We start from the raw sequence: 56,268 nt of genomic DNA on the forward strand, positions 1-56,268 counted from the left end.
TATTCCATCCGGCGGTCGGCGGCGCACTTGGCGTGGCGTTTCTCCAGGGATTCGGGGTGGTGGCGTTCGCGCCAGTTCCGGACCCGGGTGCGGAAGCGTGACGGGACGAGTTCGCCGGCGGTGGCTCCGCGGGCCGGGTTGGGGTTCAGGACATGCTCGACCAGGGCGGCCGCGCCGGTGGGGTTGAGGCTGTCGGTTTCGTCGGCGATGATTTTGGCGTGCTGCCAGGAGATGGTCCCGGCGGTCAGGGCGTCCATGGCCGGTGGCAGGGAGGCGAGTTGCCGGGATTGGGTGATGAGTGCTCCGGCGGCGGGGGAGCTGATGGTCAGGACGCCGGCGATTTCCTCTACCGCGGACATCTCCGCGTACGTTCTTTCGTGGACGGGCGCTTCGGGCGGGGTCAGTGCGTGCTGGATCTCGATTGCCTCGGCGGCGTCCCGGGCTTTGACGGCGGCGATCTGGGCTTCCAGTTGCTTCGTTACCGCCAACCGCTCCAACCGGATCTCGTACCGCCGCTGCAGCACATCCACAACAGCGCCGGCGCCAGCAGCGCCATCGGCGCCGGCGCCAGTCTCAGCTTCCAGCCGGGCATCTTCGAGGAACAGCGCATCAAGGCGGCCAGTGGAGGCGTGAATGCCCTCCATCGCCGCTGCCGTGCCCGTGCCGTTTCCCATACCAACATCATCCATCGAGGCACCGACAATTTGCGGCGCCATGGCTCTCCCGGGAGGAGCGGCAGGCAAGACTGCCTCACCACCATCTGGCTCGCCCGCAAGGATTCTCCCCATAAAGACATCCTTAAATAGGGGTCTGACAATTGGGGCAGTGAGCCCGCGAACCCGAAATCCTTGGCCCTTTTATGCAGGACCTGAAAATGCCATACTCGGCGCGTGACGCCGTCGTATTCCTTCAAAGCCGAGCTGTGGCTGTATCCCGGCGAGGCCGGCTGGCACTTCGTGACCCTGCCGGAAGAGGTGGCGGATGATGTCCGCGTTCAAACGGCAGGGGCCAGCAAGGCGTTCGGCTCCATCAAAGTCACGGCCGAGATCGGCGGACACTCCTGGCAGACTTCACTCTTCCGGGACAACAAAACCAGCTCCTACCTGCTGCCGGTGAAGAAGGCCGTCAGGGACAAAGCCAAGATCGGCGGGGGCGACGAAGTAAGCGTCCACCTTTCCTTCGACGGCCTGTAACCCGAACCTCGTGAGAACTGGGCCTCGGAGCCCGAACCGGGCCCGGCCAGCGCTAAATCTGCTTGAGGGCCTGTTCCAGGTCGCCAATCAGGTCATCCACGTCCTCAAGCCCCACCGAGAGCCGCACGACCCCGTCACTGAGACCAATGGCGGCCCGGCCTTCCGGTCCCATCGCGCGGTGCGTGGTGGTGGCCGGATGGGTGATCAGGGACTTGGAATCGCCGAGGTTGTTGGAGATGTCGATGATCCGCAAGGCATCCAGCAGCGCAAAAGCTGCCTCCTTGCCGGAGCGGCCGCCGGAGGGCGCAAGCTCAAGTGTGAGCACTGTGCCGCCGGCCTTCATCTGCTTGGCAGCGAGATCGTACTGCGGGTGGGACTTCAGCAGCGGGTACTTCACCCAGCTCACTGCGGGCTGCTGCTCCAGCCACTCGGCGATCCGCAGGGCGGAAGCGGAGGAGTGGTTCACGCGCAGGGCCATGGTCTCCAGGCCCTTGGTGAGGACCCAGGCGTTGAAGGCGGACAGCGACGGGCCGGTGTGGCGCATCAGCTGCTTGACTGGGCCCTCGATGAATTCCTTGGTGCCCAGGATGGCACCGCCCAGCACGCGGCCCTGGCCATCGATGTGTTTGGTGCCGGAGTAGACAATGACGTCCGCACCGAATTGCCCGCAGCGCTGCAGCAGGGGAGTGGCAAAAACGTTGTCCACAACCACGGTGGCGCCCGCTGCATGGGCGAGGTCGCTCACCGCAGCGATGTCCACGATCTCCTGCATGGGGTTGGACGGTGATTCGAAGAAAACAGCGGTGGTGGGCTGCGACAGAGCTGACCGCCACTGGTCCAGGTCCGGGCCGTCAACGAAGACGGTTTCCACGCCCCATCGCGGCAGGATCTCGTTGAGGATCACAAAGCAGGAGCCAAAGAGCGAGCGGGCGGCAACCACGCGGTCGCCGGCAGCCAGCAAGGCACCCAAGGCGGTGAAAACGGCGGACATGCCCGACGCCGTCGCAAAGCACGCCTCGGTGCCCTCGAGGAGGCGGAGCCGCTCCTGGAAGGTGGCCACGGAGGGGTTGCCATAGCGGGAGTAGACAAAGCGCTCGTCCTCGCCGGTGAAGGCCCGCTCGGCAGCGGCGGCGGATTCGTACACGAAGCCTGAATTCAGGAAGACAGCCTCGCTGGTTTCCTGGAAGTTGGTGCGGTCCAGTCCGCCGCGGACGGCCTGGGTGTCAGGGCTCCAGCCGGCGGCGTCTTCGTTGAAGGTCACTTAGTTCTTTCCCAGGTTGGTAGGGAGGCCGCGGTTCTTCCAGCCATTTACGGTTCGTTCGCCGTAGCGGTCCGGCTCGCCTTCGAAGCCCTCCAGCACGTTGTAGGAGGTAAACCCGGCCTGTGTGGCGGCGATGGCGGCGGCGATGGACCGCTGGCCGGAGCGGCAGAGGAACAGCAGTTCAGTGGAGCCATCCTCGGGGGCCTGCAGGCTCAGGTCCTTAAGGAAATCGGGGTTGGGGATGCCGCCCGGAAAGGTCCACTGGATGAACAGCGGATCGTTGTCCGTGGCCTTGGTGTCCGGGATGCCGATGTGCGCCCATTCGCCCTCGGTGCGCACGTCCACCAGGATGGCGCCCTGCTGCAGCTTGTCCCAGGCTTCCTGCGGCGTAAGGTCTCCTGCGTAGCTCATGCGTGGCCCTCCCCGGCGAACTCAAGGTCTTCGCCGAGTACAAGCTCGTCCACGGCGGTGGCTACAGCGGCGTCGGCGGAAGCGACGGCTGCCGGCAGGATCACGGCCTGCGCCACGATGGCAGTGAGGCCGTTGAACGTGACGGCCGGGCTTCCGTGCAGCACGTAGCCCTCTGCCAGGGCGGCGGAAATCCGCTCGCAGAAGGACCGGTCATCCGGCCCTGTGATGAGGCGGTAGGCCAGCTTTTCTTCGGGGGCAGGTGCGTCAGACATGACGGATCTCCTTCTCTCACGCTTGCAGCTCGAATCGGTCGATATGCCGAGTATTCACCTGAGGCACCCCGCCGCGAAAGGAGGGTTGCCGACCGGCCAGTCAGGGCTTGGCGCCGGTACTCATTACTCCCCAAAAACGTAACACTTGGCGCGCACTGCCGCACCGCCGTCGTCGTCATGTTCCGTAACTGAAGCAGCTTGGGCGCGTTACTGCCGTTTGCGGAACGGACGACGGCGGGAATCACCACGAGGCGGCGAAGCGCCTTACGCCTAACGGGGCTTCCCCGGAAGATAGTGTTTCTCATGGGGGGCACCGCCCCAGTCGTCGGAGAAAAATGCCCGGGGGTTCTCATCAGCACGCAACTAGCCGCAGGGCTGCAACACCATTCACGGCAACTTCCTCCGCCGAATTTCCGCTGGCCGCATCGGCGCCTGCCACTGCTCCGTGCGGGCGCTGCCCTGCTCGCGGCAATGCTGATTGCTGTCCTTGCGCTGGTGGTTCCCGCTGGAGCCGCCCGCGCTGCAGATGCCTTCCCGGATGAGGGTAAGCCGATGCTCGGAGCCGTCCTGGAATGGGGTGAGGATACGGCGGCCGGCTTCACGGAAAGGCTGGGGGCCTCCCCGGCGTTTTTCGGGCACGACATCGCCTTGCCGTTCCGCGCATCGGAGGAGAACGACATCCGGGGCTTCCTGGAGCAGTCCGGGGGCCAGGGCGCCCATGCGATGCTGACGGTGAAGCCCACTGTTCCGCTGGACCAGGTCACTGCTGACGCCGCCGCATCTTTCGTCGCCGAGGTCCGAAAGCTGGCCGTGAACTTCAAAGGCCAGCTGCTGGTCCGCTTCGCCCCGGACATGAATGCCAGTTGGGTGGAATGGGGCCAGCAGCCCGCCGCCTACCGGTCCGCCTTCCAAACCATTTCCGCGGCATTCGACGAAACTGACGGCGAGCGCACATCTATGGTGTGGGAGCCCTACCTAGGCAAGGACTACCCCTATGACCGGCACCGGAACGCCCCCGGACCAGGCAGCGAGGGCTTTGCCCTGCTGGATACCAACGGTGACGGCGTATGGAACGGTTCCGACGCGGCCTACGCCCCCTACTATCCCGGGGACGACGCCGTGGACTGGGTGGGCCTGACCGCCTTCCATGACGACACCGCCGGCGGCGCTCCCGTGAATACAGTGCCCCGGCAGAACGAACTGAAGGAGATGCTCACCACCTCCGGCGCGGAAAACTTCTACGCAACGTATGCGGCAGGGAAGGACAAGCCGTTCCTGCTGCATACCGCGGCCTTCTACAGCCCGGCCTCCGGCGGCGCTTCCGACCTGGACATCAAAGTGGGCTGGTGGGATCAAGTCCTGGATGCCGCCACGTCCACAGACTTCGCCAAGACGGCTGCAGTGGTCTGGGATGAGCGGACCAGCACCAGGGACATCGGCGTGGCAAGCATCGACTGGCTGCTCACCGGAAACCCTGCAGTTGCGGCCGCCGCCCGTGACCGGCTGGAGGCTTCCCCCATGGTCACCGGGCCTGTTACCGACATCGCCGCCGGAGCGGGATACGTCCGTGCCAACACGCTTGCGGGGGCCGCTGCCTGGACGGTGGGAGCGGCATTGATCATCCTCCTGGTGGCGCTGTGGCAGATCCCCCGGCGGGTCAACGCGGCAACGGCCTGGAGCTACACGGATCCCTCCAACAGGGACTCTCGGGTGGACCTGCTGCGGGGCATGGCCATTGTGTTCGTGGTGGTGAACCACCTAGGTATGACGTCGCTGTTCCAGCTGCTTACCCAGGAAGCGGTGGGCTTCGTTTCCGGCGCCGAGCTTTTTGTCCTCTTCTCCGGCCTGGTAGTGGGTATGGTCTACGGGCCCCGGGTCCAAGCGGACTTTGGGACCGTGGTGGACCTGACTTCACGCCGTGCGGCCAAGCTCTACGTGACCGCGCTCGCGGTGCTGATCGGCGTCTTCCTGATCTCGCTGCTGCCTGTATTCCAGACGGACACGCTCACCACCTTCGTTGACCAGGGAACCGGCGGGGCAGGCCATACCGGCGCAGGACGAACGTACGACCTTTACGCCGGGATGGAGTCGTTGTTCCAGTTCCCCGTGCCGCCGCAGGTCCTGCCGGCCATCCTGCTGCTGCAGTTCGGGCCGTGGCAGTTCAACGTGATGGGCCTGTACGTGGTGCTGCTGCTCGTCAGTCCGCTGATCCTTGCCGCGCTCAACCGCGGCAAGGCCGTGTGGGTGCTGGCCGCCACCCTTACGGTATATGTAGTGGGGGCTGTGACCAGGTTCCGGATCCTGCCCTCTCAGTTTGAGGACTCGTTCCCGCTGCTGGTGTGGCAGGTCCTGTTCGTGATCGGCCTGGTGGCCGGGTTCCACCGGCACCGCATTACCTGGTGGTTCAGTGATCACACGTGGGCAGTGGCTGCCTGCACTGCGGCCGCGTTCATTTTCGCCTTTTTGTCCTGGGGCAACCCGTACTTGGCCAACGGCTTTGACGTAAGGCTCTCGATTGTTCCGGACACGGTGTACCGGAGCATGTACGACCTCTTTTTCGGCCGCACCTACCTGGCCCCGGGACGGCTCCTCAACGTGCTGGTGCTGGTGGTGGCTGCCTACGCATTCCTGACGGCCTACTGGAAGCCGGTGGCCCGCGCCCTGGGCTGGTTCCTGATTCCCCTGGGCCGGGCAACCCTGTACGTCTTTATCATCCACGTGGTCCTGATCGCCGTCATCGCCAACATTCCGGTGCTGCGCCAGGGCGATATCTGGATCAACACGGCAGCCTACGCGCTGGTCCTGGGGCTCCTGTGGGTGATGGTCCGGACCCGGTTCCTTTTCCGGATCATTCCCACCTGAGGGGTCGGCAAGGGGGTCGCGGATCATTCAGCACAGCGACTTAAACGCGAAAGGCGTGAACACCTGCCCGCCGGGGACAGAGGTTCACGCCTTTTTAGCGCATGCCGGCTCTTAGACGAGCCCGGGGTAACTGGTCAGGATGTAATCGGCGGCTGCCGGGCCCTTCATGCGGAGACCGTTGTGGCCTGCCGGAATGCGGTGTTTCATGGCTGCCCAGAAAACGGACTCTTTGCCGGGCTGCTGCTGGTTGATGAAGCACCAGCTGGTGTACAGGCCGTAGAGCCGGTCAGCGTCGAGGCTGTGATCATAGGCTTGATCCAACTGGGTGGCTTCCTGGAGAAAAACGTCGAACTGCGAATATGCCATGACGGCGTCCCTTCGCTACGTGCGTGGGTGCCGCCGTTCGGCTACAGCAGCGGGAACCTCAGTGCGTGCACTTGGCAAGGAGGATAATCGAGTCGTGGTGGAATCGATGGGATGCGAAGTGGCGTCAGCACCTCGTCTACACTGTAGACTTTACTCGTAGACGACCAATACGGCAAGTGTCTGGAATTATGTTCGGACAGTACGTACTGCCGGAAGCAGAACGGGAATATTCATGTCCACTCCCAAAACCACCACGAGCAAAGGCCGCGTCCGGAAGGAGCGGCTGAGCCGCGAACTCGTCCTCACCAAAGCCTTGGAACTGGTGGACGCAGAAGGACTGGACGCCCTGACAATGCGCCGCCTGGGCCAGGAACTGGACCGGGATCCGATGAGTCTCTACCGCTACGCGGAGAACCGGGCAGCCTTGCTCGACGGAGTCGCGGAGCTGGTACTCAATGACCTTCCCGTCCAGTCTGATGACCCGGACTGGAAAACCCAGCTACGGCTCATCGCGCACAACTTGCGGCTCCTCGCGCTCAAGCACCCGAATGTGGTGCCGCTGCTGGTCACCAGGCCACTCTCCACGCCGCTTGGGCTTAGGCCGTTGGGCACCCTGCGCCCTCTGGAGCAGATCCTTTCCCTGCTGATCGGCCCAGGGTTCGACCCCGCCGGCGCACTGCACGTATACCGCGCCTACTACGGCTTCCTCTACGGCCACCTTCTGAACGAGCTGCAGGAGTATGTGGTGGACCCGGAAGAAAACGAGGCACTGCTGCGGCTCGGCCTGCACCGGCTGCCGGCCAAGGAGTTTCCCCGGTTGAGGGCTCTGGCGCCGGACCTTTCCGAGTACGACGGCGAAGCAGAGCTGGACCAAGGATTGACCATCCTGCTTGGCGGGCTGGAAAGCCAGCTCTCCAAGAAGCCTGCCCGCCCGTCCGCTTAGGGCGAACCGGGAGCGCTGCGAAACGGCCGGGTTACCAGGGTTCGTGTTCCAAGGGCGCGTTATACAAACCGCGCGTTATTCAAAGGACGCGCGCCGCCGGTCGGTAAGGCGGGTGTTCCAGATGTCCGGTGTGGCCACCTTGAAGCGGCGGCCCGTCAGGGCCCGGGCAGTCAGCCTGATGTAGTGGGCTTTCTCGCCGGGCTGCCACGGCTCCAGTCCCAAGCTGTCCACGGCGTCCTTGTCAGCCTGGTCCTCGACGATGGCAGTGTCCCCGCGCACCACCACACTCCATGCCTCTTCGGTATGGGAGTCGTAACCGTCGATCTCGAGGGCAGCCGGCCGTTCCTCCTTGGCATTCCACAGCTTGGTCACGCCGGAGGTCCGGAACACAATGCTCCGGCGGTGCACCACGTAATTGATCGGGAAGATCTCGGGGTGCCCGTCCACAACCAGGCCGAGCCGGCCCAGAGTGTCACCTTCAAGCAGTTCCCAACATTCGTCAAAGGTCAGGTTCCCGGCAGGCTCCGCGTGTGAGGTCATGAACCATACCCTAGGGCCAAGTTTCGCCCGGAAACAGTGTTCTGCCCCAATCTGCCCTTACTGAATGCCGGCGAACAGCTCGTTCAGTTCGGCGGTCAGCTCTTTCTTTATGGACGGCGTGCCAATCTCTTTGCCGTCGATCCGGTTGACCGGCGCAAGCATCCGCACGCTCGAAATCAGCCAGACGGCGTCTGCGTCCAGCAGGTCCTGCGGCTCCAGTGGGCCGTAGCCCAACTCCCAGCCCGCAGCCTTCGCCGCGGCGAACAACGCGCCCTGGGAGGTGCCGGGGAGGATGCCGCTGTCCAGCTGGGGCGTGATGAGGCGCTTAACCGACGTGCCGCCGTCGGACGTTTCCACGTGCGCCATCAGCACAGTTGACGTGGGGCCCTCAAGGACCCGCCCGTCGGAGGAAGTAAAGATGACGTCGTCGGCGCCCTGCTTGCGGGCATGGCGCAACGCAGCCATGTTGACGGCGTAGGAGAGGGTTTTCGCGCCAAGCAGCAGCCACGGGGCGCGGTCGGCAACATCGCTGTCGTAGCCACGGTCCAGCAGGATGACGTCGATGCCGGTCTCGCGCTGGCGGCGGCCCGCTGCTCCTGCAGGGGACGCCTGGACCCAGGAGGTTGGTGTGGAAGCGCCCTCAACGCCGCGGGTCACCACAAGCTTCACCACCAGTTCGTCGTCAGTGGCGGACGCCGGCGGGTGCTGCGACCGGTGCGCGGACACGGCTGCGGCGATGGCGCGGCGCCACTCCTCCTCGCCGGGGATGGCCAGATCCAAGGCCTCCGCGGAGCCGGCAAGGCGATCCAGATGCGCCTGGATCTTCCGTACCGTGCCGCCCACGGCCAGCATGGTCTCAAAGATTCCGTCGCCCCGGGTGGCGCCCTGATCCGTCACCAGCAGCTGGGGCTGGGACGCATCGGCCGGCCGTCCATCGGGGAAAGCAGGATCGAGGAAGACGAGAACCACGTTGGCTGGAGAGGTCATGGGTCCAGCTTAGTGCGGCCCCCATGGATAAGCTGGGCGGAGTGCCCCGGCCGGAACCCGTCCGCCGGAGCCGTCCTCCGGGGGTTATTCACGTGTTGTGGCCATTTTCGCTTGCCGGTACCGCGCCGACATGGGTGGTGGTGCTGCTGGGTGTCGCTGACCTGATAATCAGGGTGCTCGCCGTGGGCATCATTCCGGGCAACCGGCGGCCCACTACCGCCATGGCCTGGCTGCTGGGCATCTTTTTTGTGCCTTTCGTGGGCATCATCCTGTTCCTGCTGTTCGGCAACTTCAAGCTGTCCAGCCGCCGCCGGCAGCAGCAGCAACAGGTCAATGAAAGGGTGCGGGCGGGAATTTCCTCGCTCGCCGACGTCGAGAGTGACTATCCCGGCCCGGAATGGGTGCGCTCCGCGGCGGAGCTGAACCGGCGGCTGGGCTCGCTCCCGATGGTGGACGGCAACTCGGTGGACCTGATCCCGGGCTACCCGGACTCGATCCTTGAGATGACCAAGGCCGTGCGGAAGGCGAAAAAGTTCGTCAATGCCGAGTTCTACATCATGAGCACGGACCACATCACCGACGAGCTGATGACAGCCCTGGAGGAAGCCGCCGAACGCGGCGTTGAAGTCCGGGTGCTGTTCGACCACATCGGCACCCTCCGCGTGAAGGGCTACCGGAACCTGCTCAAGCGGCTTCGGGCCGGCAAGATCCAGTGGAAGCGCATGCTCCCGCTCCTGCCCATCCACGGCCAGTGGCGCCGGCCGGACCTGCGCAACCACCGCAAGATCATGGTGATCGACGGCGAAATCGCGTTCACCGGCTCACAGAACCTGATCGAGCCCTCCTACAACAACCCCCGCCACCGGAAGGCCGGCCGCGAATGGGTGGAGCTGATGGCCTGCCTGCGCGGGCCCATCGTCACCACCCTGAACGTTGTTTTTGCCACTGACTGGCTGAGCGAAACCGACGAGTCCCTGGAACACCAGCTGCAGCTCCCCTCCAACCCGCACCCGGGCAACGTCACGGCGCAGGTGGTGCCCAGCGGCCCCGGCTTCATCACCGAGAACAACCTGCGGCTGTTCAACACACTCATCTATTCGGCCCAGCACCGGATTTCCATCTGCAGCCCGTACTTCGTGCCCGACGATTCCCTGCTGTACGCCATCACCACTGCAGCCCAGCGGGGCGTGGACGTGGAACTGTTCGTCTCGGAGAAGGGCGACCAGTTCCTGGTCCATCACGCCCAGCGTTCGTATTATGAGGCCCTGCTGGAGGCCGGTGTCCGGATCTACCTCTACAAGGCCCCGTTTGTGCTGCACGCGAAGCACTTCACCATTGACGACGAGGTGGCCGTTCTCGGCTCGAGCAACATGGACATGCGCTCGTTCTCGCTCAACCTGGAGGCGTCCGTGATGCTGCTCGGCGAAGAGATCGTGGCCAAAATGCGTGCTGTGGAGGACACGTACCGGGACATCTCCCACGAACTCAGGCTCGCGGATTGGCTCAACCGGCCTCTCGCCGCCCGGTACGTGGACAACGTGGCGCGGCTGACGGCGACGGTCCAGTAGGGAGTTTTTGTCCACAGATGCCGACTTCCCAGGTATCCAAGCCTGCATATCCGGACAAAAACTCCAAGGGTTTCAGGCGCCCGGGAACTCCGCGCCCAGCGTCGAGAGGACCCCGAACGCCTTGGTGCGGATTTCCTCGTACTCCTCGTCCGGCACCGAGTCGGCCGTGATGGCGCCGCCGACGCCGAGTGTCAGTTCCGCCGTCCCGTCGCCTCCGGCACTGATCACCAGCGTCCGGATGGCGACGGCGAGGTCGGTCGCCCCGTTCAACGAGAAGTAGCCGATGGCCCCTGAATAGAGCCCGCGGCCGCCGCCTTCCAGCCGGTCCAGGATGGCCATGGTGCTGATTTTCGGCGCACCGGTCATGGAGCCGGCGGGAAAACACGCTGCCACCGCTTCGGCCCGGGACGATCCGCGCTGCAGTTGCGCGTCGATGGTGCTCACCATCTGGTGGACGGTGGCGTAGCTTTCGATGGCGCAGAGCCTGCTGACAGTCACGGAGCCGGGGACCGCGAAGTGGCTGAGGTCGTTCCGCAGCAGGTCCACAATCATGATGTTCTCGGCGCGGTCCTTCAGGGATGTCTCAAGATCGCTGCGCAGCGCGGCGTCCGCGGCCGGATCGGAGGCACGGCGGCGGGTGCCTTTGATGGGCTCGGCGCGCATGCCGCCGTCGGAGGCGATCTTCAGGAAGCGCTCGGGCGAGGTGCTGGCCACGGCCAGGCTGCCGAACCGCAGGTAGCTGGCAAAGGGCGCCGGGTTCTTGCGGCGCAAGGCCAGATAGGTCTGCCAGGGGTCCAGCGCGTCCGCCGGGATCCGGGCTGACAGCATGGTGGTCAGGCACACCTCGTAGGTGTTTCCTTCTGCGATTTCGTTTTGGGCGGCAGCGATTTTCTCCCGGTACGCCGCACCCGTGTCCCGGCTCTTGAAGGCGGGCGCCTGGGGAAGTACGACGCCGGTGCTGCCGCCGGCGTTGGCGGGGCCGCGCGACTGTATGACCGGATCGCAGGCTTTTTCGACTGCTGCGCGTGCTTCATCAAGCCATTCGTGGCAATCGGGTGCATCCAGGGCCAGCAACCAGGCGGTGCCTTCCGCGTGGTCCAGGACCACAGCCCTGCCGGCGAAGACCAGGGCGGCGTCAGGGGTGGGGGCGGAGTGATCGGTGCCGCCGGTTTCCCGTTTGAGTTCGTACCCCAGGCAGCCGAGCCAGCCCAGCGTGAATTCACCGGGGTAGCCGACCGGGGTTTCGACGGCCGCGTCGCCCCACACGGTGTCCAGCCAGCGGAAGAAAGGGCCTTCCATTGTGGCCGAGGCGCAGCCTGCCTGGATGCTGCTGGTGCCGGAACGGTGGGTCAGGGACTGGCCCAGCAGGCCGCCGTCGTCCGCCATGATGCTGAAGCGGCTGCGCTCAGCGGCCGCGGAGCCAACCTGTTCCTCCCGGGGAGAGCCCTCTCCCGCAGGGACACCGCCGGAAAAGTCTGCACCGGAAGCGTCTGCGTTGGAAGAATCCAGCCAGACAGCATTCGCCGAGGCGCCATAAAGGGAACGGAACAAGGCGGCGGCATCCGGGCGGTCGTCCACGGGTTCGGCGTGGAGGCTGAGGGCGCGTCGGGCAGAAAGTTCGGGGGCCAGCGCGGGAGCCAGTGCGGGCAGGTAGGGGAGAAGCTGCAGCACGTCGGTTGGTGCGGAACCGTCGGCGCGGTTCAGCACGCGCACGTCTGCATGCTGCGGGACGTCGTCGGCGCCAAGCCACTCCTCCTCCTGCGCCGCCCACTGGTCCCAGTAGGGTTCGTACGTTCCGCCGTCACGGTCCAGGGCGCGGGACCGGCGGATGGCATCAGGTGAGTCCGCCCAGATGACGGCACTGAGCAGGGGCCGCGCCGCGGCGGCGGCCGCGCCCACGCCCTCCACGATCACAATTTCGGCGGGCAGCGTGACCCGGGGTTCGCCGTCGTAATGTCTCTCCCAGTCCCAGCTGGTCCAGGTGGCGGCGTCGCCACGGCTCAGGGGTTCCAGAACCGTGGCGACGTAGCGGTCGATGCCCGCCAACAGCCCGTTCCAGCCTGGGTAGATGTCTTCGAGGTGGAACAGTGAAACCTTGTGGTGGGCACGCAGCCGTGCCGCCAGTTCGACGGCGAGTGTGGTCTTCCCTGCGCCCGAGCGCCCGTCGATGGCAATGATGACGGGGGCTGGGCTCATGGATTAGAGCGTACCGTTATCCCTGCCGGGCTTTCATCCGGGGGTTCTTTTTGTTGATGACGAACGTCTTTCCGCGACGCCGGACAATCTGGGCGCCCGGGATTTTCTTCAGTGCGCGGAGTGAGTTCCTGACCTTCATGATGTGCTCCTTTTGTTGGGGTGCTGCTGGATTGGTAGCCGGGCGTTCGCTAGCCGGCTGAGCCCTCTGGGGCCGTGCTTTCAGCAAGCGGAAACAGTCCGAACGGATCGTGAAGTCCCTTGCCGCCGGCAGCAAGTTCCTCGTCCGTGAGCTGGCAGGAGACGAGCAAGCGCTCGAACTCCGCGGCGTCCAGGCCCTCACCCGTCGCGGCGATGATTGTCGCGGCCGGGCCGTGGCCCGCCAGTGGCACGCTGCTCGCGGGAGTGTCCTCAGGCCATGGCCCCAGGTTTTCCAGCCACACTCGGGGGCCGATGCCCTCGATTGCTATCCGGCATGCGGGTGCGGAGGCCATCCACAGCTGGCCGCGCAGGACGCAGCACCCTTCTGCAAGTGTTGCCAGCACCTGCCGGAACCTCCCGGGGTGCAGGGGCCGCTCCACCCTGTGGAACACGGTGGCAAACGGCGAGGCTGATGTGCCGGGGGACGGGATGGGCGCAAACGCGTTTCCGGGTGCCGTCCTGGCCAACGCATCCATGTAGCGGTGCAGTCCTGCACAGACAGCCGCCGCGTCAGGCGCCACCTCAGCATGCGGGGCGAGTTCACGGATCAGGTGCAGGCCGCGCTCGCGGCCCAACGGATCCGGCGGAACGATGTCCGGCTCGGCGAGGAGTACGGTATCCGCGAAGGCGAGTTCACCCAGCAGGAATTCACCCGGGGTCCGTTCGTCTTCAGGCAGCGGGGTGAAACCTGATTCAAAGAGGGTGTGCGCATCCCGGATGTGGTCCTCCAGGGCGTCGGGAGAGCAGGCGAGGACCACAGAATCCACGGCGGCCGGGCGGGACAGGGTACGCCGTACTGCGGACACCGCCGCTGATGCGGGCACGGCGGGGGGAAGGCCGATGATGATCGGCCCCACGGCGTTATTGATCAGCCGCTCGATGCTGGGCACCAGGTCCAGCCGTACCGCGCAGCTCAGGCACCCGTGCTCCAGCATGGTCTCTTCGCGTTCAAGGAGGGTGCGGCCGCTGAACACCCGGCGGATCACGAGGCCGGTCTCCAGGAGGTCGTGAAGGACCACCAGGCTGCCGGGACGGGCTGCCGCGAGGTCTTCGCACGCCTGCTGCCGGCAGAGTGCATCGAGGGAACTGACGACAATAAGGTTCATGCCGCCGATACTATTTGAGAATCATTCTCAACTACAAGTGAAGTCCAGTTTTGAGTACCACTGCGGTTCGTTCCCTTGCCCGCGGAGGCTGTTGCGGTTGGTGCTTTTTCCTGTCAGTACTGCCGCTGGAGCTGCGCGTTTTTCAGGACGGCCCCTTTGATGTATTCCACCAGTCCGGGCAGGGCGTTATGGACCTGGTGCCAGACGATGTCGAAGTCGGATTGCCCGCCGTACCAGGGATCCTCAATCCCTTGGTCCAGCAGGTCCTTGTCCGCCAGTCGCGGATCAAAGCTGCGCAGCATACGGATCTTGTTCCGCGATTCCTGGTCTGGAGCGGACTCGCTTAGCCAGGCGTGGTGGTCAATGTCCAGGGCAAGGATCAGGTCGCGTTCCCGGAACCAGGAGTGCTGCCACTCGCGGGCAATATGTTTGTCCCACGCGAGTTGGGTGGTCCCCAGGCGCCGTGCGGCCCGCGGATCTATGGGCCTGCCGGCCTCGTAGCCGGTAGTGCCTGCCGAATCAACGGATACCAGGCCGTCCAGCCCTTCGCGTTCCAGCTCAGCGGCAAGCATCAGCTCAGCCATGGGGGAACGGCAGATGTTTCCGGTGCAGACGGCAATAACACGGTATGGGCTCGACGTTGAGTTCATAGACCCAAGCATGAGCGCTAACAGGCCCTTTGGCTAGCCATCGGTTCATAAAGGTTGACTGTTTTGTAAAGAAGCTGTGCTTATTCGTCATTTCCCCGCCCCGTTGCAGGGGGCAGCTCAGTGAAAGGTTAGTGAAGCAGGGCCAGCAGGATTCCCACTGCCACAAACAGCGCGCCGAAGGACCGGTTGAGGACCAGCTGGCCGCGGGCGCTGTGGGTGAACCTCTCGAATGATCTGGCGGCCGCCGCGAAGAAGAACCACATCACCAGGATGTCGATGGCAACGATCGTCGCCGTCAGGACTGCATACTGCGCCAGGAGGGGTTGCTCGGGCCGGATGAACTGGGGCATAAAGGCGAGGAAGAAAATGATCGCCTTGGGGTTCAGCAGGTTTACCCAGAATCCGCGCCGGAAGATTGACCAGGCGGGCTCGTTCCGGAGCCCTGCAATCTTCTCCTGCTCGAGGTCCGGCTTGGCGAGGAACTGCCTGACGCCCAGATAGACCAGGTAGGCCGCGCCGGAGTAGCGGATGACGTTGAAGGCGATGGGAGAGCTTGCCACCAGGACCCCAACCCCAAGGGCCACGATCACCACATGGATTACCAGGGCTGCCTGCTGGCCGAGGATTCCCCACATGGAGCGCCGGAACCCGGCATTCAACGAGTTGCTCATCGTGTTGATGGCTCCGGCGCCGGGTGTGAAGCTGATCAGGACGCCGGCACCCGCCAGGGCGAGCCAAAGGGAAAATTGCACCAGCCAAGCTTAGTGCCAGCAATTACCAGAGGGTTGCCACAGGCCCGAAAGCCTGGAGGTTTTCATCCGCGGTAACTAGGGTAAGCCCCTCCACCATGGCCTGGGCTGCGAGCATCCGGTCAAAGGGATCCTTGTGGTCCCAGTCCAGTTGTCCCGCCGCCAAGGTGTGTGGGGACGAGATTTCAAGTTCTGAAGCGTAAAGGTGGGCGACCTGCCGTGCAAAGCTGGTGATGAGAGCCGCCCCTGACGGCAGCTTTCCCTGGTGATGCTTGTATAAAAGCTCGTAGGCCGTCATCGGCGAAACGTACACCTGGTTCTCCAGTTTGGTGATCGCGCTCCGGGCCTTGCTTGAGACCCGCTTCGGTTCGGCGACTGCCCACAGGAGAACATTGGTATCGAGGAGAAGCCGCGTCATTCCATGGTTCCCATCTCCTCGAAGGCTCCGCCCAGTATTCGTTGTCGCCGTAGTTGTCCATGGGCCGACGATGTTTGGCCGCATGGCAGCCTGGCAGCCAGGAAAGCGCCTATGTGGAAAACCCGAGCTCCGCCTGCGGTGGCTTAAGCCCGGGCGATAACCTCGCCGTTGGGGATCAGGAACCAGCCGTCGTCTGTTGATCCCCAACGGTGCCAGCCGGCCGAGATCCTGGCCAGGTCCGCGGGATTGGCGAAGCCGTACTCGAGTGCCTGCTCTGCGAAGGCGGAATGGAGCACCCGCTCGCCCCAGACTCGCGCCTGCCAGCGGCGCTGCTGGCCCGTGGCGTAAAGCCAGTTGCTGCTGGTGGGCGCGACGTCGGTGAAGCCCGCGGACTGTGCCCAGCTCACCAGCCGCCGACCGGCGTCGGGCTCTGCTCCGTTCCTGCGCGCGATGCGCTGGTAAAGCTCCATCCACTCATCCAGCTCTGGGATGGCGGGGTACCAGCTCATGCCGTGGAAGTCGGCGTCGCGAACGGCGACAATCCCCCCGGGCTTTGCCACCCGGCGCATCTCCCGCAACGCCTCCACCGGATCAGTCAGGTGCTGCAGGACCTGGTGGGCGTGCACCACGTCGAAGGACTCGTCCTCGAAGGGCAGGTCATAGATATCGCCGGCAACGAACTCCACGTTCACTACCTCGCGCTCGACGGCGAGGGCCTTGGCCTGGGCAATAATGTCCGGCGAGCGGTCCAGGCCGATGACCTTGCCGGGGCTTACCAGCCCCGCGAAATCGCAGGTGATGCTGCCCGGGCCGCAGCCGACGTCGAGCAGGTCCGTTCCGGGCGTAAGGTGCGGCAGGACAAACGCGGCCGAATTCTCCGCGGTCCTGGCGGCATGGGCGCGGACCACTGACTCGTGGTGGCCGTGCGTGTAAACGTCGTCTTCGGGCTGCTGCGCACTCATAACCAAACGCTACCCCCAACCGGGTGGCATTTGACGTCGCAAAAAGCCTGTTTGGGGATGCTAAGTGCCAGTCAGCTGGGTGGGGCGCTAGGTTCTTCCCTGGCCGCCACCGTGGCTTCCACCATCGCAGCCATAAAGCGGGTCACAGTTTCGAGTTCCTCCGGGGAGAAGTCAGCCATGGCACTGCCCATCCGGCGGGAGAGCGGGGCGAAGATGGCCCCGCCTTCCTCAAAGGCCTTTGGCGTCATCCGGAGGTGGACCTGCCGGCGGTCCGAGCTGTCCCGCTCCCGGACCACATGTCCGGAGCTGTCCAACCGGTCAATCAGCGCGGTGGTGGCCGGAGAGCTGAGGTTCAGCTCCTTCCGCAGCAACCCTGGCGTAACGGTGCCCCCGTTTGCTGTGTGGCGCATGATGACAGCCAGCGCATTCAGATCCGTCCGGTGCATGTCCTTCCGGCCGCCCGCCGCGTCCACATAACGGTTGGCTTCGAGCGTGAACTCCTGGAGAAGCCGGATCAGCGGGTGCGGGCCACCGACTGGGAGCGGTCCCTGAAGCGGTGCGCCCGGGACGGGCCGGCCCTGGGGAGGTTCGGGCGCGGGAGTCCTGTTGCCAGCCACGTCCACCTCCAGATTCCTGCCGCATGAGTTATAACCGGGCGAAGCACCTGCAGCGTCCGGCCGTACTGACGGATACTACTTCAGCCACCCATAGCCCTCCGCATCTGGCAAGGAAAAAAAGCTAGCCCAGCACTTATCTCTATGGTGGAGATACTCTATTATGGAATCAATCCTACTCCCGTCGCTGTCCGGAAGGCATCATGAAATCCCATTCCAAGGCCAAAGAGCGCGTGCCATTCTGGCTGCGCTGGCTGGTCCCCGTCATCCTCGTCCTGACCTGGCTGGCGCTCGCAGGCGTCGGCGGACCCACGTTCGGCCGCCTGGACGAGGTCTCGTCCAACGACCAGGCATCGTTCCTGCCTGCCAGCGCCGAGGCCACGGCAGCCCAGGACTGGCAATCAAAATTCCGGGATTCGGATGAGGTGCCCGGCGTCATCGTCCTGGAAAGCGACGAAGCCCTGACGCCTGCCCAGCTCGGCGAATTTGCCAGCCTGAGGACGGAACTCGAGGGGCTGGGTGCGGGCAGCGCGGTGATCGGGCCCATCCCGTCGGAGGACGGCAAGGCCGTGCAGTTCATCGTCCCGATCGACTCTTCCAAAGAGGTGAAGGAGGTTGTCCGGGAACTGCGGGACACGGTCACCGAATCAGCTCCGGAGGACATCAAAACCTACGTCACCGGTCCCGCAGGACTGGCAGCTGACCTCACCGCGGCATTCGCCGGCATCGACGGCATCCTCCTGCTGGTGGCGCTCGGCGCCGTGTTTGTGATCCTGCTGGTGGTGTACCGCTCGCTACTGCTGCCCATCGTGGTGCTGCTGACCTCTGTCTTCGCCTTGTGCGCGGCCATCCTGCTGGTTTTCGGTATGGCCAAGGCCGGGTGGATCCAGCTCAACGGGCAGAGCCAGGGAATCCTGTCAATACTGGTGATCGGTGCCGCCACGGACTACGCCCTGCTGTTTGTGGCGAGGTTCCGGGAAGCCCTGACCCACACCACCAACCGCACCGCCGCTGTGCTGACAGCGTGGAAGGCCTCCTTCGAGCCCATCCTTGCCTCCGGCGCCACCGTGATCATCGCGCTCCTTTGCCTGCTCTTCTCCGACCTGAACTCCAACAAAGCGCTGGGGCCCGTGGCCGCGGCCGGCATCCTCTGCTCGCTCTTCGCCGCCCTCACCCTGCTTCCCGCACTGATGGCGCTCCTGGGCCGCGCCGCGTTCTGGCCGTTCCGGCCCAAGCTCGTCCCGGCGGACCAGCGTGAGCCCGAGCTTGTCACCGGGCTGGAGGGCCAGAAGGGGTTGTGGCGTGCCACCGGCTCGCTGGTGTCCCGCCGGCCCCGGACTGTCTGGGTGGCCTCGGTCCTGCTGCTGGTGGTTGCAGCGGGCGGCCTGCTCCAGCTGAAGGCCAACGGCGTCCCGCAGACGGACGTTATCCTCACAGCGTCCAACGCCGTGGACGGCCAGGACGCGCTGGCGCGGCATTTCGACGCCGGCAGCGGCAGCCCCGCCGTCGTGGTGGCGGACCAGGGGAAGGCGCAGGAGGTGCTGGACGCAGTGAAGGCGGCCGACGGCGTGGGCGAGGCTTATCTGCTGGCCGACGGTTCGGTGCCCATCACTGGAGCCCCGGGAGCTCCCAGCGCGCCGGACGTCCGCGACGGAAAGGTGCTGATCAGCGCCACGCTGAACAACGCGGCGGATTCACTGGAAGCTGAAGAGACCGTCAAGGCTCTCCGCGCTGAGGTGAAGACCGTCGATCCGGATGCGCTCGTGGGCGGCGTGACGGCGACGGCACTTGATACCAACACCACCGCCCAGCGTGACCTGGTGATCATCATCCCGGTGGTCCTGATCGTGATCCTCTTTATCCTGATGCTGCTGCTGCGCTCCGTAGTGGCGCCGGTGCTGCTGGTGCTCTCGGTGGTGCTGTCCTACGCAGCGGCCATGGGCGTCTCCGCTTACGTCTTCAACAACATCTTCGGCTTCCCGGGTGCGGATGCCACTGTCCCGCTGTTCGGCTTTGTGTTCCTGGTGGCGCTCGGCGTGGACTACAACATCTTCCTGATGAGCCGGGTCCGCGAGGAATCCCTGAAGCACGGCACCCGGCCCGGCATCCTCCGCGGGCTTGGCGTGACCGGCGGCGTCATCACATCGGCCGGAGTTGTCCTGGCGGCCACGTTCGCCGCACTCGGCGTCATCCCGATCATGTTCCTGGTGCAGCTCGCCTTCATCGTGGCCTTCGGGGTGCTGCTGGACACCGTCCTGGTACGCTCGCTGCTGGTGCCCGCCCTGGCTTACGACATCGGTCCGCGGATCTGGTGGCCGGGCAAGCTGGGCCGGCCGGAACTGGACGCAGCAGTGCAGCGTGACTCCAGTGGCAGCCCCGAGACTGACCTTGAAGGTGCCGGCCGCCGGTAGTCCCGCCCCCGGCGTCGCGCCTGGGTGAAGCGTGCCCTGCCAGTAAGTGAGGGAAGCCGGCCCCTGTTGGCGGAAGTTCGCGCTGATTAGACTGCAAGTGCGCCCGCATGGACGCGGAACTCAAAGGAGAGATGCACCATGACTGAGAACCCGGAAACCCCCGGCGAGGAGGTCCGCAGGGGAAGCACAGCCCCCGGACTTGAAGGTGAGGGCGGGCAGTACGTGGACGGCGACTACGGCGATGCGGGAACTGTGGGCGAGCCTGCCGGGAACCTCGACGATGCCGAATACCCGGACGGGGACTACGGTACCGCCGGTAATGCACACGAAGCGGACGCCGTCCGCGAGCGGCTCACCGACGGGCAGGTGAACACCACCACCGAGGAGCGTGGCCCCCTGCACGGCCACACCGACAACGATAGATAGCTGCAGCAGGCGATCACCACTCAAGCACCGGCGACGGCGGTTCTCCAAGAGCGAACGGAGGACCGCCGTCGGCCATTAACCCCGGAATTTCAAGGCAATGACCGCCTTCCCATCTTCTTCCAAAAGCAAAGTTGAGCGTACTGCACTCAACTTGGATTGACATCGTCGGCGCCCTGAGTAAAGTTGAGTGCAGAACGCTCAATCATTGGGGCGCCAGCAAGTTTCCAAGGAAAGAAGGAAGCAACACATGTCACGTGCAGTAGGTATCGACCTCGGAACCACCAACTCCGTCGTCTCCGTTCTCGAAGGTGGCGAGCCCACCGTAATTGCCAACGCCGAGGGTGGCCGCACCACGCCGTCCGTCGTTGCATTCTCCAAGTCCGGTGAGGTGCTGGTCGGCGAGATCGCCAAGCGCCAGGCCGTCAACAACATCGACCGCACCATCGCTTCGGTCAAGCGCCACATGGGCACTGACTGGAAGGTGGACATCGACGGCAAGAAGTACACCCCGCAGGAAATCTCCGCGCGTATCCTCATGAAGCTGAAGAACGACGCCGAGTCCTACCTGGGTGAAAAGGTCACCGACGCCGTCATCACCGTCCCCGCGTACTTCAACGACGCCGAGCGCCAGGCCACCAAGGAAGCCGGCGAAATCGCGGGCCTCAACGTCCTGCGCATCGTCAACGAGCCCACCGCCGCAGCGCTCGCCTACGGCCTGGACAAGGGCAAGGAAGACGAACTCATCCTGGTCTTCGACCTCGGCGGCGGCACCTTCGACGTCTCCCTGCTGGAAGTCGGCAAGGACGAAGACAACTTCTCCACCATCCAGGTCCGCGCCACCGCCGGTGACAACCGCCTGGGCGGCGACGACTGGGACCAGCGCGTTGTTGACTACCTGCTGAACCAGCTCAAGGTCAAGGGCATCGACCTGTCCAAGGACAAGATCGCCCTGCAGCGCCTCCGCGAAGCAGCCGAGCAGGCCAAGAAGGAACTCTCCTCCTCCACCAGCACCAACGTCTCGCTCCAGTACCTCTCCGTCACCCCCGACGGCCCGGTCCACCTGGACGAGCAGCTGACCCGCGCCAAGTTCCAGGACCTCACCAAGGACCTGCTGGAGCGCACCAAGAAGCCGTTCCACGATGTGATCAAGGAAGCCGGCATCAAGCTCTCCGACATCAACCACATCGTGCTCGTTGGTGGTTCCACCCGTATGCCCGCCGTGTACGACCTGGTAAAGGAACTGGCCGGTGGCAAGGAGCCGAACAAGGGTGTGAACCCGGATGAGGTTGTGGCCGTTGGCGCAGCCCTCCAGGCCGGTGTGCTGAAGGGTGAGCGCAAGGACGTCCTGCTGATCGACGTCACCCCGCTGTCCCTCGGCATCGAAACCAAGGGTGGCGTGATGACGCACCTGATCGAGCGCAACACCGCCATCCCCACCAAGCGGTCCGAGACCTTCACCACCGCTGACGACAACCAGCCGTCCGTGGCCATCCAGGTCTTCCAGGGCGAGCGTGAGTTCACCCGCGACAACAAGCCGCTGGGCACGTTCGAGCTGACCGGCATCGCGCCGGCTCCGCGCGGCATCCCGCAGATCGAGGTCACCTTCGACATCGACGCCAACGGCATCGTCCACGTCTCCGCGAAGGACAAGGGCACCGGCAAGGAACAGTCCATGACCATCACCGGCGGCACCGCGCTCTCCAAGGAAGACATCGACCGCATGGTCCGTGACGCCGAGGAGCACGCCGCCGAGGACAAGGCCCGCCGTGAGGCAACGGACACCCGCAACTCCGCCGAGCAGCTCGCCTACTCGGTGGACAAGCTGATTGCCGACAACGCCGACAAGCTGCCTGAAGAGGTCAAAACCGAGGTTCAGACCGACGTCGACGACCTGAAGAAGGCACTTGAAGGCACCGACGACGCCGCAGTGAAGACCGCTTTCGAGAAGCTGCAGGCATCGCAGACCAAGCTGGGCGAGGCCATTTACGCCCAGGCCGGTTCGCCGGACGGTGCCGGTGCTTCCGCAGGCGCTGAAGGTGCCGCCGGTGGTGCCGCAGGTGACAAGGCTGCTGACGAGGACATCGTCGACGCCGAAATCATCGACGAAGACGAAGCGAAGAAGTAACCATGCCGCATCACGGTAACGAGGAAGAGCACAACACGTCACCGCGTGAAGAGCACCTCCAGGACCAGCAGGGCAACGGCCACCAGGAACCGGTCATCCGGGACAACCGCAAGGTTGACCCGGTGACCGGCCAGGCCCGGCACCCCGAGGGCGGCCAGGCTGAGGGCAGCCAGTCTGCCCCCGGCGCAGGCTCCGAGGACGACGGCGATGCGCTGGCCCAGGCTGAGGAAATCCTCAACGGCATCGAGGTTCCGGCTGAGGAGTCCGTGGCCCAGGGTGTTCCGGCGGGGACAGGCAGCGCCGAGGCGGTCGAGCTGAAGAACGATCTCCTCCGCCTGCAGGCCGAGTACGTCAACTACCGCAAGCGCGTTGAACGTGACCGGGCCGTGGCAGGGGAGATGGCCGTCATCGGCGTCCTGAACTCGCTGCTCCCGGTTCTGGACGATATCGACGCCGCCCGCCAGCACGGTGACCTCACGGACGGACCCTTCGCCGCGATCGCCACCAAGCTGGAGAACGCGCTGAAGACGTACGGCCTGGTACGCATCGATGAGACCGGCGTGGAGTTCGATCCCACGATCCACGAGGCCCTCATCCAGCAGCCCGGCGAGGACCTGGAAGTCGACACCGTCAGCCAGGTACTCCGCTCCGGCTACAAGTCAGGCGACCGAGTCCTCCGCGCCGCGCAGGTCATCGTGGCTGTCCCGGCGTAAGGGTCACCTCCACGCCTCCGCGGATGAGGGGGCCCCGCCCCTTCGCGTGGCGGCTTTGGTCCTACGGACCGCAGCCGCCACGCTACGGCAGGCCCGAAGCCACTCCCGGGCCCCCTCATCCGCTCCGGCGTTCGGCGTTCGTGTCACCTAAGGTGAGATGACCACAAGCTCGCAGCGCTGTATGGGCCCCGGGAGTGGCATCGGGCCTATCGGAGCCGGCTGGCTTGGGATCGCAGATCCAAAGCCAGCCGGCGTAGGGGCGGGGGCCCATGCAGCGCGGAGAGCGTGGGTACAACTTTAAGAAGTACGAGAAAGGAAACGCCATTGGCTAGCCAGGATTGGGTGGACAAGGACTTTTATAAGATCCTTGGTGTTGCCAAGGACGCTTCCGACGCCGACATTAAGAAGGCCTACCGGAAGCTTGCGCGGCAGCATCACCCTGATACCAACTCGGGGAACACTGCTTCCGAGAAGAAGTTCAAGGACATCTCCGAGGCTTACTCCGTACTTTCCGATCCCGACGAGCGCCAGCAGTACGACGCTATCCGGGCGATGGGCGGCGGAGCCCGCTTCGCTCCCGGCGGCGCCGGTGCCGCGAACGGCGGGTTCGAGGACCTGTTCGGCGGCCTTTTCACAGGCAACACCGGCCGGCACGCGGGCGGCTTCAACCCGTCCGCCGGCGGCATTCCACCCGAGTTCGCCGACCTGTTCGGCGGCGGCTTTGGCCAGACGGGCTTCCAGCGCGCCCCGCAGAAAGGCGCAGACCGGACGGCGTCCACCAGCATCTCGTTTGCAGGATCCATCAAGGGCACCACGATCGGCCTGCGCGAGCCCAGCGGCGACGTCATCGACGTCCGCGTCCCCGCCGGCATCAAGGACGGCCAGAAGGTCCGGGTGCGCGGCAAGGGCCAGCCCGGTCCCGCCGGCAACGGCGACCTGGTGGTGACCGTCTCGGTCCAGCCGCACCCGTTCTACACGCGCGACGGCGACAACCTGCGCATCCACGTTCCGGTCACCTTCCCGGAGGCTGCTTTGGGCGCCGACATCGAAGTGCCCACTATAGACGGCGACAAGGTGCGGGTCCGAGTGCCGGCAGGGACGCCGTCGGGCCGTACCTTGCGGGTGAAGGGCAAAGGCGTGAAGACGTCGAAGGCGACCGGCGACCTGCTGGTGACCATCGACGTCGCGGTTCCCAAGAACCTGAACAAGGACGCCGAGGCCGCGGTCAAGGCGTTCGCCGAAGCCACATCCGATGCCGACGTCCGAGAGGGCCTGGCCGCCAAGGCCCGGCTTTAGCAGCGGGTGAGCCGTGGACATCAACGCCGCGAACATAAACTCGGACCAGCCGATCTTCGTGATATCGGTGGCGGCTGAACTGGCGGACATGCACCCCCAGACGCTCCGCCAGTACGACCGGCTGGGCATCGTTTCGCCCAGCCGCGCGCCCGGCAAGTCCCGCCGGTACTCGCAGCGGGACGTCAACATGCTGCGCGAAGTGCAGCGGCTGTCCCAGGAAGGCGTCTCGCTCGAAGGCATCAAGCGGATCCTGGAACTCGAAAACCAGGTGGCCGCCCTGCAGCGCCGGGTCTCGGAACTCTCCGAGGAACTCAGCCGGCGCCCGCAGCCGTTCGATTCCCGGATTTTCGCGGCAGGCGCCGCGGGAGACGTGGTCAGCCTGGCCCGTGGGCAGCGCCCCCGGCCGCGGTCCCAGGCCGTGGTGCTCTGGCGACCGCGGGCGATCGGCAAATAGGTACCGCTTTAAGAGGGCCGGCCGAAATTCGAGTACCCACTACTCGTGACGCTTTTACCTCCGGAAACTTGAATGGAACCACTGCCGCTGGATCAGCAGCAGTGGTTCCAAGTTTCTGGGGGTTTTTATGTTTGGTACCCACGGGCAGGTTTCCTGCCGCAAAGGCACCAGGGTTTTCCGATGAGCCCGGGCATGGAAGCAGTGTCCGCGTTCAGCGGCTCGATTCCCGGCCAGATCCTGCTGGCGCTCGGCCAGACGGTGGTGGTGGTATGCGTGTGCTTCGACATGGTGCGGGCCTTGTCCGTGCCGCGGTCCCACCGGCGCTACGTGGCCAGCACCGTCTTCCGGACGCTCGCTGTTCCGTCCATCATTGCCAACGGGGTGACCGTATTGATTGCCCTGGTGCTGGCTTCCTGGATCGATGTGGTGATGGGCATGTTTGTGCTCATGGCCATCATTTTCCGGCTGCACCACGACAAGGACGAGGACAACTGGTGGAAGGGCAAGGGCAAAAAGCTGGCCCGCTGGGCCCGGCGCCAGCTCTCGGGCCGGACCGCCGCTGCCCCCGCGATGGGGTAGCCCTATCAGCCGTTGATGACCTGGGGGACGCCGAGGGCCTTGAGGCCTTCGACGCCGAACTCGAGGCCGTAGCCGGATTGTTTGGCCCCGCCGAAGGGGATCCGCGGGTCCACGGCGCCGTGCTTGTTGATCCAGACGGTGCCGGCCTGGAGGCGTGCGGCGACTTCGCGGGCGGCGTCACGGTTGGCGGACCAGACGGAGGCGCCGAGTCCGACGTCGAGTCCGTTGGCTTTTTCCACGGCTTCGTCGATGGTGCTGTATTTGATGATGGGCAGGGCGGGGCCGAACTGTTCCTCTGCCACGAGCGGGTTGTTGTTGTCGATGTCCGCTACCAGGGTGGTGGGGTAGAAGTAGCCGGGCTGGCTGGTGTTGGGGTTGCCGCCGAGGAGGATGCGGGCCCCGGAAGCCCTGGCTGCTTCCACGAGGTTGGTGACGATGTCGTACTGGGTCTTGTTCTGCAGGGGGCCCAGGACGTTGTTTTCGTCCAGGCCGTTGCCCATGGGCATGGCTGCGGCGACGGTGGTGAGTTCTTCGCAGAGGGCGTCGTAGATGTCGGTGTGGACGTAGAGGCGTTTGAGTGCGGCGCAGGTTTGGCCGGTGTTGATGAAGGCGCCCCAGAAGAGGTCTTCGGCGATGGCTTTGGGGTCGGCGTCGGGCAGGACGATGCCGGCGTCGTTGCCGCCGAGTTCGAGGGTGAGGCGTTTGACGGTGTCCGCGGAGGATTTGATGATGGCTTTGCCTGTGGCGGTGGATCCGGTGAACATGATTTTGCCGATGGCGGGGTGTTCGGCCAGGCGGGCGCCGGCGTCGCGTCCTCCGTTGATGGCGGTGAGGAGTCCTTCGGGCAGTTCTTCGTTGATGACTTTGATGAGTGCCAGGACGCTCAGTGGGGTGTACTCGGAGGGCTTGACGACCACGGCGTTGCCCATGCGCAGGGCGGGTGCGATCTGCCAGACGGTGATCATCATGGGCCAGTTCCACGGGCCGATGGCGCCGACAACGCCGATGGGCTTGTAGTGCAGCTCGGCGTACGTTTCGCCGTCGTCCACCAGCGTTTCCGGTTCCAGTGCGGTGGCGGCCGCGGCGCGCAGCCATGCCGCGCAGGCGCCCACTTCGAAGCGGGCGTTGGGGCCGTTGAGGGGTTTGCCCTGCTCGCGGGAGAGCAGCCGGGCGAGCTCTTCGGCGGAGCGTTCGACGGCGTCGGCTGCTTTCAGGAGCGCGGCGGATCGGGCGTCGTGGCCCAACGCAGCCCACGCGGGCTGGGCTGCCCGGGCGTCGGCAACGGCCTGTTCGAGGTCTTCGAGGGAGTGGATGGGCGCCTCGCCCACGGCCCCACCGGTGGCCGGATCCAGAATGGTCCGTCCGGTGCCGGAGGCGGGAGAAATGGACGCCAGAAGGGCATCGTAAGTTTCCATGGGGTACTCCACTTCGAGTAGTCAGGCGCTTGCCGGATGGCCGGCGGGTTGCTCCCAGTCTGGCTGGCGGGCCGCGCCGACGGCTTGTCTTTATGCGCAGGACCCTTGTCGTGGAAGGAACAGCTCTTGTAAGGGACAGGCGGCAGAGTCAAAGACGGATGCGCCCGGGCAGCCTCATTCAGCCCTCCGGACGGCGACGGTTCCGTCCTGTTCCCGGGCGAACGAAAAGCTGAGGAGGGCAGCAATCCACAGCAGCACCACCAGTGCGGGGAGCGAAACCAGGCCAAACCGGTCGGCCACGTCGCCCACGGTGTTTGGCAGCCCAAGCCGGGCCAGGAGCCAACCCACGGCGGCGACGGCCGAGACCGACGCCGAGACCAGGCGCAGAATCGTGTAGCGCCCTGCCTTGGCAATCAGGATCAGGGGCGGGAGCACCAGGCCGACCACTGCCAGCTGCATGGCTTCAATGCCCAGGTTGAAGGCAAGGAGCGAGAGCCCGAGGTTGAGTCCGCTGAGGTCGAATTCGCGGAGGGTGTTCGAGAAAGCCAGGCCGTGGATCAGGCCGAAGAATCCCGCAACGAAGGTCTCCTTGCCGGGGAAAACAGGCGCGATGGCGTGGGCGGCTGCAACGAGGATGCTGACCGCGATGAGCGCTTCGACGGGCCCGGTTGGAACGGGAACGCCGAGGGTTCCTAAAGCCAGGGTGACCGAATGTCCTACCGTAAAAGCGAGGGTCATTGCTGCGATGCGGCGCACGGCGTCCTTCGCCCGCGCAGCTCCGCCCCAACGGCGGCCGGAAGCCATCAGCGGAGCCACCAGCAGAAGGGTGAGCAGGAACAGCTGGTGGTCAGTGCCGCCCTGGATGTGCTGCATCCCGTGAACGAACATGGATCCGAAACTGCCCAGCGCGTCTCCTTCACCTGGCGCGATGTGAAGGGCTTCCATGCGGATATGGTACTCGCGCATGCACAAGAGCCCAGGAGCCGGGCCGCCACGCAGTGCTCGGGGAGGTGGCTTCAGCTCCCATCACGGCTACGGCTGGAGCCAGGCAGTGGTGGCTTGGGGCAGGGAACCTGCTTCGAGTGGCGAACTGGAAACCAGTACCTGGCCGGCGGGCAGCTTATAGGCTTCCGTGCCAAAGTTCGTTACGGAGGTCCAGCCGTTGGGACGTCGGATGGCCAGGACGTCGGACCTCCCGGTTTCCAGCCATTCCAGCGTTTCAGCGGTTTGAAATTGTGACCGCAGGGCCAGCGCCCTGCGGTATAGGGACAGCGTTGAGTCTTCCTGGGCTTCCTGGACTTCCACTGAATGGCTGGCGAACCAGTCTGGTTGCGGTAAGTGCGCACCGCCCGTCCCGAATCCGAAGGAACTGCCCGACGCTGTCCAGGGCAACGGGACGCGGCAACCGTCCCGCCCGACTTCCACGCCCTTGTTGCGGAAGAAGGCCGGGTCCTGGCGTTCGGCGTCGGGAATTTCGCTGCCCACTTCCTGCAGGCCCAGTTCCTCGCCCTGGTACAGGTACGCGGAGCCCGGGAGAGCGAACATTAACAGCGAGGCGGCGCGGGCGCGGCGCAGGCCGAGTTCGACGTCCACGTCTTCCTGCTTGCCGCCGGCGAGCAGCCATTGCTTGCCGGCCTCGCCGGCCATGATCCCGTCCTCGGCCGAAGATTTGGACACGGGAAGCCCGTAGCGTGTTGCGTGGCGGACGACGTCGTGGTTTGAGAACACCCACGTGGAGGACGCACCGGAGGCCTCAGCCTCGGCGAGGTTCTTGGTGATGATCTGCCGGAACTGGGCGCCGTCGAAATCTGCCTGCAGCAGGTCGAAGTTGAAGGCCTGGCCCAGCCCCTCAGGGCTGGCATAACGGGCACGGCGGTCCGCGTGCACCCAGGCTTCGGCAACGGCGGTGCGCGGCGGGTTGTATTCGTTGAAGACCTTCCGCCACTCGGCGTAGATCCCGTGGACTTCGTCACGGTCCCAGTACGGATGTGCGCCGGCAAGGTAAAGCGCCTCGCCCTGGGCTTCGAGGTCTGCCTTGGTGGGCAGGGTCTCCTCGAGGTTCTTGGTCAGGGCATGGGCGACGTCGATGCGGAAGCCGTCCACGCCGAGGTCCGACCAGAAGCGCAGGGTCTTCAGGAAGTCCTGGCGGACTTCGGTGTTGTCCCAATTGAAGTCGGGCTGTTCCTTAGCGAAGATGTGCATGTACCACTGGCCGGCCGTGCCGTCGGGTTCGGTGATGCGCTCCCACGCGGGACCGCCGAAGACGGAGTCCCAGTCCGACGGCGGCAGCTCGCCGTTTTCGCCCAGCCCGTCCCTGAAGATGTAGCGGTCGCGGGCGGGAGACCCCTTGGGCGAGGCGAGGGCTTCCTGGAACCACTCGTGACGGTTCGAGGAGTGGTTGGGCACGATGTCCACAATCAGCTTGATGCCGACGGCGTGGAGGGCGGAAGCCATGCCGCTGAAGTCCTCCAGCGTGCCGAGCCGTGGGTCAACGTTGCAATAGTCGTCCACGTCATAGCCGCCGTCCGCGAGGGCCGAAGGGTAGAACGGGCTCAGCCAGACGGCGTCGATCCCCAGGGATTTCAGGTACGGAACTTTGGCGGTGATGCCGTTGATGTCACCGATGCCGTCACCGTTGGAGTCGGAGAAACTGCGGGGGTAGATCTGGTAGACCGAGGCCTGCCGCCACCAGTTGGGATCGGCCATGTTCACGTGCACGTCGCTGGTTTCCTGGATGGCGATGGAGGGCAAGACTGGTTCCTTTACTTTGATTGCGGTCGGTGTCGCGGTTGGGCTCACTTCACGGCGCCTTGGGTCAGGCCGGCCATCACCCAGCGCTGGGTGAACAGGTAGACGACGATCGCGGGGGCCATCGCCATCAGGTACGAAGCGAAGGCGACGTTGTAGCTGTTGCTGAACTGTGTCTGGAACATCTTCTGCAACACCGGGATCGTCTGCAGTTCGGGGTCGGAGATGATGAGTGAGGGCATCATGAAGTCGTTCCAGGATGCGATGAATGCGAAGATGCCCACTGTTGCGCTCATGGGTCCGAGCAGGGGGAAGATCAGCCTCCAGAACACCTGCCACGTCCCGGCGCCGTCAATGCGCATGCTTTCCTCCAGTTCCACCGGGATGGAGCGCAGGAACGCGGTAAAGAGCATCGTGTTGAACGCCAGGGCAAACACGATGTGCAGGATTGCCACGCCCAGCGGGTTGTCCAGTCCCACGAGGCCGGTGAGCTGGATCTGCGGCAGCGCCACCACGGGGAACGGGATGAACATCGCCGCGAGCAGGTAGAAGAAGGACCAGCGGAAGAGCCGGCGGTCCCAGTTGCGGACGATCGCGTAGGCTGCCAGCGCCGACACGATGATTTCGCCCGCTACCGCCGTGACGGACACAAACACCGAGATCGCGAAGCCGCGGGGGAAGTTCGTGAGCGTCCATGCCTGGACGAAACTGTCGAAGGTTAGGGGGTTCGGCAGCGAAAAGGCGTTGCCGTCCACCGCCTGGCCGGTGGTCTTGAACGCCATGCTGAGGGTGACGTACAGGGGGACGAGCACGCTAAGCGTGCAGACGATCAGGATGATGGTGACGGGCCAGTTGCTGCGCTCCTGGCCGGCGCGGACCGCTTCGCTGGTTCCGGCGGCGGGTCCTGCTGTGATGGTGCTGGGTGCGCTGCTCATGCTGCGATCCCTCCTTTGCCACGGGTGAAGCGAAGCTGGATGAGTGCGATGACGATGCTGATGAGGAAGAAGATCACGGCATTGGCCATCTGGTACGCGTAGTCGCCGCCTTCGAAGCCGCGGAAGATCGACATCGCGACGCTGCGGGTGGACACGCCGGGGCCGCCGTCGGTGAGGCCCACGATGATGTCATAGGCGTTGAGGTAGTTCTTGAAACCGAGAACCATGTTGATCACGGCATACCCGGCAACGAGCGGCAGGGTGATGTGCCGCAGGTTGTGCCAGGGCGTTGCGCCGTCGATGGAGCTTGCCTCGTAAACCTCGGCGGGTACCGTAAGGAGCCCTGCGATGTAGATCAGCATCGCACTCGGAATCGACTGCCACGCCGCGACGAAGACGATCGCCAGCCACGCGAGGTCGGGGTTGGCGAGGATGCTCGTCGCCAGCGGTTCGATGCCCAGGCCTTGGCCCACGAGGGGCAGCGAGTTCGAGAAGAGGTATTGGAAGACGAACGCGATGACGATGCCCGAGATGACCATCGGGATCACGAATACCGTACGCAGCGCGGTCCGGAAGCGGACACGGGACGTAAGCCCCAGAGCCAGAAGGAAGGCGACAGCGTTTACGACGATGACGGTCACGAGAGCAAAACCAAGCGTGAAGCCGTAGGCGCTGAGGACTCCCTCATCCTGGAACACCGCGATGAAGTTTCGGATGCCGATGAAGTCGAAGTCGCCGAAGCCAACGGAATTCGTGAAGCTGTAGATGAATCCGAGGACGGCCGGCAGGGTGACGGCGAGCGTGAAGATCGCCAGGGAGGGGAAAAGGAAAAAGTAGTACAGCGGATCGACGCGGCTTTTGCGCGCACGTGTCGCTCTGGTCGCTGGCGGGGCCGTCACCACCGCTCCGGTGGAAGGCTTCGTCGTCAATGACATGGTGGTCCTCGTTTCGTGCATCAGGTCGGAAGGGTTGTCACGCGCGGAAAGCCAGGCGCGCCCAGTCGGCGTCCATCCGGCGCAGCGTGCCCTCGGGGTCGGCGCCGCCGATGATCGACTGGAAGTAGTTGGCCGCCGGGATCGAGTTCGGGATGAACTGTGAGGCGCCCATGTAGAACCGGCCCTCGTCGTAGTACTTCTGCATCTCAACGATCCGGGGGTCGGTGACCGCCGGCGCGTCTTTGGTGGTGCCGAATCCCAGGAATTCGGCGTTGTAGGAGTTCTGGATCTCCGGCTGCATGAGGTGCTGAAGGAATGCGCGTGCACCTTCCCGGGCATTGGCGACTTCCGGAACCCACAGCGAAAGGTCGATGTTTACGCGGACTTTCAGGTCAGCGGGGTTGCCGGTCATCGGCAGCGGGAAGGTGCCCAGATCGATATCCGTGCCGGCTTTTTCGATCTCGCCGAAGGCCCAGGGCCCTTGGAAGTACATGGCTGCCTGGCCCTGGGCCATGGCGGTATTGCCGTCTCCGTAGCCGCGGCTCGACGCATCGGGGTTGACGTAGGACTTCAGCTGGACCATGCGCTTCACCGGCTCGAGCAGCGTTTTCTGGAACGACACTTCGGAATCCGGTCCCACCTTGTCGCCGATCTCATGCATCTTTTGGTAGAAGTCGCGCACGTTGACCATGCCGCCCACCGTGTAGTCGAAGAGGCCCTGCGCAATGGTCCAGGGATCCCGGAAGGTGCCATAGATCGGGGTGATGCCTGCTGCCTTGAGCGCCTCGCACACCTGGATCAGTTCGTCCCAGGTCCTCGGGACGGCCAGTCCGTTCTGCTCAAAGATGCGCCGGTTGTAGATGACCGAGGCAGCCATGACCGAGTAAGGGATGACGCTCGTCCGGCCGGGGTAGGTGGGGTACCAGTTCGTGAGGTCGAGGACGTCGTCCCGGATGGAAGCTGCCGCCGGAAGATCGGAAAGGTCCGCCAGAGCCCCGCGCTCCATGAAGCGGGCCATTTCAAGGTTGTAGTTGAGGCAACCGAGATCCGGCGGACTGCTGCGCACAAAGCTGGCCGAGAGGTTTGTCGCCATGTCGTGCAGTACGCGGAACCGGTCTTGCGAGGCGGTGAACTTCGCCGCCAGATCGCGGAAGTACGGCACGGCTTCCGGTTTTGACTGGTGGAACGTGACGGTTGGACGAGTGCCTCCCGGAGCACACCCAGCCAAGCCGAAAGCGGTCAGTGCGCCCCCGGCAGCGGCAAGGAATGTGCGCCGGGAGACTCCCGTCCCGTTGGACGTCAAAGGTGGCAACATCGGCTCCTAAGCGGTCATACTCGAATTTATTTGGAACTTATATTTAGGTCCTATACGAGGATGGGGGATAGAGCCGCTATCGTCAAGGGATGAATCAGACCACGGCGAGCTCAACGCAGCTGTTGCGGCAGATCAACTCGGATGCATTGGTGCGTTTTGCTCTCCAGGAGCATGTATTCACAGCCGGAGAGGCCATGGCCGCGACTGGCCTGACGCGCGCAACGGTGCTGGGCGTGTGCGACGGGCTGGTCGGCGCCGGCTGGCTCGAGGAAGTGGAAGACAACCAGGCCGCCGGCCGCTCACTCAAGGGCAGGCCGGCCCGCCGCTATCAATTGCGCGAGGCGGCCGGTGTTGTTGTTGGGCTTGACGCAGGGGAAACGTACTTCACAACCATCGTTGCGGATCTGCGCGGCCGTGAGCTGGGCACTCGCCGCCAGAGCATTGACTCGCACGCGCTGGGCCGTGCAGGCCGCGGTGCGAAGGCACGTGAGCTGATCCGTCTGACCCTCCTTGACATCGGACGCGACCTTGACGACGTCTTACTCACTGTCGTGGGCATTCCCGCGCCGATCGACGCTAACGGTTTGTCGCCCGAAGGAGAGTTCTGGCATCTGATGAATTCCGACTTTGCCTCGCACCTTAGAGGCAGGGTCGTCGTCGAGAATGACGCCAACCTCGCCGCTATTGCTGAACGTGCACACGAACCGTCAGACAACCAGGCAACGTTGTTGACGGGGGAGCGGTTCGGTGCAGGCCTGATTGTCGATGGGCGCCTCCTGCGCGGGCCCCGAGGGGGCGCAGGGGAAATGCGGTTCCTGAACACGCTCACCGCGGGCAAATTTGTGCCTGATGAAGGGGGTGCGGATGGGTTTGGCGCACTTGCGCGGAAGTGGGCACGCTCGCGTATCCGGTCATACGAGGGAAAAACCATTCTGCGGCACATACCCGAGGGCGAGATCAACGCCGAAGATGTATTCCAGGCAGCCCTCCAGGGAGACCCTCTGGCTGCGGACATCATTGCCCGGCTTGGTGCCCGCCTGGCGCGCATTGCGGTGGTGCTCTCCAGCCTCCTGGACATTGAGCGCATAGTTGTCGCCGGCGGCATTTCACGGGCCATCGACCCCGTCCTCGATCATGCACGCAGCCTGCTGCCCGCAGATGCCGACCTTCCGCTCCCGGAACTCGTTGCAAGCACACTAGGAGCAGAGGTGGTGGTCAAAGGTGCCATCGAATCCGCATTGACACGGGTGGAACACGAACCGGGCGCGTTCCTCCCCAGGGCCACCCGATCCTGGCCCGCTCGGCGTCAGTAGCTCCGCCGGGTTTCGACAGGCTCAACCACCGGGCCTTCGCCGTCGGCCTGTTTGACGTACTGCTTGGCGAGGGCTTCGGAGCCGCGGGCGAGGAGGGCGACGTCGGCGCCGACGAGGATGAAGTTGGCGCCGTTGTCGAGGTAGTGGTGGGCGGTGTCGGGGTTGAAGGCGTTGACGCCGGCTGGTTTCCCGGCGGCTTTCGCTGCGGCGAGGCAGTGTTCGACGGCGGCGCGCACCTCGGGGTGTTCCTGCTGTCCGAGGAGGCCCATGGAGGCGGCGAGGTCGGACGGGCCGATGAAGATGGCGTCCAAGCCGTCCACTTTCAGGATGTCCGCCACGGCGTCCACTGCCGCCGTCGACTCGATTTGGACGGTGACGCTGATCGTCTCGCCGGCGCGGGCGAGGTAGTCCGGCACCCGGTTCCAGCGGGCAGCCCTCGCCAGCGCCGAGCCGACGCCCCGCACGCCTTGCGGCGGGTAACGGGTGGCTGCCACAGCTCCCTCGGCCTCGTCGACGGAGTTGACCATGGGGATGAGCAGGTTCTGTACGCCGAGGTCCAGGTACTGCTTGATCAGCACGGTGTCGTTGACCGGCGGCCGGACCATCACCTGGACCGGGTAGCCGTTGACTGCCTGGAGCTGGGCGAGGATGGATTCGAGGCCGTTGGGGCTGTGCTCGGCGTCGATCAGCAGCCAGTCCAGCCCGGATCCGGCGCAGAGCTCGGCGACCAGCGGGCTGCCGGAGCACACCCACATCCCGGCCAGTGGGCGCTTGGCCTCAGCCAAAGCGGACCGGAAGGTGGTTTCTACTGGAAACGGCATGTGACACTCCCCAAAGGTCCGTAATCGGCGTGGACAGTATCGCCCTTGTAGACCCAGAGCGGGCGGGTGAAGGAGCCGGCGAGGATGATGTCCCCGGCCTTGAGCGAGTCGCCGTGGGCGGCGATTTTGTTCGCGAGCCAGTGGACGCCGTTGGCGGGGTGGTCCAGGACACCGGCGGCGACGCCGGTTTCCTCCACGGTCTGGTTCTTGTAGAGGATCGCGGAAACCCAGCGGAGGTCCACGGCGTCCGGCTTCACGGGCCGGCCGCCGATTACCATGGCGCCCATGGCGGCGTTGTCGGAGATGGTGTCCACGATGGTCCGGCCCTCCATCTCGATCCTGGAGTCCAGGATTTCGAGGGCCGGGACCACGTAGTCGGTGGCCTTGAGGACGTCGAAGATGGTGACGCCAGGGCCTTTGAGACCGTCCTTCAGCACGAACGCCAGTTCCACCTCCACCCGTGGGTGGGTGTACTGGTCCCACTCCACCGAGCAGCCGGTTTCGAAGACCATGTCGTCGAAGATGGCGCCGTAGTCCGGTTCGGTGATGCCGGTGGCGTCCTGCATGGCCTTGGACGTGAGGCCGATCTTGCGCCCCACCAGGGTCCGGCCGGCTTCCTCATTCCGGCGCCGCCACAACTGCTGCACCGCGTAGGAATCCTCCACCGTCATGTGCGGGTAACGCGCCGTCAACCGCGGCACCGGCGTCCGGGAACGGCCGGCTTCCAGCAGCTCATCCGCGATGGCCTCAATCGTCTTGGCATCCAGCATGGCTACAGCTGCGCTCCGAGCTTGAAGCCTTCAGCCCCGGCTGCTTCGCTGGGCCGGGTGTAGGAGAAGCCGTCGGCGCCCACGGTGACGGCCATTTCGGACTTTTCCTCGCGTTCGATGACGGGCTGGGGGTTGCCGTCCAGGTCCAAAACGAGGGAGGCCTCGGTGTACCAGGACGGGACGACGGGGTTGCCCCACCAGTCGCGGCGCTGGTTGTCGTGGACGTCCCAGGTGATGGTGGGGTTGTCGGGGTCGCCGGTGTAGTAGTCCTGGGTGTAGATCTCGATGCGGTGCCCGTCGGGGTCCAGGATGTAGAGGTAGAACGCGTTGGACACGCCGTGCCGGCCGGGGCCGCGTTCGATCCGGTCGCTGATGCGCAGCGCGCCCATCTTGTCGCAGATCTGGATGATGTTGTGCTTCTCGTGCGTGGCGAAGGCGACGTGGTGCATGCGGGGTCCGTTGCCGCCGGTGAGCGCGGTGTCGTGGACGGTCTGTTTGCGGTGCATCCAGGCGGCGTAGGTGACGCCGTCGGAGTCCTTGATGTCTTCGGAGACGCGGAAGCCGAGGTCTTCGAGGTAGGCGCGGCCGCGGGGGACGTCGGGGGTGACCTGGTTGAAGTGGTCGAGGCGGACCAGTTCCCCGGCGGAGTAGAGGTCGTAGCGCTGGGTGAGGCGTTCCACGTGCTGAACCTCGTAGAAGAACTCGTAGGGGAATCCCAGCGGGTCCTCGACGCGGACGGAGTCGCCGATGCCCTTGGTGAAGCCTTCCTTGCGGCGCTCCACCCGGCAGCCGAGCTCGCGGTAGTAGGCCTCGGCGGCATCCACTTCGGCGGGGGACTTGACCCGGTAGGCGAAGGCGGCGACGGCGGCGATGGGTCCCTTGCGGAGCACCAGGTTGTGGTGGATGAATTCCTCGAGGGAGCGCAGGTAGATCGCGTTCTCGTCTTCTTCGGTGACGTGCAGGCCGAGGACGTCGACGTAGAACTCGCGGGACTTGGCGAGGTCGGTGACCACGATCTCCATGTAGGCGCAGCGGACGATGTCCGGTGCCGGAACAGTGGGGGTGGGGACGAAGTTGGTCATGATGGTCTCTCTTCTTTGAAAGGGGTCTGGAAGCGCTGTTATGCGCCGAATTTGGGCGTGTGCACGGAACCGAGGGTGATGTGGACGGCCTGCTGGTCGGTGTAGAAGTCGATGGAGCGGTAGCCGCCTTCGTGGCCCAGGCCGGAGGCTTTGACGCCGCCGAACGGGGTGCGCAGGTCGCGGACGTTGTGGCTGTTCAGCCACACCATGCCGGCTTCGACGTTCTGGGAGAAGTTATGGGCGCGGGTGAGGTTCTGGGTCCAGATGTAGGCGGCGAGGCCGTACTTGGTGTTGTTGGCCAGGGCGAGGGCTTCGTCGTCGTTCTCGAACGGGGTGATCGCCACGACGGGGCCGAAGATTTCCTCCTGGAAGATCCGGGCGTCGGGGGCGACGTCGGCGAACACGGTGGGTGCGATGTAGTTGCCTTCGGGGAGGTGGTCGGGGCGGCCGCCGCCGGCCAGGAGCCGGCCTTCGGACTTGCCGATCTCCACGTAGGAGGCCACCTTTTCGTAGTGCTCGGGGTGGACCAGGGCGCCCACCTGGGTCTTGGGATCGTGCGGGTCCCCGACCACGATGTTCTTGGCCCGGGCGGCGTACTTATCGCAGAACTCGTCGTAGATGGCGCGTTCGACCAGGATGCGGGAGCCGGCCGTGCAGCGTTCACCGTTGAGGGAGAACACCCCGAACAGGGCCGAGTCGATCGCGGCGTCCAGGTCGGCGTCGGCGAACACGACGCAGGGGGACTTGCCGCCGAGCTCCATGGATAGGCCCTTGAGGTTGGCCGCGGCGTTGCGGAAGATCGTCTGGCCGGTGGTGGTTTCGCCGGTGAAGGAAATCAGCGGGACGTCCGGGTGCTTGACCAGCGCGTCGCCGGCCTCCTCACCCAGACCGTTGACCAGGTTGAACACGCCGTCGGGCAAGCCTGCTTCCTTGAAAATGGTGGCCCACAGTGAGGCGGAGAGCGGGGTGAACTCGGCGGGCTTGAGGACCACGGTGTTGCCCGTGGCCAGCGCCGGTGCAAGCTTCCACGACTCCAGCATGAACGGGGTGTTCCACGGCGTGATCAGGCCGGCGACGCCGATTGGCTTGCGATTGACGTAGTTGATCTGGGAACCGGGGACCTTCATGGCGTCATCGAACTGGGCCACGATCAGGTCCGCGAAGAACCGGAAGTTCTCCGCCGCGCGGAGGGCTTGGCCCTTGGCCTGGGTGATCGGCAGGCCGGTGTCGAAGGTTTCGAGTTCGGCGAGCCGGCCCTCCTGGGCCTCGACGGCATCGGCGATCTTGTTCAGGACCCGGGCGCGCTCGCGGGGCTTCATCTTCGGCCACGGGCCGTTGACAAAGGCTTCGCGGGCGGCGGCCACGGCGAGGTCGATGTCCTCTTTCTGGCCGGCCGCAGCCGTGGCGTAGTTCCGGTTGGACACCGGATCCAGCACATCGAAGGTCTTGCCGCCCACGGAGTCAACGAACTGGCCGTTGATGAAGTGCTGGATATGGGTGGGAAGATCCTGGGGCACGTAGTGCTTGGCGGTTTCTGCAGAGGTCGTCATCGTTGAAGTCCTTACTGTGGTTGAGAGCAACGCGGGGTCACTTTTGGCCCTCCGGGGGCCTAATATTGGGCGTTTACTGACCCCGCGTTGCGTTCGGATGGGGATGCTTGGGCGAGGTAGGCGTCCAGGGTGGCGGAACGGTGCAGGCGGGCTGCCTTTTCGATCGAGTCGGCGTCGGATCCGGTTTCGATGAGCTGAAGCAGGGCTTCATGCTCCTCCACAGACGCTCGTGCGCGGCCGGGGACGAAACGGAACGTGGAGGACCTTAGTGCTGCGAGCCGGTTCCAGCCGCGGTGCACGAGGTCCAGGATGTGCGGGTTGGGGCAGTGTTCGAACAGGACGCTGTGGAAGTCCTGGTTGAGCCGGGTAAAACGGACGGGGTCAAAATGCTCCAGGCACTCGCGCATCTCCTCATTCACGGCGCGGGCCCGGGCAATGGCCACGGAATCGATGAGCGGGGCGGATAACGCTGTGGCGGCGCCTTCCACGATGCTCAAGGTCTGCATGGTGTAGAGGTATTCTGTGGGGTCGATCCCGGCCACGGTGGCGCCGACGTTGCGTTCGAACGTCACCAGGCCTTCGGCTTCCAGGCGGCGGATGGCTTCGCGGACCGGGACCACGCTGAATCCCAGGTCCTTGGCAATGCTGCCCAGGACCAGGCGGTACCCGGGAGTGTAGGTCCCCTCGATGATCCGTGCCTTCACGGCCTGGTAGGCCTGCTCCGACTTGCTGCCGGGGGCAGCGGCAAGCTCAGCCACTGCTTCAGTCATCAGCCTTGCCCGCCTTCCATTCCGCGTACTTGGCCTGCCACTCGGCGTTCATCGGGTAGAGGCCGTCCACGCTGTTGCCTTGCTTGACCATTTCGAAGATGAAGGTTTCTTCCTGCTCCTGGGTGATGCAGTCATCTACGAGTTCTTCGGCGATGGCCGGCGGGATGACCAGGATGCCGTCGGAATCGGCCACGATGATGTCGCCGGGCTGGACGGTGGCGCCGCCGCAGGCGATGGTGATGTCCGTGTCCCACGGGATGTGGCGGCGGCCCAGCACGGCCGGGTGCGGGTTGGCGAAATAGGTGGGCATGTCCAGCCCGGCCACGGCGGTGAAGTCGCGGACACCGCCGTCGGTGATGATCGCCGCAGCGCCGCGGACCTGGGCGCGCAGGGCCAGGATGTCGCCCACGGTGCCGGTGCCTTTTTCGCCGCGGGCTTCCATGACGAGGATTTCGCCCTCGTTCACGGAGTCGATGGCGCGTTTTTGGGCGTTGAACCCGCCGCCGTGGGTCTTGAAGAGGTCCTCGCGGTTGGGAACATAGCGCAGGGTCCGGGCCAGGCCCACCACTCGGCGGTCCGGGCGGGTGGACTGCAGCCCGTCGATGCTGACGTTATTAAGGCCGCGCTTGCGCAGCTGTGAGGACAGGGTGGCTGTGGCCACGCTCTCCAGCTTTGCCTTCAGCTCGGGGGAGAGGGAAGGCGCGACGGCGGATCCCGCCTCAGTCTCTTCGACGGCCGGGAGGCCGGCAGCTTCGCGTGAACCCCACGCCTCCTCCCGCTGCAGGTCATCAACCTTCGGTCCGGCACCAAAGTCCGCGAACGGCGTCGTGCCTTCCTCAACAGTGGTGACCAACCGGCCCGTGGTGAGCTCCCCTGTGGAGACTTCCACCTCGAGGACGTCTCCCGGCCGGGCAACGGACGCCCCGGCGGGGGTGCCGGTCAGGATGATGTCCCCCTCTTTGAGCGTGAGCAGCTGGGACAGGTCGGCGACCAGGCGGGCGAACGGGAAGAGCAGGTCCTCCGTGGTGTCGTCCTGGACCAGCTGCCCGTTGTGCCAGGTGCGGATGCGCAGGCCGGCGGGGTCCACGGCGTCGGCCGGGATCAGTGCCGGACCCACCGGGGTGAAACCGTCACCGCCCTTGGACCTGAGGTTGGAGCCCTTGTCCGCCCAGCGCAGGTCGTACACGCCAAGGTCATTGCTGGCCGTAACTGCGGCGACATGGCTCCACGCGTCATCGATCCCAACCCGGCGGGCCGCCTTGCCGATGACCAGGGCGATCTCACCCTCGTAGCCCAGCAGTTCACAGCCCGCGGGACGTTCGACGGCGTTCCCGGTCAGGGAAAGCGAGGACGACGGCTTGAGGAAGTAGGACGGCTGGGCCGGCGTGCGTCCCCGCTGCGCAGCACGGCTGGGGTAGTTGATATGCACCGCGATCACCTTCCGTGCCGCTGCGAGGGTGTCCCCGTTGACCTGCTCCAAAGCATCTCCTACTGAAGTACGAAATCGTATACGATCACTCTCGCGCTCGGGGCCGGTGTTTGTCAACCCCTTGGTGCCTGCCAATTCTGTCGCTCTTGTCGTCCGCATCACACCTGGCGTACAGTGTTGCTCCACAGCATTGGTTTTCTCATATGGAAACCCAAATTCTATTATCGAACATGTACCTTTGGCTCCCAGCCACACAACGAAGTGAGGAATCCCGTGCAGTTTCACCACCACGGTTACGTATCCGGAGACCCGCGGGTACAGCCGGCAGCCGGCGTCGGCCTCAACCGGCCCGATGAACTCCCGGATGAGGTTGACGTCCTGATCGTCGGCACCGGTCCGGCGGGAATGCTTGCCGCAGCACAGCTTTCAATGTTCCCCGACGTCACCACCCGGATCATCGAACGCCGCCCCGGACGGCTCGCCATCGGCCAGGCCGACGGTATCCAGGCGCGCAGCGTGGAGACTTTCCAGGCCTTCGGATTCGCGGAGCGGATCATCGCCGAGGCCTACCGCATCACCGAGATGGCGTTCTGGAAGCCGGACCCCGCCAACCGCGCCAACATCATCCGGACTGCCAGGGCAGTGGACGACGAAATGGGCATCAGCGAATTCCCCCACCTGATCGTCAACCAGGCCCGGGTGCTGGACTACTTCGCCGAGTTTGCTGCCAACTCCCCAACCCGCCTGAAGCCCGACTACGGCTACGAATTCCAGTCCCTGAGCGTCGCGAACGAAGGCGAATACCCCGTCACCGTCACGCTGCTCCACACCGCGGGTCCCAGCGAGGGACAGGAACGCGTGGTCCGGGCCAAATACGTGGTGGGTGCCGATGGCGCGCGCAGCAAAGTGCGCGCAGCGATCGGCTGCACCCTTGCCGGGGACCAGGCCAACCACGCCTGGGGAGTGATGGACACCCTCGCCGTCACCGACTTCCCCGACATCCGCACCAAGTGCGCCATCCAGGGCGAGAAGGGCAGCATCCTGCTGATACCGCGCGAGGGCGGCCACCTGTTCCGTATGTACGTGGACCTGGGCGAAGTGGACCCGGCCACCCACCACGCCGTGCGGAACACCAGCATCGAGCAGATCATTGAGAAGGCCAACGAGATCCTCCACCCCTACACCCTGGACGTGCGGAACGTGGCGTGGCACAGCGTCTATGAGGTGGGGCACCGGCTGACTGACAGGTTCGACGACGTCCTGCCGGAGGAGCGCGGCACGCGCACCCCGCGGGTGTTCATCACCGGCGACGCCTGCCACACGCACAGCGCCAAAGCAGGTCAGGGCATGAACGTCTCCATGCAGGACGGGTTCAACATCGCCTGGAAGCTCGGGCATGTGCTTGAGGGCCGCAGTCCGGAGAGCCTGCTGTCGACCTACTCCGCCGAACGGCAGGTGGTGGCGAAGAACCTCATCGACTTCGACAAGGAATGGTCCACCATGATGGCCAAGAAGCCCGAGGAGTTCGAAAACCCCTCGGACCTCGAGGATTTCTACGTGCGCACTGCCGAGTTCCCGGCCGGTTTCATGACCGAATACGCGCCGTCCATGCTGGTGGCCCCCGCCAAGCACCAGGCGCTGGCCACGGGCTTCCCGGTGGGCAAGCGCTTCAAATCGGCACCCGTGGTGCGCGTGGGCGACACCAACCCGCTCCACCTCGGCCACCACGCCACGGCCGACGGGCGCTGGCGCATCTACGTCTTCGCTGACGCGGCACCCGCAGGAGCGCACTCAGGGGTGGCCGACTTCGCCGAGTGGATCGCTAACTCGCCGGACTCGCCCCTGGCCGCAACGCCGTCGGACGCTGATCCGGACGCCTGGTTCGACCTGAAGGTGATTTACCAGCAGCCGCACACAGCCGTGGACATCGGAAAGGTTCCCGCCGTCTTCAAGCCGCAGGTGGGCCCGTTCAAGCTGACGGACTACGAGAAGGTGTACGCCGCCGATCCCGCTGCCGACATTTTTGACCAGCGCGGACTGGACCGCGGCGGCGTGGTGGTGGTGGTCCGCCCGGACCAGTACGTGGCGAATGTCCTGCCGCTCACGGCGACGGCCGAGATGGGAGAGTTCTTCTCCGCCCTGCTGAAGCCGCACCAGGCCTCGGGTCAGCCGTTGACGGTCTGAGCCGTCCTGTACTCCGCGGCGGCATAGACGCCGAGGATCCGCACCTCGGTGGTGAAGAAGTCCAGTTCCTCGAGGGCCAGCTTCAGCGGCAGGTCCTCGGGGTGGCCTTCGACGTCGGCCATAAACATGGTGGCTGCGAACTCGTTGCCCACCATGTAGCTTTCCAGGCGCGTCATGTTCACGCCGTTCGTCGCGAACCCGCCCAGTGCCTTGTACAGCGCTGACGGGACGTTGCGGACGCGGAACACAAAGCTGGTGACTGCCGGTCCGGGCAGTTCGTCCCGGGCCGGCAGCGCCGTTTCCCTGGCCAGGACCACAAAGCGGGTGGTGTTGGAGGGATCGTCCTCAACCCGGGAGGCCAGCACTTCGAGGCCATAGATCTGTGCGGCGAGCGGGGGAGCAAGGGAGAGCTTGCGGGAATCATTCCACTCCGCCACTTCCCGCGCCGATCCCGCGGTATCGCCGGCGATGACTGGCTTGAGCCCGTGCTCGCGGATCAGCTTCCGGCACTGGCCCAGGGCGTGAATGTGGCTGTGGACCTCGGTGGCCCCTTCGATGGTGCTGCCCGGGATGCCCAGCAGGTCGAAGTGGATGGGCAGGAAGAATTCGCCCACAATCTGCAGGTTGGACTGGGGCAGGAGGACATGGATATCCGCCACCCGGCCGGCAATCGAGTTCTCAATTGGAATCATGCCGAGGTCCGCTTCGCCGCTGGACACGAGTTCAAACGCGTCCTCGAAACTCGCGCACGGCACGCTTTCCATGTCCGGGAACATCTGCTGACACGCGATATTGGAGTTGGCGCCGGGCTCACCCTGGTACGCAATCTTGGAGGCCATGATCCGTATGGTTTCACGCGCGCGGGCCCGTTGGGAAAACAGGCCCGCGATGCTACGCGGGGGTGACACGCAGCCAGAGGTACTGGCGCGGGAGGAGCGTGACGCCCTCGTCCAACTGCAGGCCGGCTTCGGAGAGAAGGTCGACGGCGGCGCTTGAGTATCCGGAAAAGGTTTCGGCGGGCAGGGACTGCGGCTGGTCGCTGAAGTTGGCCAGTGCCAATATCCAGGATTGCCACCCGGGGCGCTGGTAGGCCAGGACGCTGCGGTTGTTGGTGGCGAAGTCGATGAGCCGGGTGCCGGCAAGTTCGGGCGTGGCTGCCCGGACCTCGGTCATCCGTTGTATGCCCGCAAAGACCGCGCCTTCGGGGGTGGAAGGATCCTGGTGGCGGGCGTACTGCTCCGCCGGGTAATGCGGCCGGTGGACCCAGCGGCTGTCCGCTTCGTGCCCCGGCTCGGAGGCGTAGCCGTAGTCGTTCACCTGGCCCACCTCGTCGCCGAGGTACAGCAGCGGAATGCCGCCGGTGCTGAAGGCAACCGAGTGGGCCAAGAGGATCCGCTCCACCGCCTCTGCGGGGTCGACTTCCATACCGCACAGGGACGCCGTCGTGCCGGAAATCCGGCAATCGCCGGTCTTGGGGTTGTCCTGGAACGGCACGCCACGGGCGAAACTCCCCGGGAAGCGGTTGACGTAGAACGAGTTCAGGAACCGGCGGTGGTCAAAGCCATTGATGCCCAGTTCGGCGGCATCCTCGTCGGCGAAGGTCCAGCCGATGTCGTCGTGGCTGCGGACGTAGTTCACCCACGACGTGCCCTCCGGGATGTTGTGCCGGCGCTCCAGCGCCTGGGCCAGGAGCGAGACATCGCGGGTGGCCAGCGATTCCCAGATCAGGGCCATCTGCAGCGGGTTGTAGGAGATTTGGCATTCAGCCGGATCGATGTAGAGCGCCACCTCGTCCGGATGCACGATGGCCTCGGACTTGAACAGCAGCGACGGCGCCGCCAGCCGGCACACCGCATTGAAGGCCTGCAGCAGGGTGTGGGCTTCGGGAAGGTTTTCACACGGGGTGCCCAGCTGTTTCCAGATGAAGGCCACCGCGTCCATCCGCAGGATGTCCACGCCCTGGTTGGCCAGGAACAGCATTTCGCCGGCCATGGCGCGGAACACGTCCGGGTTGGAGTAGTTCAGGTCCCACTGGTAGGTGTGGAAGGTGGCCCAGACCCAGCGGCCGTCCTCCATCCGGATAAAAGAACCGGGGTGGTTCTCGGGGAAGATCTCCCGTACGTTCTGTTCAAAGGCGTCCGGCATGGTGCGGTCCGGGAAGATCCAGTAGTAGTCGCTGAATTCGGGATCACCAGCGGCAGCGCGCCTGGCCCACTCATGCTCGTCCGAGGTGTGGTTGAAGATGAAGTCAACCACCAGGCTGATCCCGTTGGCCTTGAGCTCCGCGGCCAGATCCCTGAGCTGCTCCATGGTGCCGAGTTTCGGGTTGACCTGGCGGTAGCTGGAGACCGCGTAGCCGCCATCGGAGTGCGGCTCGGGTGCCAGGAACAGCGGCATCAGGTGCAGGTAGGTGAGGCCGAGTTCCTTGAAGTACGGTATACGGCTCCGGACTCGCTCCAGGTTCTCGGCGTACCGGTCAACGTAGCAAACGCCGCCCAGCATGGTGTTGGCCAGGAACCAGCCGGGGTTCGACTCCCGCTCGGCATCGATGGCCTTCAGCTCCGCCGGGCGTTCCTGCCAGGAACCGGCGCTTTGGACAACCAGCGCTGACAGTTGCTCCAGCCAGTCCGGCCGTGAGTCGTAGAGGGAGCCGAAGAGCTCAGTCAGGACAGGAAGGTACTGCTCCAGCCGCCGGTCAAAGTCCGGATCCGGTTTGAGTCCGGCTTTCCGTTCCCGGGACAACGCGGCCATCACTTTCTGCCGCGGCGTTTCGTCCACCCTGACGGATTCCTGCATGCCCACGGCCCCTTCCGAATTCCGCCGGCGTATCCGGCGGCACCTCTACGGAAGTATTCCACGTCACAATCGGCCGGGCGCGCCCGTTACACTGGCCTCCATGTCATGCCGCATCAGCGAATTGGTCCTTAATTGCGCCGATCCAGAACTACTGGCGAAGTTCTGGAGCGATGTCCTTGGCTATATCGAACTCGACCGCGAGGACGGCGCCATCGAGATAGGCCCGTCCGGCGCCGGTTTCGGCGGCCTGCAGCCCACCATCATCCTCAGCCCCAGCAGCAACCCGCGGACCGGCCGGCTTCCGCTGCACATCGATGTCAACCCCGTGGACCGGGACCAGGACGCTGAGCTCGAACGGTTGCTCGCCCTCGGTGCCCGGCCGGCCCACGTGGGACAGACCGGCAATGAGCAGTGGCATGTCCTGGAGGACCCGGAGGGCAACGAATTTTGCCTCCTGCGCAGGCGGCTCGAGGCCTGACCTGCGCCCACACGGTGCATTGCGCTTAGGTACAACAAGTGATCGCTGCGCGACAAAACCAGGCGGCCTGCCCCCTGCCATCCTGAATTCGATGGTGCAGAACCGATGAAACCGCACCTTCCCCAACGCTCATGACCGTTTAAGAAGGATCCAATGAGTATTTCGAATTCCGAGTCCCGGACTGCAGACGCAAAGCCCGCCCAAGAGCATTCCACCGCCCTCCGCGCCGGCAGCATCGGCGTGATGGGAATCCTGTTCTTTGTCCTGTCCGCCCAGGCACCCCTGACGGGAATTGCCGGCGCTTCCCCCTTGGCTGCTGCGCTTGGCAACGGTGCCGGCGCCCCGGGCGCCTACTTGATTGTCGGCGTCGTCATTGTCATTTTCGCCGTGGGGTTCGTGGCGATGAGCCGCAGGATCCGGGCCAACGGCGCGTTTTACGCGTACGTGACCGCGGCGTTCGGCCGGAAGGCCGGAGCCGGCGCGGCCTGGCTTGCGCTGCTCGCCTACAGCACGGTGCAGGCGGCGATGTACGGGCTCTACGGGGCAGCGTTTTCCGGCCTGCTCTCCTCCGTCGGCGCCGCTGTTCCCTGGTGGCTGCTGGCCTTGGCCACGATGGCGGGTGTGCAGCTACTGGGCTCCCTCAACATCGAACTCGGCGCCCGGGTCCTGGCCCTGCTGGTGGGCTTCGAAGTGGCCATCCTGCTGATGTTCGGCGTGACGGTGCTGTTAAGCGGCGGCGGTCCAGAAGGGATCAGCGTAGCGGCGTCCTTCTCGCCCGAAGCCATCGCCGCGGGCGCCCCCGGCGTGGCCATCATGTTTGCGGTGGCCTCCATGTTCGGCTTCGAATCCACCGCCATCTATTCGGCCGAAGCCAAGGATGCCCACCGTACGGTCGCGCGGGCCACGTACCTGTCCGTGGCGGTGATCGCTGCCTTCTTCTCCTTTATCTCCTGGATGCTGGTGAGCTACTACGGACCCAGCCGGGTTATGGATGCCGCCGGCGCGGCCCTTGAATCGGGCGATTCCACCAGCTTTGTGCTCAACCCGATGGTGGACCTTTTCGGGCCGTGGGCCGGCGTTACTACCGGGGTCCTGCTGGTGACGTCACTGCTGGCCGGAATCATCGCCTTCCACAACGGCATCAACCGGTACCTGCATTCGCTGGCACTCCAAGGCTCCATGCCCGCGGCCCTGGCAAGGACCAACCGCCACCGCGCACCCGCCGTGGCGGCCCGGATCCAGACGGGCACCGCCGTGGTGCTGGTGGTTCCGTTCGCGCTGCTGGCCCTGGATCCGGTCCTCACCCTGTTCTCCTGGTTCAGCGGTCTTGCCGTGGCCGCGCTGCTGGTGCTGTACATCCTGTGCTCAGTGGCCGTGGTGGGATTCTTCCGGCGGGAACGTGTGGAAGGCCAGCTCTGGCAGACCGTGATTGCGCCCGCGCTCGCCACGCTGCTGCTGGCCTGGGTGCTGTCCCTGGTGATCAGCAACTTCACTGCCCTGATCGGCGGCAGCGCGGAAACCGCCGCCGTCCTGCTGGCGGCTGTCCCGGTGATGTTCACCGCGGGCGTCCTCGTGGAGTCACGGATCGAACGCCGGCTGCGCACGGGTAGTTTAAAGCACGCCGGCTAAGGTGCCGCTTTCCCGCCCGAGGCGGCGATGGGGTGCGGGGTGGTCCGGTCCGGTGCGTATGCACCTGGCCGGGCCATTGCGTGTGTGGCCAGGGTCCGGCGGGCCAGGATCCCGGCAGCAACGAACAATCCCGCCAACAGGACGGCGGCAGCGGCCGCGATCGCGGGGCCTCGGGGCCAAAGCCCGGCCAGCCCCAGGAAAGCCGGGGCCGTGGCGGTCACCTGGCTGGTGAGGACAAGCGCCCAGCCGGTGAAGGTGTCCACGCGGGAAAAGTCCAGGGCCATCGACATGAAGAACAGCGCCCACAGTACTGACCAGCACAACCAGAGGACGGCCAGCAGCGGATCATCCTGGATCCATGCCGCGGCCAGGAGAATCCCCACAACTGCCACCATGCCGCAGAACCAGCCCAGACCCTTCGAACCGAGGTCCAGCAGGGCGTCGAGGCCCACCAGGACATATGTCAGGCCGAACAGGAACATCCCGGCAGCCGTCAGCGAGGCGGCTGCCGGAGCGCCCGGGGAAAGGACGACGACGCCGAGCACCACCTGGACGATCCCCACCGTGAGGCTTAGCACGGCTGCGTCGCGGCGGGGCACGTGCCCCAGTGCGGCCAGGCCGTTGATCAGCAGGGCGGCACCGGAAAGGAGGAGGCAGACATACGCCATCAGGCCACCTCGGAGCTCAATGAATCGAGTACAAAAGTTTTCGTAAAGCGGAATCGTTCTGTCACAATACGGAGATTAGTCCGAGTTCGGCGGCCCACCTAACGGTACGCAGTCGTAATCGGATAAGTTGAAACGTAAACCTTTTGGGCGGGGCCACCTCCGCGGAGCTGTCCCCTGCCCGGCTACGTAAGGAAGAATCATGGATGCACGGCTGGAGGCCATCAGGGACACTGTCCTGGCCCGGAACCCCGGCGAGGCGGAATTCCACCAAGCCATCACCGAGGTCTTCGAAAGCCTCGGCCCGGTCCACGACCGCCACCCCGAGTTCCTCGAAACAGCCATCCTCGAGCGGCTCTGCGAACCGGAGCGGCAGATCATCTTCCGCGTCCCCTGGACTGACGACCACGGCCGGGTGCAGATCAACCGCGGCTTCCGGGTGGAGTTCAACTCGGCACTGGGGCCCTACAAGGGCGGGCTGAGGTTTCATCCCTCGGTGAACCTGGGCATCGTGAAATTCTTGGGCTTTGAACAGATCTTCAAAAACGCCCTCACCGGCATGCCCATCGGCGGCGGCAAGGGCGGCTCCGACTTCGACCCCCGCGGCCGCAGCGATGCTGAGGTGATGCGGTTCTGCCAGTCGTTCATGACCGAGCTTTACCGCCATATCGGCGAATACACCGACGTGCCGGCCGGCGACATCGGCGTGGGCGGGCGGGAAATCGGCTACCTCTTTGGCCAGTACAAGCGCATCACCAACCGCTACGAATCCGGAGTCCTTACCGGCAAGGGCATCTCCTGGGGCGGCTCCCTGGTCCGGCCCGAAGCCACCGGATTCGGAACCGTCATCTTCACCAGCGAGATGCTCAAGACCCGCGGCCTCTCCTTCGACGGACAGCGCGTGGTGGTGTCCGGTTCCGGGAATGTGGCCATCAACGCCGTCGCGAAGGCGCAGGCGCTGGGCGCCACGGTGGTTGCCTGCTCGGACTCCAGCGGCTACATCATTGACGAGGCGGGAATAGACGTTCCGCTGCTGCGCCAGATCAAGGAAGTGGAGCGCGCCCGGCTCAAGGAGTACGGCGTCCGCAAGCCGGGCGCCACGTACGTTGACGGCGGCTCCGTCTGGGATGCCGGCGCCACAGTGGCGCTGCCCTGTGCAACGCAGAACGAGCTCGACGGCGATGCTGCCGCGGCCCTGGTGCGCGGCGGCCTGCTCGCCGTGGGTGAAGGCGCCAACATGCCGAGCACTCCCGAGGCAGTCTCCGTGTTCCAGCAGGCGGGGGTCCTGTTTGCCCCGGGCAAGGCAGCCAATGCCGGGGGAGTGGCCACCTCTGCCCTGGAGATGCAGCAGAATGCCAGCCGCGATTCCTGGTCCTTCGAGCACACCGAGCAGCGCCTGACGGACATTATGGTGGGAATCCATGATCTGTGCGCCGCCACCGCCGAGGAATACGGTGCCCCCGGGGACTACGTCCTGGGCGCGAACATCGGCGGGTTCGTCAAGGTTGCCGACGCCATGCTGGCGCAGGGGCTGATCTAGGCTCCCAAGCGCGCCAGACCGCCGTCGTAGGCCCTTGCCACTGCAACGCGGGGTCACTTAAGGCCCCTCCCGGCCACGCGGATGGGCGATAAGTGACCCCGCGTTGGGTTGTGTCAGGCCTGGCGGCGCCAGTCGGTGGGGGACAAGCCGAAGGCGTCGCGGAAGGTGCGGCTGAAGTGGGCCGCGTCCAGGAAGCCCCAGCGGGCTGCGACCGTACTGACGGATTTTCCGGCGTGGAGCGGATCGCGCAGGTCGCGGCGCGCGCCTTCAAGGCGCTGGCTCCTGATCCAGCTGGCCACCGTGGTGCCGGACTCGTGGAAGACGTTGTGCAGGTGCCTGGTGGAGATGAAGTGGGCGGCCGCGATGCTCGCCGGCGACAGCAGCGGATCGGACAGATTGGCCTCGATGTACTCACGGATGGACGCGGCCAGCAGCGCCTGCGGCTTCATCCGGTCCGGGGTAATGTCCATCTCCGCGTGCAGCATGGTGGACACCAGGTCCAGGGCGTTGGTTGCCAACCGTGAACCGCTGGGACCTCCCAGGACATCAAGGTTTTCGGAGAGCTGGCGGATGAACGGTCCCACGATCCCGCTCAATCCGGTACCCCCTGCCATCCTGACGGCGGCGAGCTGGCCGACGTAATCCGTGGGCAGGGTGAGGGCGTCGCAGGGAAACATCACCACCATCATCCGGGCCTGTTCCTCGAACGCCAGGGTGTAGGGGCGGTTGGTGTCGTAGATGGCCAGATCGCCGGGCTCAAGGAGCGCTTCGCGGGTGTCCTGGATCAGCAGGCCGGTTCCCTCAAGCTGGAGGTTGAGCTTGAAGTAGCGCTCACCGGCCTGGGCAATGAGCGCGGGCGTGCGGTGGACCTCGTGGGATGTGGCCGTGACTTCCACGATGGACATCCGGTCCAGCACGCGCGAGCGCAGTTGTCCGCGGAAGCCGTCCACGTCTGCCGTGCGCGCCGTGAGCGGCACAAAGGATTCGGCCACGAGGTGCTTCCAGTCGTCAAAAGTCCGGGCAACGCTTGTGGTGACGTCCTGGCTGGCGGGTACGGTAGCTGTGAGCATGGATGTTCCTGTCGACGGAGGGCCATCTGGCGTTCCCCAGGGACTGTGTCCTGGAACACAGTCATCTGAGGTTAGCTCCGGTTGATATCTTTTTTCAACACTTGGCGAAAAAAGACTTTTCAGCTGGCTACTTGTTCTTCCCCCGGGCGGCCACGGTCCAGCGGTCCACGAGCTCGCCCCGGCTGACCACCGCCACGTCATCCACGAGGTTCATCGCAAGGCAGACGTGATTGGGAATGACCCGCAGCTTTGTGCCAAGCGGCGGTGGCGTGCCGTCCCCGTGCCATTCCACCGTGGCGTGGTGCTCGGACAGGGCCGTGATCTTCGCGTCGGGGTGGTCCATCAGCCGGCCGAAGCCGCTCGCCCAGGCCGGCCGGTCGCTGCCCAGGATCTTACTTCCGGCGTCGAGGATAAACCGCGGCGGGGTGCCGGGAGCGGTGCTGTGGTGGCTGACCACCGTTGCCGCAACCGTCAAAGCGATGTCTTCAAGAGAACAACGGCCCAGTTCCAGCTGCTGGGCGTCGCCGAAGACGTAGACGCCGGGCCGCACTTCGGTTGCGGACGAGCCCTTGGTGAGGAGCGCGGTCGGGGTGGATCCTCCGCTTCGCACGGCTGCCTCGAAGCCTGCCGCGCTCAGCGTTTCCGCTGCGCGGTGCAGGGCCTCCTGCTCCTGGGCCGCCGCCTCAACCGGCATCCCCGGAGCATAGCTGTGGCCGGGAAAGGTGAAGACCCCGGCAACGTTGAGTCCGGCGTCGGACGCCGCCCAGGCTACGGCTGCTGCGGCTTCCGGATGGACGCCGCTGCGGTGGTGGCCGCTGTCGATCTCCACCAGCACGCTGATATCCCCGGCGGCATCACCAAGGCCTGCTCCCAGTGCGGCCGCGCCGGCTTCGGAGTCCACGCCCACCGAGATCCTCGCGGCTGCGGCCAGCCGGCGCAGCCGCTCCGCTTTCTGCGGCGAAATCCACAGGGGGTAGGCGATGAAGAGGTTCTGCACTCCGGATGCGGCGAACACTTCCGCCTCCCCGATGGTGGCAATGGTCAGCCCTGCTGCGCCGGCCGCGAGCTGCCGTGCCGCGATCTCCGGGATCTTGTGGGTCTTGGCGTGCGGGCGCAGGGCGAGCCCCTTCGCCTTCACGGCCTGTGCCATCCGCTCGATGTTCCGGTCCAGGATGTCCACGTCCACCAGGATTTCGGGCGTATCGACGTCGGCCGGAACAGGTGTGGCGGCACTCCCGGCGGTCACTGCTGCGTTCATCGGGCGGACGGCCGGGTCAGCAGGGCAAGGTAGCCCTCAAGCTGGCGGTCGTGGCCAAAGTCAGTGCGTCCCGCCGGAGCAAGGGCGGCTTCAATCTGGGCGCCGAGCAGCATGTTCAGGAGCTGGCCGGCAAGAACATTGTCGGTGACGGCGGTACTGACGTCGCCGGCGTCCCGCGCCTCTTTGAGGTGGCGCCGGATGGCGGTGAGCCACTCGTCCATGGACTGCTGGTGGATGGCGGCCTTTTGGGGATCGTTGACGGCTTTCTGCCAGAAGGGGATCACGACCCGTGCCTCGTTGATGCGCTCCTCATCGAGGGGGAGTACTTCAAGGCAAAAGGCCCGCAGCGCTGCCAGGCCGGCCTGGCCCGCGGTGACCTTGGCGATCCGCTGGTTGGTCCGGTTGAAGACGTGGCTGAAGGCGAACTCCAGCAGGGTGTCCTTGGTGGGGAAGTACGGCTTCAGTGCGCCGTTGGCGAAGCCCGCCTCCATGGCTATCTCGCGCATGGTGGCACCTTCAAGGCCGTTCCGCGCGATGATCCGCCACGTGGCATCGACGAGTTCCAGGCGCCGCTCGTCATGGTCAACAATCTTTGGCACCGCAGCTGCTCCCCAGAAAATATTTCGCCCAAACCCTTGTGAGCCATCTTACGTAAAGCTTATTCTCTACAACTATAGAAAATAAACGGCCGACCCTACACGGTCCGATCAAAGGTTCCACCATGACGCTTGCTCCAGTTGAAACAACCTCCGCGTTCCGCCTGGCCACCGCCGCCGAAATCCTCGAAGTCCGGTCAATCCTGCAGCGGGAGGACCTGCTCGGGCCCCAGCACCGCATCGCCTACCTGGGCCTCCTCGACCCGGCCCATGGCGGCAGGCCTGGCGCCGAAGGCGATGCGAACCAGGGCCGGCGCTTCCGCATCTTTATCCACGACGTCTCCGGGGCTGCGCCTACGGACGTCATCGTCTCGCTCACGCACCAAAAGGTGGAGTCCGCCGTCGTACTCGACACCGCCGTGACCGGCGAGCTTCCCGTCCTTGAGGAGGAGTTCGAGGTGGTGGAGGCGCTGCTGGCCACCGATGAGCGCTGGCTGGACGCCCTTGCCGCCCGGGATCTCGACGTTGCCAAGGTCCGCGTTGCCCCGCTGTCCGCCGGGGTGTTCGAGTACGCCGAGGAGAAGGGGCGCCGTATCCTCCGCGGGCTGGCTTTTGTCCAGGACTTCCCGGAAGACAGTGCCTGGGCGCACCCCGTGGACGGGCTGGTGGCCTACGTGGACGTGGTGAACAAGGAAGTCACCCAGGTCATCGACCTCGGCGTGATGCCCATCCCGGCCGAGCACGGCAACTACACCGACCCGGAGCTCACCGGGCCGCCCCGCACCACCCAGAAGCCCATTAGCATCACGCAGCCCGAAGGGCCCAGCTTCACCGTCACCGGCGGTAACCACGTGGAGTGGGAAAAGTGGAGCGTCGACGTCGGCTTTGATGTCCGGGAAGGCGTGGTCCTGCACAACCTCGGCTTCCGTGACGGGGACCGGGTGCGGCCCATCATCAACCGCGCCTCAATCGCCGAAATGGTGGTCCCCTACGGTGATCCGTCGCCCATCCGGTCCTGGCAGAACTACTTCGACACCGGCGAATACCTGGTAGGCCAGTACGCCAACTCCCTGGAATTGGGCTGCGACTGCCTGGGCGACATCACCTACCTCAGCCCCGTCATCTCGGACGCCTTCGGCAACCCGCGCGAGATCCGCAACGGCATCTGCATGCACGAGGAGGACTGGGGCATCCTCTCCAAGCACTCGGACCTCTGGACCGGGATCAACTACACCCGCCGCAACCGCCGCCTGGTGATCTCCTTCTTCACCACCATCGGCAACTACGACTACGGCTTCTACTGGTACCTGTACCTGGACGGCACCATCGAATTCGAAGCCAAGGCCACCGGCATCGTTTTCACCTCCGCCTTCCCCGAAGGCGGCTCGGACAACATCTCCCAGCTCGCGCCCGGCCTCGGCGCGCCCTTCCACCAGCACCTCTTCAGCGCCCGCCTGGACATGGCCATCGACGGCTTCACCAACCGCGTGGAGGAAGAGGACGTGGTCCGCCAGGTGATGGGACCGGGCAACGAGCGCGGCAACGCCTTCTCCCGCAAACGCACTGTACTGTCGCGGGAATCCCAGGCGGTCCGGGAAGCTGACGCGAGGGCCGGCCGGACCTGGATCATCTCCAACCCCGAATCCCGCAACCGGCTGGGCGAACCCGTGGGCTACAAACTGCACTTGCACAACCAGCCCACGCTGCTGGCCGACCCGGGCTCCTCCATCGCCAAGAGGGCAGCGTTCGCCACCAAGGACCTGTGGGTGACCCGGTACGCGGAGGACGAGCGGTACCCCACCGGCGACTTCGTCAACCAGCACTCCGGTGGTGCAGGTCTGCCCGCGTATGTGGCGCAGGACCGGGAGATCGACGGCCAGGACATCGTGGTGTGGCACACGTTCGGCCTGACCCACTTCCCGCGGGTGGAGGACTGGCCCATCATGCCCGTGGACACCGTAGGCTTCAAGCTCCGCCCCGAAGGGTTCTTCGACCGCAGCCCCGTCCTGGACGTTCCGGCCAACCCGAACCAGCAGGCCTCCTCCTGCCACAGCGAGGGAACCCCCGGTGGCTCCTGCCACTAGCCTGACGGCAGGAACCGGGGAGCGTACGCCGACGGCAGGGCGGGCCCGGGCCGGCGGTCCCGTCCTGCATCCCCGGCTGGTCGCCGTGGTCACCGCCGGGTCCTGCGTTGTGCACCTGGGGGCGGCCGCCGCCGGCCACCACGGTGTCTGGCTGGGCGTTCTGATGGTGGCGCTGGCGGCGATCTGTGTTCCCTGCACGGTCCATATCTGGCGGCACAGCCGGGTGGCCGCCCTGCATCAGGTGACTCTTTCGGCCTTGCTAATGGTTGGCGTGCACGCGGCGCTGCTGCTCGGCGCGGGAGGCGCGGGGCACGCCCACGGCGGCAGGCCGGCGTCGTCCGCTGCCCAGGCGGCCGGGAGCACCCAGCTGCTGCTGGTCATCGGCCTGGAACTGGCCACCGCCCTGCTCGCCGCCACCCTGGTGGCGCGGCTGCGCCCGGAGAACCGCACCACCGGGGCACGTCCCGGCGCATAGTCGCGCTACTTCTCGTCCGGCCCCAGGTCCGGACCGGCCGTGAAACTCACCTGATGGGTCGAGCTGCCTTGCAGTTCAAGAATGGCCAACTCGTTGATTCCTTGGCGGATTAGCGGGCCGGGTACGTAGAGTGTGCGTTGTGGTCCGCGGCTCCAGTAACGGCCCAGGTTGAAGCCGTTGATGAAGGCATTGCCCTTGGTCCAGCCGTCCAGCCGGAGATACCGGTCGCCGGGCCCGTCGGCGTCGAAGGAGCCGAAGGACAGCGAGGGGCCGGCCACTCCTCCCTTGTCCGGCAGTTCGATGGCGGCACGACGGACAACATCCAGTGAACCCAAATCCAGCGGCCGGATCGTCCAGCCCAGGACCTCCACGCCGTTCAACAGTGCAGGCCCGATGAGTCCCTTGGCTTCGCCGATCCGCGGCCCGTAATTGACCCGGCCCTGGTCCTCCACCAGAACCTGCAGCAACCCGCCCGTCGGAAGGAAGATCGAGCGTTCGCCGAGTTCACGGCTGAGGGTCCCCACCGGAAGCCCGTCCAGGAAGAATTGCGCGCGGTCGCGGACTTCGTTAAAGCTGAGGACGCCGCCGCTGGCCAACTGCCGTTCGTATAGATGGAACCCCCGGTAGTGTCCGGTGGCCTCGCTGACTGGCAGGGATCCGGGGACCGTCAAAGGGCTGCCGAAAGACTCCAAGGCCTTCAGCAGGGGCACAGAAGACACAACGGACACGGCGCACTCCGCGGCCCCGGCGCGGCGCGCGGGAACTTCGCCCGGTACGTCAAAATGCCGGGCGATGACGTCCCGGAAGGCAAAGTATTTGTCGGTGGGGAAGCCATCTTCGCTCAGCGGTGCGTCGTAGTCGTAGGACGTGATGGTGGGCTCGTAGATGCCCTTGTCATTGGCGCCGTTGGTGAAGCCGAAGTTGGTGCCGCCGTGGAACATGTAGATGTTGACGGAGGCCCCGGCGGACAGCAGGGCGTCGAGCTCGGCTGCGGAAGCGGCGGCGTCGGTGGTGTGATGGTGGGTGCCCCAGTTATCGAACCAGCCGTTCCAGAACTCCGCGCACATCAGCGGACCCGTGGGCTGGCGTTCGCGGAGGAACGCCAGGCGT

At 65.2% G+C, this 56,268-nt stretch carries 52 protein-coding genes and 1 riboswitch (1 of these 53 only partly in view); of the genes, 18 read left to right on the forward strand and 34 right to left on the reverse strand.

Annotated elements, in window-relative coordinates:
* A partial coding sequence (locus tag AC3A4Z_RS15690) for a 13E12 repeat family protein (protein ID WP_498712603.1) occupies window positions 1-674 on the reverse strand: 674 nt, incomplete at its 3' end.
* Between the two features lie 216 nt (window positions 675-890).
* Here AC3A4Z_RS15690 and AC3A4Z_RS15695 point away from each other — a divergent pair.
* Complete coding sequence (locus AC3A4Z_RS15695; RefSeq protein WP_498712604.1) at window positions 891-1,193, forward strand: DUF1905 domain-containing protein; 303 nt, start codon at window positions 891-893, stop codon at window positions 1,191-1,193.
* Window positions 1,194-1,245: 52 nt separating this feature from the next.
* Here the strand turns inward: AC3A4Z_RS15695 and AC3A4Z_RS15700 are convergent, their stop codons facing one another.
* Genes AC3A4Z_RS15700 through AC3A4Z_RS15710 form a run of 3 tightly spaced genes read right to left on the reverse strand, consistent with a single transcriptional unit; the run spans window position 1,246 to window position 3,137 of the window.
* Complete coding sequence (locus AC3A4Z_RS15700; protein ID WP_498712605.1) at window positions 1,246-2,454, reverse strand: O-succinylhomoserine sulfhydrylase; 1,209 nt, start codon at window positions 2,452-2,454, stop codon at window positions 1,246-1,248.
* Complete coding sequence (locus tag AC3A4Z_RS15705; RefSeq protein WP_493972628.1) at window positions 2,455-2,865, reverse strand: rhodanese-like domain-containing protein; 411 nt, start codon at window positions 2,863-2,865, stop codon at window positions 2,455-2,457.
* The gene (locus AC3A4Z_RS15710; protein WP_498712606.1) at window positions 2,862-3,137 is read right to left on the reverse strand and encodes a DUF1737 domain-containing protein; all 276 of its coding nucleotides are present in this window, start codon (window positions 3,135-3,137) and stop codon (window positions 2,862-2,864) included. The genes AC3A4Z_RS15705 and AC3A4Z_RS15710 overlap by 4 nt, the downstream gene beginning before the upstream one ends.
* 13 nt (window positions 3,138-3,150) lie before the next feature.
* A riboswitch (SAM riboswitch) is annotated at window positions 3,151-3,265 on the reverse strand.
* A 343-nt stretch (window positions 3,266-3,608) separates the two neighbouring features.
* Here AC3A4Z_RS15710 and opgC point away from each other — a divergent pair.
* Window positions 3,609-5,999, forward strand: a complete 2,391-nt coding sequence (opgC, locus tag AC3A4Z_RS15715) for an OpgC domain-containing protein (protein ID WP_498712607.1) — start codon at window positions 3,609-3,611, stop codon at window positions 5,997-5,999.
* Window positions 6,000-6,110: 111 nt separating this feature from the next.
* Here opgC and AC3A4Z_RS15720 read toward each other — a convergent pair whose 3' ends face one another.
* Window positions 6,111-6,365, reverse strand: a complete 255-nt coding sequence (locus AC3A4Z_RS15720; protein WP_498712608.1) for a hypothetical protein — start codon at window positions 6,363-6,365, stop codon at window positions 6,111-6,113.
* Window positions 6,366-6,597: 232 nt separating this feature from the next.
* Here AC3A4Z_RS15720 and AC3A4Z_RS15725 point away from each other — a divergent pair, with 232 nt between their 5' ends.
* Window positions 6,598-7,308 carry a TetR/AcrR family transcriptional regulator C-terminal domain-containing protein gene (locus AC3A4Z_RS15725; protein ID WP_498712609.1) on the forward strand — a complete coding sequence of 237 codons (711 nt, stop codon included), beginning with the start codon at window positions 6,598-6,600 and terminating at the stop codon, window positions 7,306-7,308.
* 75 nt (window positions 7,309-7,383) lie between these two features.
* On the opposite strand, the gene AC3A4Z_RS15730 is transcribed toward AC3A4Z_RS15725, so the two are convergent.
* The gene (locus tag AC3A4Z_RS15730) at window positions 7,384-7,848 is read right to left on the reverse strand and encodes a pyridoxamine 5'-phosphate oxidase family protein (protein WP_498712610.1); all 465 of its coding nucleotides are present in this window, start codon (window positions 7,846-7,848) and stop codon (window positions 7,384-7,386) included.
* 57 nt (window positions 7,849-7,905) lie between these two features.
* Window positions 7,906-8,835, reverse strand: coding sequence for an aminodeoxychorismate lyase (locus AC3A4Z_RS15735; protein ID WP_498712611.1), 930 nt, complete (start codon window positions 8,833-8,835; stop codon window positions 7,906-7,908).
* A gap of 95 nt (window positions 8,836-8,930) precedes the next feature.
* Between AC3A4Z_RS15735 and cls the strand changes: the two genes are divergently transcribed.
* Entirely contained in the window at window positions 8,931-10,403 is a 1,473-nt protein-coding gene (gene cls, locus AC3A4Z_RS15740; protein WP_498712719.1) for a cardiolipin synthase, read from the forward strand.
* Between the two features lie 72 nt (window positions 10,404-10,475).
* Here the strand turns inward: cls and pabB are convergent, their stop codons facing one another.
* From pabB to AC3A4Z_RS15780, 8 genes are all read right to left on the reverse strand, one after another.
* Complete coding sequence (gene pabB, locus AC3A4Z_RS15745; RefSeq protein ID WP_498712612.1) at window positions 10,476-12,599, reverse strand: aminodeoxychorismate synthase component I; 2,124 nt, start codon at window positions 12,597-12,599, stop codon at window positions 10,476-10,478.
* A 16-nt stretch (window positions 12,600-12,615) separates the two neighbouring features.
* Window positions 12,616-12,738, reverse strand: coding sequence for a type B 50S ribosomal protein L36 (gene ykgO, locus AC3A4Z_RS15750; protein WP_050053273.1), 123 nt, complete (start codon window positions 12,736-12,738; stop codon window positions 12,616-12,618).
* 49 nt (window positions 12,739-12,787) lie between these two features.
* Window positions 12,788-13,903 carry a GTP-binding protein gene (locus AC3A4Z_RS15755; protein WP_498712613.1) on the reverse strand — a complete coding sequence of 372 codons (1,116 nt, stop codon included), beginning with the start codon at window positions 13,901-13,903 and terminating at the stop codon, window positions 12,788-12,790.
* 113 nt (window positions 13,904-14,016) lie between these two features.
* A complete protein-coding gene (locus tag AC3A4Z_RS15760) occupies window positions 14,017-14,553 on the reverse strand; it encodes a low molecular weight protein-tyrosine-phosphatase (RefSeq protein WP_498712614.1) in 537 nt (178 codons plus the stop codon).
* A gap of 128 nt (window positions 14,554-14,681) precedes the next feature.
* Window positions 14,682-15,305: a LysE family transporter gene (locus AC3A4Z_RS15765; protein ID WP_455835833.1), complete on the reverse strand. Its 624-nt coding sequence runs from the start codon at window positions 15,303-15,305 to the stop codon at window positions 14,682-14,684.
* 22 nt (window positions 15,306-15,327) lie between these two features.
* Window positions 15,328-15,720 (reverse strand): type II toxin-antitoxin system VapC family toxin, encoded by a 393-nt coding sequence (locus AC3A4Z_RS15770; RefSeq protein ID WP_498712615.1) that lies wholly within the window; start codon window positions 15,718-15,720, stop codon window positions 15,328-15,330.
* A 143-nt stretch (window positions 15,721-15,863) separates the two neighbouring features.
* Window positions 15,864-16,682, reverse strand: coding sequence for a methyltransferase domain-containing protein (locus tag AC3A4Z_RS15775; RefSeq protein ID WP_498712616.1), 819 nt, complete (start codon window positions 16,680-16,682; stop codon window positions 15,864-15,866).
* Between the two features lie 71 nt (window positions 16,683-16,753).
* Window positions 16,754-17,299, reverse strand: coding sequence for a MarR family transcriptional regulator (locus tag AC3A4Z_RS15780; RefSeq protein ID WP_493972680.1), 546 nt, complete (start codon window positions 17,297-17,299; stop codon window positions 16,754-16,756).
* Between the two features lie 200 nt (window positions 17,300-17,499).
* Here AC3A4Z_RS15780 and AC3A4Z_RS15785 point away from each other — a divergent pair, with 200 nt between their 5' ends.
* From AC3A4Z_RS15785 to AC3A4Z_RS15815, 7 genes are all read left to right on the forward strand, one after another.
* The gene (locus tag AC3A4Z_RS15785; protein WP_498712617.1) at window positions 17,500-19,707 is read left to right on the forward strand and encodes an MMPL family transporter; all 2,208 of its coding nucleotides are present in this window, start codon (window positions 17,500-17,502) and stop codon (window positions 19,705-19,707) included.
* A gap of 138 nt (window positions 19,708-19,845) precedes the next feature.
* Window positions 19,846-20,133: a hypothetical protein gene (locus AC3A4Z_RS15790; RefSeq protein ID WP_498712618.1), complete on the forward strand. Its 288-nt coding sequence runs from the start codon at window positions 19,846-19,848 to the stop codon at window positions 20,131-20,133.
* Between the two features lie 247 nt (window positions 20,134-20,380).
* Window positions 20,381-22,258, forward strand: a complete 1,878-nt coding sequence (gene dnaK / locus AC3A4Z_RS15795) for a molecular chaperone DnaK (protein WP_498712619.1) — start codon at window positions 20,381-20,383, stop codon at window positions 22,256-22,258.
* A 2-nt stretch (window positions 22,259-22,260) separates the two neighbouring features.
* Entirely contained in the window at window positions 22,261-22,971 is a 711-nt protein-coding gene (locus AC3A4Z_RS15800) for a nucleotide exchange factor GrpE (RefSeq protein WP_498712620.1), read from the forward strand.
* Window positions 22,972-23,295: 324 nt separating this feature from the next.
* The gene (locus tag AC3A4Z_RS15805; protein ID WP_498712621.1) at window positions 23,296-24,267 is read left to right on the forward strand and encodes a DnaJ C-terminal domain-containing protein; all 972 of its coding nucleotides are present in this window, start codon (window positions 23,296-23,298) and stop codon (window positions 24,265-24,267) included.
* A 19-nt stretch (window positions 24,268-24,286) separates the two neighbouring features.
* On the forward strand, window positions 24,287-24,721 hold the full coding sequence (locus AC3A4Z_RS15810) for a heat shock protein transcriptional repressor HspR (protein WP_498712720.1): 435 nt from the start codon (window positions 24,287-24,289) through the stop codon (window positions 24,719-24,721).
* Between the two features lie 192 nt (window positions 24,722-24,913).
* Window positions 24,914-25,300, forward strand: a complete 387-nt coding sequence (locus AC3A4Z_RS15815; RefSeq protein WP_498712721.1) for a hypothetical protein — start codon at window positions 24,914-24,916, stop codon at window positions 25,298-25,300.
* A 5-nt stretch (window positions 25,301-25,305) separates the two neighbouring features.
* Here AC3A4Z_RS15815 and AC3A4Z_RS15820 read toward each other — a convergent pair whose 3' ends face one another.
* The 6 genes from AC3A4Z_RS15820 to AC3A4Z_RS15845 all read right to left on the reverse strand — a co-directional run bounded on the left by AC3A4Z_RS15820 (window position 25,306) and on the right by AC3A4Z_RS15845 (window position 32,648).
* On the reverse strand, window positions 25,306-26,715 hold the full coding sequence (locus AC3A4Z_RS15820) for an aldehyde dehydrogenase family protein (RefSeq protein WP_498712622.1): 1,410 nt from the start codon (window positions 26,713-26,715) through the stop codon (window positions 25,306-25,308).
* Window positions 26,716-26,889: 174 nt separating this feature from the next.
* Window positions 26,890-27,660 carry a HupE/UreJ family protein gene (locus AC3A4Z_RS15825; RefSeq protein WP_498712623.1) on the reverse strand — a complete coding sequence of 257 codons (771 nt, stop codon included), beginning with the start codon at window positions 27,658-27,660 and terminating at the stop codon, window positions 26,890-26,892.
* A gap of 87 nt (window positions 27,661-27,747) precedes the next feature.
* On the reverse strand, window positions 27,748-29,421 hold the full coding sequence (locus AC3A4Z_RS15830; protein ID WP_498712722.1) for a glycoside hydrolase family 13 protein: 1,674 nt from the start codon (window positions 29,419-29,421) through the stop codon (window positions 27,748-27,750).
* A gap of 89 nt (window positions 29,422-29,510) precedes the next feature.
* Window positions 29,511-30,398 carry a carbohydrate ABC transporter permease gene (locus tag AC3A4Z_RS15835; protein ID WP_498712624.1) on the reverse strand — a complete coding sequence of 296 codons (888 nt, stop codon included), beginning with the start codon at window positions 30,396-30,398 and terminating at the stop codon, window positions 29,511-29,513.
* The gene (locus tag AC3A4Z_RS15840; protein ID WP_498712625.1) at window positions 30,395-31,333 is read right to left on the reverse strand and encodes a carbohydrate ABC transporter permease; all 939 of its coding nucleotides are present in this window, start codon (window positions 31,331-31,333) and stop codon (window positions 30,395-30,397) included. Before AC3A4Z_RS15840 ends, AC3A4Z_RS15835 begins: the two co-directional genes overlap by 4 nt.
* 37 nt (window positions 31,334-31,370) lie before the next feature.
* Window positions 31,371-32,648 (reverse strand): ABC transporter substrate-binding protein, encoded by a 1,278-nt coding sequence (locus AC3A4Z_RS15845; RefSeq protein WP_498712626.1) that lies wholly within the window; start codon window positions 32,646-32,648, stop codon window positions 31,371-31,373.
* An 89-nt stretch (window positions 32,649-32,737) separates the two neighbouring features.
* On the opposite strand from AC3A4Z_RS15845, the gene AC3A4Z_RS15850 reads away from it, so the two are divergent.
* Window positions 32,738-33,961, forward strand: coding sequence for an ROK family protein (locus tag AC3A4Z_RS15850; protein ID WP_498712627.1), 1,224 nt, complete (start codon window positions 32,738-32,740; stop codon window positions 33,959-33,961).
* Here AC3A4Z_RS15850 and AC3A4Z_RS15855 read toward each other — a convergent pair.
* The 6 genes from AC3A4Z_RS15855 to AC3A4Z_RS15880 are packed head-to-tail and all read right to left on the reverse strand — an operon-like array spanning window position 33,955 to window position 40,434.
* On the reverse strand, window positions 33,955-34,782 hold the full coding sequence (locus AC3A4Z_RS15855; RefSeq protein ID WP_498712628.1) for an HpcH/HpaI aldolase family protein: 828 nt from the start codon (window positions 34,780-34,782) through the stop codon (window positions 33,955-33,957). The two genes, AC3A4Z_RS15850 and AC3A4Z_RS15855, sit on opposite strands and share 7 nt — an antisense overlap.
* A complete protein-coding gene (gene hpaH, locus AC3A4Z_RS15860) occupies window positions 34,767-35,552 on the reverse strand; it encodes a 2-oxo-hept-4-ene-1,7-dioate hydratase (protein ID WP_498712629.1) in 786 nt (261 codons plus the stop codon). Before hpaH ends, AC3A4Z_RS15855 begins: the two co-directional genes overlap by 16 nt.
* Window positions 35,553-35,554: 2 nt before the next feature.
* Window positions 35,555-36,634, reverse strand: coding sequence for a 3,4-dihydroxyphenylacetate 2,3-dioxygenase (hpaD, locus tag AC3A4Z_RS15865; RefSeq protein WP_498712630.1), 1,080 nt, complete (start codon window positions 36,632-36,634; stop codon window positions 35,555-35,557).
* 38 nt (window positions 36,635-36,672) lie between these two features.
* Window positions 36,673-38,184, reverse strand: a complete 1,512-nt coding sequence (gene hpaE / locus AC3A4Z_RS15870) for a 5-carboxymethyl-2-hydroxymuconate semialdehyde dehydrogenase (RefSeq protein ID WP_498712631.1) — start codon at window positions 38,182-38,184, stop codon at window positions 36,673-36,675.
* 59 nt (window positions 38,185-38,243) lie between these two features.
* Window positions 38,244-38,954 (reverse strand): GntR family transcriptional regulator, encoded by a 711-nt coding sequence (locus tag AC3A4Z_RS15875; RefSeq protein WP_498712632.1) that lies wholly within the window; start codon window positions 38,952-38,954, stop codon window positions 38,244-38,246.
* Complete coding sequence (locus AC3A4Z_RS15880; RefSeq protein ID WP_498712633.1) at window positions 38,947-40,434, reverse strand: fumarylacetoacetate hydrolase family protein; 1,488 nt, start codon at window positions 40,432-40,434, stop codon at window positions 38,947-38,949. Before AC3A4Z_RS15880 ends, AC3A4Z_RS15875 begins: the two co-directional genes overlap by 8 nt.
* A 222-nt stretch (window positions 40,435-40,656) precedes the next feature.
* On the opposite strand from AC3A4Z_RS15880, the gene AC3A4Z_RS15885 reads away from it, so the two are divergent.
* Complete coding sequence (locus AC3A4Z_RS15885) at window positions 40,657-42,567, forward strand: FAD-binding monooxygenase (protein WP_498712634.1); 1,911 nt, start codon at window positions 40,657-40,659, stop codon at window positions 42,565-42,567.
* On the opposite strand, the gene AC3A4Z_RS15890 is transcribed toward AC3A4Z_RS15885, so the two are convergent.
* Window positions 42,549-43,406 carry a prephenate dehydratase gene (locus tag AC3A4Z_RS15890; protein ID WP_498712635.1) on the reverse strand — a complete coding sequence of 286 codons (858 nt, stop codon included), beginning with the start codon at window positions 43,404-43,406 and terminating at the stop codon, window positions 42,549-42,551. The genes AC3A4Z_RS15885 and AC3A4Z_RS15890 overlap by 19 nt on opposite strands.
* Window positions 43,407-43,458: 52 nt before the next feature.
* Window positions 43,459-45,363, reverse strand: a complete 1,905-nt coding sequence (locus tag AC3A4Z_RS15895; RefSeq protein ID WP_498712636.1) for an amylosucrase — start codon at window positions 45,361-45,363, stop codon at window positions 43,459-43,461.
* Between the two features lie 100 nt (window positions 45,364-45,463).
* On the opposite strand from AC3A4Z_RS15895, the gene AC3A4Z_RS15900 reads away from it, so the two are divergent.
* On the forward strand, window positions 45,464-45,841 hold the full coding sequence (locus AC3A4Z_RS15900; protein ID WP_498712637.1) for a VOC family protein: 378 nt from the start codon (window positions 45,464-45,466) through the stop codon (window positions 45,839-45,841).
* 153 nt (window positions 45,842-45,994) lie between these two features.
* Window positions 45,995-47,470 carry an APC family permease gene (locus tag AC3A4Z_RS15905; protein WP_498712638.1) on the forward strand — a complete coding sequence of 492 codons (1,476 nt, stop codon included), beginning with the start codon at window positions 45,995-45,997 and terminating at the stop codon, window positions 47,468-47,470.
* On the opposite strand, the gene AC3A4Z_RS15910 is transcribed toward AC3A4Z_RS15905, so the two are convergent.
* Complete coding sequence (locus AC3A4Z_RS15910) at window positions 47,467-48,138, reverse strand: AmiS/UreI family transporter (RefSeq protein WP_498712639.1); 672 nt, start codon at window positions 48,136-48,138, stop codon at window positions 47,467-47,469. The genes AC3A4Z_RS15905 and AC3A4Z_RS15910 overlap by 4 nt on opposite strands.
* Before the next feature lie 199 nt (window positions 48,139-48,337).
* Here AC3A4Z_RS15910 and gdhA point away from each other — a divergent pair, with 199 nt between their 5' ends.
* Window positions 48,338-49,675 carry an NADP-specific glutamate dehydrogenase gene (gene gdhA / locus AC3A4Z_RS15915; RefSeq protein WP_498712640.1) on the forward strand — a complete coding sequence of 446 codons (1,338 nt, stop codon included), beginning with the start codon at window positions 48,338-48,340 and terminating at the stop codon, window positions 49,673-49,675.
* A gap of 113 nt (window positions 49,676-49,788) precedes the next feature.
* Here gdhA and AC3A4Z_RS15920 read toward each other — a convergent pair whose 3' ends face one another.
* From AC3A4Z_RS15920 to AC3A4Z_RS15930, 3 genes are all read right to left on the reverse strand, one after another.
* Window positions 49,789-50,745, reverse strand: coding sequence for an AraC-like ligand-binding domain-containing protein (locus AC3A4Z_RS15920; protein ID WP_498712641.1), 957 nt, complete (start codon window positions 50,743-50,745; stop codon window positions 49,789-49,791).
* A gap of 127 nt (window positions 50,746-50,872) precedes the next feature.
* Complete coding sequence (locus tag AC3A4Z_RS15925; RefSeq protein WP_498712642.1) at window positions 50,873-52,003, reverse strand: alanine racemase; 1,131 nt, start codon at window positions 52,001-52,003, stop codon at window positions 50,873-50,875.
* Window positions 52,000-52,602, reverse strand: coding sequence for a TetR/AcrR family transcriptional regulator (locus AC3A4Z_RS15930; protein ID WP_498712643.1), 603 nt, complete (start codon window positions 52,600-52,602; stop codon window positions 52,000-52,002). The genes AC3A4Z_RS15925 and AC3A4Z_RS15930 overlap by 4 nt, the downstream gene beginning before the upstream one ends.
* A 122-nt stretch (window positions 52,603-52,724) precedes the next feature.
* Between AC3A4Z_RS15930 and AC3A4Z_RS15935 the strand changes: the two genes are divergently transcribed.
* Both AC3A4Z_RS15935 and AC3A4Z_RS15940 read left to right on the forward strand, forming a co-directional pair.
* Window positions 52,725-54,683: a primary-amine oxidase gene (locus AC3A4Z_RS15935; protein WP_498712644.1), complete on the forward strand. Its 1,959-nt coding sequence runs from the start codon at window positions 52,725-52,727 to the stop codon at window positions 54,681-54,683.
* A complete protein-coding gene (locus AC3A4Z_RS15940) occupies window positions 54,667-55,158 on the forward strand; it encodes a hypothetical protein (protein ID WP_498712645.1) in 492 nt (163 codons plus the stop codon). The genes AC3A4Z_RS15935 and AC3A4Z_RS15940 overlap by 17 nt, the downstream gene beginning before the upstream one ends.
* Before the next feature lie 5 nt (window positions 55,159-55,163).
* Here the strand turns inward: AC3A4Z_RS15940 and AC3A4Z_RS15945 are convergent, their stop codons facing one another.
* A protein-coding gene (locus AC3A4Z_RS15945) for a glycoside hydrolase family 35 protein (protein WP_498712646.1) crosses the window boundary here: on the reverse strand, window positions 55,164-56,268 show its 3' portion. Its footprint extends 647 nt past the window's final position; only the last 1,105 of its 1,752 coding nucleotides appear in the window; the start codon falls outside the window, past its right edge; the stop codon is at window positions 55,164-55,166.

It is taken from the genome of Arthrobacter sp. Soil_C_49, assembly GCF_057656635.1.

Coding starts and splice junctions, on each gene's coding strand:
- AC3A4Z_RS15790 (WP_498712618.1), top strand. CDS start 19,846: ATGACTGAGAACCCGGAAACCCCCGGCGAGGAGGTCCGCAGGGGAAGC.
- AC3A4Z_RS15925 (WP_498712642.1), bottom strand. CDS start 52,003: ATGAACGCAGCAGTGACCGCCGGGAGTGCCGCCACACCTGTTCCGGCC.
- AC3A4Z_RS15815 (WP_498712721.1), top strand. CDS start 24,914: ATGGAAGCAGTGTCCGCGTTCAGCGGCTCGATTCCCGGCCAGATCCTG.
- AC3A4Z_RS15895 (WP_498712636.1), bottom strand. CDS start 45,363: ATGCAGGAATCCGTCAGGGTGGACGAAACGCCGCGGCAGAAAGTGATG.
- AC3A4Z_RS15875 (WP_498712632.1), bottom strand. CDS start 38,954: ATGACTGAAGCAGTGGCTGAGCTTGCCGCTGCCCCCGGCAGCAAGTCG.
- AC3A4Z_RS15830 (WP_498712722.1), bottom strand. CDS start 29,421: ATGGCCGATCCCAACTGGTGGCGGCAGGCCTCGGTCTACCAGATCTAC.
- AC3A4Z_RS15760 (WP_498712614.1), bottom strand. CDS start 14,553: ATGAACTCAACGTCGAGCCCATACCGTGTTATTGCCGTCTGCACCGGA.
- opgC (WP_498712607.1), top strand. CDS start 3,609: ATGCTGATTGCTGTCCTTGCGCTGGTGGTTCCCGCTGGAGCCGCCCGC.
- AC3A4Z_RS15720 (WP_498712608.1), bottom strand. CDS start 6,365: ATGGCATATTCGCAGTTCGACGTTTTTCTCCAGGAAGCCACCCAGTTG.
- AC3A4Z_RS15735 (WP_498712611.1), bottom strand. CDS start 8,835: ATGACCTCTCCAGCCAACGTGGTTCTCGTCTTCCTCGATCCTGCTTTC.
- AC3A4Z_RS15935 (WP_498712644.1), top strand. CDS start 52,725: ATGACGCTTGCTCCAGTTGAAACAACCTCCGCGTTCCGCCTGGCCACC.
- AC3A4Z_RS15845 (WP_498712626.1), bottom strand. CDS start 32,648: ATGTTGCCACCTTTGACGTCCAACGGGACGGGAGTCTCCCGGCGCACA.
- AC3A4Z_RS15785 (WP_498712617.1), top strand. CDS start 17,500: ATGAAATCCCATTCCAAGGCCAAAGAGCGCGTGCCATTCTGGCTGCGC.
- AC3A4Z_RS15910 (WP_498712639.1), bottom strand. CDS start 48,138: ATGGCGTATGTCTGCCTCCTCCTTTCCGGTGCCGCCCTGCTGATCAAC.
- AC3A4Z_RS15820 (WP_498712622.1), bottom strand. CDS start 26,715: ATGGAAACTTACGATGCCCTTCTGGCGTCCATTTCTCCCGCCTCCGGC.
- AC3A4Z_RS15920 (WP_498712641.1), bottom strand. CDS start 50,745: ATGCTCACAGCTACCGTACCCGCCAGCCAGGACGTCACCACAAGCGTT.
- AC3A4Z_RS15710 (WP_498712606.1), bottom strand. CDS start 3,137: ATGTCTGACGCACCTGCCCCCGAAGAAAAGCTGGCCTACCGCCTCATC.
- dnaK (WP_498712619.1), top strand. CDS start 20,381: ATGTCACGTGCAGTAGGTATCGACCTCGGAACCACCAACTCCGTCGTC.
- AC3A4Z_RS15725 (WP_498712609.1), top strand. CDS start 6,598: ATGTCCACTCCCAAAACCACCACGAGCAAAGGCCGCGTCCGGAAGGAG.
- hpaH (WP_498712629.1), bottom strand. CDS start 35,552: ATGCTGGATGCCAAGACGATTGAGGCCATCGCGGATGAGCTGCTGGAA.
- AC3A4Z_RS15825 (WP_498712623.1), bottom strand. CDS start 27,660: ATGGAAGCCCTTCACATCGCGCCAGGTGAAGGAGACGCGCTGGGCAGT.
- AC3A4Z_RS15705 (WP_493972628.1), bottom strand. CDS start 2,865: ATGAGCTACGCAGGAGACCTTACGCCGCAGGAAGCCTGGGACAAGCTG.
- AC3A4Z_RS15900 (WP_498712637.1), top strand. CDS start 45,464: ATGTCATGCCGCATCAGCGAATTGGTCCTTAATTGCGCCGATCCAGAA.
- AC3A4Z_RS15770 (WP_498712615.1), bottom strand. CDS start 15,720: ATGACGCGGCTTCTCCTCGATACCAATGTTCTCCTGTGGGCAGTCGCC.
- AC3A4Z_RS15890 (WP_498712635.1), bottom strand. CDS start 43,406: ATGGCCTCCAAGATTGCGTACCAGGGTGAGCCCGGCGCCAACTCCAAT.
- AC3A4Z_RS15800 (WP_498712620.1), top strand. CDS start 22,261: ATGCCGCATCACGGTAACGAGGAAGAGCACAACACGTCACCGCGTGAA.
- AC3A4Z_RS15850 (WP_498712627.1), top strand. CDS start 32,738: ATGAATCAGACCACGGCGAGCTCAACGCAGCTGTTGCGGCAGATCAAC.
- AC3A4Z_RS15775 (WP_498712616.1), bottom strand. CDS start 16,682: ATGAGTGCGCAGCAGCCCGAAGACGACGTTTACACGCACGGCCACCAC.
- AC3A4Z_RS15755 (WP_498712613.1), bottom strand. CDS start 13,903: ATGAACCTTATTGTCGTCAGTTCCCTCGATGCACTCTGCCGGCAGCAG.
- AC3A4Z_RS15905 (WP_498712638.1), top strand. CDS start 45,995: ATGAGTATTTCGAATTCCGAGTCCCGGACTGCAGACGCAAAGCCCGCC.
- AC3A4Z_RS15835 (WP_498712624.1), bottom strand. CDS start 30,398: ATGAGCAGCGCACCCAGCACCATCACAGCAGGACCCGCCGCCGGAACC.
- hpaE (WP_498712631.1), bottom strand. CDS start 38,184: ATGACGACCTCTGCAGAAACCGCCAAGCACTACGTGCCCCAGGATCTT.
- pabB (WP_498712612.1), bottom strand. CDS start 12,599: ATGAGCCCAGCCCCCGTCATCATTGCCATCGACGGGCGCTCGGGCGCA.
- gdhA (WP_498712640.1), top strand. CDS start 48,338: ATGGATGCACGGCTGGAGGCCATCAGGGACACTGTCCTGGCCCGGAAC.
- AC3A4Z_RS15840 (WP_498712625.1), bottom strand. CDS start 31,333: ATGTCATTGACGACGAAGCCTTCCACCGGAGCGGTGGTGACGGCCCCG.
- AC3A4Z_RS15855 (WP_498712628.1), bottom strand. CDS start 34,782: ATGCCGTTTCCAGTAGAAACCACCTTCCGGTCCGCTTTGGCTGAGGCC.
- ykgO (WP_050053273.1), bottom strand. CDS start 12,738: ATGAAGGTCAGGAACTCACTCCGCGCACTGAAGAAAATCCCGGGCGCC.
- hpaD (WP_498712630.1), bottom strand. CDS start 36,634: ATGACCAACTTCGTCCCCACCCCCACTGTTCCGGCACCGGACATCGTC.
- AC3A4Z_RS15730 (WP_498712610.1), bottom strand. CDS start 7,848: ATGACCTCACACGCGGAGCCTGCCGGGAACCTGACCTTTGACGAATGT.